This window comes from Natrinema amylolyticum, assembly GCF_020515625.1.
GTDB classification, from domain to species: domain Archaea; phylum Halobacteriota; class Halobacteria; order Halobacteriales; family Natrialbaceae; genus Natrinema; species Natrinema amylolyticum.
The window spans coordinates 1-57,671 of record NZ_JAIWPJ010000007.1; the positions used below are offsets into that span (position 1 = coordinate 1).

Here is a 57,671-nt window from a genome sequence, read left to right on the forward strand (position 1 = left end):
TCTTCCGTGAGATAAAACGACGTACTTCTTCGTTCTCAAACTGTTTCAGTCACGCACAACCGTCAACAGCTGAATCGTGGCTCCAAGCCTTCGCCGTCTGGCACAATGCTACAAACTAAACACGACCGGTGGTAACAGGAGTTGGGAGGTACTGGTCAGTCGGCATTCGCTTCTCTGGTTTCGTCCAAGAACGCTGGGAGTGGCCTGAACGCTGTTCCCTCGCAGGACGCACACCCCTTCCGGTTCCCGATCGGTCGTATCTCACCGTTCGGCCGCTTGAAAGCCGCATACATTGACCCGCAGTCTTCGCACACTGCTACGAGTCGAGTGCGTTCCCCTCCCTTCATTGCCTCTGAATCGGCGAATGCCACAGAAAAGGATGCTGTGAACACAAGAGGAGTAACCTGGCTCCTTGTTACAGGGGTAGCAACAGAGGATTGCTCAGTAGAGATGCATGCTGAGCGATTGTTTGTCTCAAGAGCTCTGGTTTGCTTATAATTTGATATTGGCTCGATTTCTATTGAAAGATAATGTAAACTGTCTGATGTGAAGAAAATGAGAAATTAGCATCAATCCGTCGCCGAGGCGGGTGACACCGCAATGCTTACTCAGTGTTTTGCCACCAGTCTTCGGTGTCGAGAATATTGTCTTCCTCGTCCTCGCCAACCGGACTGGCGTTGACGGTGATGAGCCGGTTGTTGTCGCTGAATGGGGTCCATTCTTGGTTCATCTCGAATAACTGCGGTTGGTTCTGGTCGTCATCGGCGTCGGGGATGAATCCAAGCTCTTCGTCGTACTCGCCGATATTTGCGTCGTGTGCGACATACAACGGGACAACCTCGTCGGTGTTGAGCCACCGAATCTGGTATGTGTTGTAGTCCGAGAACCAACTGTCCTGCACATCGCCGTAGTTCGGCGACCACTCGATAACCCCTGAGACGAACGTGAACCGGGCGTTCGGATGGAAGTTATCGACCTGAATGAGCGCTTTCCATGCGTCGTCAAGATCGCCGAAGACTCCGTCGTCTTCCTGCGCCGTCGCAGTTCCCGATGCACCGAGGGCAAGTGCGCCTGTCGCGAGCGCACCCTTCTTCATGAAGGATCGACGCGAATCGTCCGAATTACTGAGGACTAGATCCCTCTGTTTCTCTGGCATAACAGGATCCCTCCATCAAACGGGCATCCTCGTAAAGTGGTAAGATCTATGCTTGCTCCATGCTACACTTTCACTCTATATTGAACATGCGTTTCGCGAGCAGTTCTAGATTAAGAAATCGTGCTGCGGTCTCATGCTAATCTGATATACTAGTACGTGACATCATGCATACTCTGTCAGTCTGTGAACAGTCACAAGTCCAGTGCTAGCAGCCAGATCGGGGGATATAGTTAAGCCCGAGCGTCTGGAACGGTCTGTTGACAGGTGATCTGATAGATGTCCCTGGCCACCGATCCCCGTCCACCACTTCCCGACTGGGTGCTGGACGCATACACTATCCTCTGCGATCACATCACCGGGCAGGACCACGGTGAAAGTCAGCGCCACGTCCTGGCGATCCCTCGTGACGACGCGATCAAAGTGCTGCGATCCACTGACGAGATCAGGCTTGAACCGGGGGATGCTGACCATGCACTGACGCGCCTGATCGACCATGGCTACCTCTACGAGGTCGACAGCGAACTCCGCGTCACCGAGCCACCTGAAGACATCTGAGTCTAAACGCCGCCCAGTATTATTAAAACGAATATCGCAGGACGGCGAGTAGACAGATCAGCGAAACGCTTTTCGGCATTACTGCTGAAACAGGCACGAGTGATTCACTATGGGGGGCTGGGAGCTACTGAAACGAGCGGTTTCGACAGATAAGGAACCGAGACGCCCAGATGAACCCGAATACGCGGACGTGATCTATGAGTGCCGGCACTGTGGAACGACTGTGGATCAGCGAACACAGCACTGTCCGGCATGCGGTGGATCAGAGATCGCAACGTACGCGATCAAGTAACCAAAAACACCGGAAACAGCATAATTTCCCGAGATAAAGCTGCTCTCCTACCGGAACATCCCTCGGACAGGTTCTTCCTGTTGGCCCTGCGCCTGCTGTAATTGCTGTGCGACCTGCTGTTTCTGGCGCTGAATCTCCTCCGCTTTCTCCTGGAGTTCACTGGTGTCGATATCGAACTCGACAAGCGGTTCAAGCGCGTTCTCGATCACGGACCGGGCCGCGGCCGGATCCGGGAGCCGTGGGTCCGCCCGGACGAGCAGCAGCGCTGCCGGAACATCCGCCTGATAGCACGCATTGATGAGCGCGCCGGTCACACCACTCACAGCGCCGTCCTCCTCTGCGAGTGCGATATCCGCCTCTTCGAGTTCCGTCTTCAGGTCATTGGTTGTTGCCACGCCGACGACGTTACCCTGCTGGTCCTCTGACTGGGCCGGTGCACCAGCAAGGAAGATCGCCTGGCTGAAGTCCTCGTCCAGTTCCTCTAGTACGCACTGGCTGAGATCGGAGAACGCGTCTTCCGGTATCGGGACATCACTCTGCAGCGTCATGATATCAGGATCCGAACCACCGTAGACGCGTACCGAGTCCTGGACCAGACCGTCCGTGAACGAAGCAACGGGTGGCAAGGTATCGGACCGGATTGCACCATACTGATCAAGGCCCAGCTGGTCGGTGATCTGATCGACGGCGATCGAAGCCACCAGTCCGTGGCCCGGTAATCCCTCGATCAGTGTCGGTGCCACCGCATCAAAGTCGGCCGACCGGTAAAATGTCCCATCAGGAGTCTCTGGGGTCATGCCCGATGACCTACACCGACCAGTCAGATATGCATACGGGGGAACCGGTAGGTGCGTGTCGGTCACTCAGTCTCCTGTATAGCACTATGCTCCCTGATTCTCCGGTGTAAAGTATTCTTCCTGCGTCTTACTCTCCTCGGATTCGATCGGCTAGAATACCTCGAAGACGGCACGGACCGTACACCGTCATCAATCAGAATACCTGTAACGCCAGAAGTGTCAGAACCTCGCTTATAAGTGGCCGCAACTGGACATCGACCGCTTTCACTATCATACACCGCAATAACGCTATTTAATAGGGATTGAACATCCAATTACCCTGAATATAGTACCAAGTGATCGGTACCTGTCCTATCCGTCCTCACCCTCTTACTCGGGATCTGCCTACGGACAATCTAGCCAATTGATCATTTAAACAGGACTGGTAGCAACGATGAGGATCCTGGCTACCTACGCGTCAGTGTATCCAGCCAGTTCCAGGTAGGGCGCTACAACACTCCGCTTAACCGCTAATTCCACGATTTCGCTTTCAGCATCGTAAGAGATCAGCTCTGCTTCCTGCAGGTGTGGGAGGTGACAGTGCGCGAGATCGGTGAGCACCCGCTCATACCACTCATACGATGGCTGTTCCTCTTTGATCGCGATGTACTCAGCGAGGTCGCCGAGTGCGATTGCGGCTGGTTTCTGCGCCAGATATGCCAGTGTCTGTTGTCGGCGTTCGTGCGAAAAGGCTGTGAACAGCTGGGTCGGGGTGATCTCACGACGGTCGTCCTTCGGCTGATTCGTGTCTCGAGTTGTTGGCATCATAGGTCGGCTGGGTGTACTATACTTATGCGACGTCCAGACCGGTTAGCTCTCGTGAAGCGCCTTCAGCAAAGTACGTCTACCTCGGAGCATGTTAAGGCTACACATAAACCTTTTTATCCCGGAAAGGTGCTAGAAAACTAACATTCAGCGTTTTCGGCGGGTTGGACTGTTATCGAGACCAGTAATGCCTCCCGAGTTACTCCTGTTCCTCGAGGAACGTTGGTTCGTACGTTCGTTCCTCTAGGGGGCGTTTCTCGATGGTCACCCACCAGTTCGGGGCATCAGAAACGGGAGATGCGATATTCCATGTGTCTTCAATGTCTGCGCCACGACCGAATGCAGTAAGGATCAAGTCCTGGAGGTCGTGTTCGAATGCAGCTGTTGTATCAGCAGAGGGATTGGAGGGATCAGTGGCTTCCATGATAGGTGGAGGGATCAGACCGTTACAGACTATCCGAACTCTCATATCTTCCAGGTATGGGGTGATGATAACCATGTCGTTTATCTATCTCAGCGGTGACCACAGTATCTTCTACTTTCAAAAACGCTGATAAAACACTATTGGGTTAGCTGCGGAGCCAGCTGCACCCTGCCCATCTCACCTGCAAACACACCATCCACGACCTCCATGACATCATCCTTTTCAAACCGTGATGCTACCGGAATCGGCCAGACTACATCATCACACAGCGGACACCGTTCCTCCAGCCAATATTGATCAGTCGGGAACGTCTGCCGGCAGTCCCTGCATTCGGAAAAACCATCCTCACGCATTTTGACCGGTTCGAAACTATCGTTCAAGTACATACCCTGATCTACCCACTACACTACAAAAGACACATCTGCAGAAGTCACAGATCTGACGGACCCAGCCCTCTGTCTGAAGTATAGGAATTACGGTTAATTCTATATATAAAAGAATAGAATGAAAATATATTTGACCGGTATGAATCCGTTGTACGGCGTATTGCCAATGAGGTGTCGTCGGTCATATAATACGCCGAACCGGTAAGCGAAGGTTCTGAACGTTCAGAGTTCTCCCTGCACGAATTCTCCCGAAAGTTCCTTACTTCAGACCATCCCCGACAGGTGGCGCGAACACTACTGACACGGTAGATAGCAGTCCAGCTCCAGTGGCGATTCATCCTCTACTGCGGCTACGCAGAAAGCTATCAGCAGTCAGGTTCCAATGATATAAACGAATGTATAAAATAGCGGTCAGTGTCTCTATTCACACCTTCCTGTTGGGTATATTATGATTATTTACCCTTGCGAGTGGACCACACACGGAGGCGACTATGGCAACAACAGAGAAAACCAACGTCGAAATTGTCAAAGAACTGTACGAGGCATTCAATCAAGGCGACCTCGAGACATGCTTGGCTGGATTCGCTGACGATATCACGTGGACCGAACCAGAGGGATCACCGCTCGCCAGCGGGACATACACTGGAACAGACGACGTGATGGAGAACGTGTTTGCACCACTTGACGACCAGTTTGAACGATTTGAGGTCGTTGTCGACCGATTTATCGATGGCGAAGACACCATCGTCATGGAAGGCAAACACCGCACAACTCCGATAGACGGAGACACCTTCGAGGTCCCTGGCGTTCACGTCATGGACATGGAAGACGGGAGAGTGAAGGAATTCACCGGCTACGAAGACACCGCACTCACCCAGCAGCTGATGGATGCGTGATCTTCACTAGGCACGGCAGCAATATTTTTGATTCAAATAGCCGCCGACAACTGTCAGTAGCGTCATGATCGGATGAAGACAGTATTATCAGCTCTGAAAAGTACTAATGCCATTCTGATCACACAGCATAGACCGCAAATTCAGTTACTTCTGTTCTGACCAGGTACGCCGTAGTCGATGTGAACCTCCGGCGTGCTCGGTGACTCCGGTGCAGGAGTACCGTTCCAATCAACGACGTGCACGCCCAGCGGGCTGATCCATAATTCGTCGTCTCTGATCAGACGCTGCACCCTGGTCAGAGGGTGCACATTTGTCACGAGATGCATCTATGTTATTCGCTACCGTATCGAGTTACGGGTGAGTGACTTCATGGACGAACTACCACCAGATACAGACCAGGAAACGGAAATTCACCGGACTATTTCGGATGACGGCACCGAGATAGCCGGACGCGTGCATGGAGAAGGACCACCTCTGGTCCTCGTTCCGGGTGCTATGGGTGATGGCGAATTCGTCTGGGACCCGTTGTTACCATTGCTCACTGATCGGTTTACCTGCTACACGATGAACCTGCGAAGCAGGGGATTGAGCGGCCACAGTACCGACCTCTCGACCGATCGTCGAATACAGGACGTGGTAGCGTTCATTGAGAGCATCGGCGAACCTGCCGGGTTACTGGGATGGTCTCAGGGTGGCCAGCTTGTACTCGGTGCAGCGGAACGCACCGACTCAGTGTCCGCCCTCGTCGCCTACGAGCCAGCCGTGTTAGAGGCGACAAGCGAGGAGGAGTTCGCACACTTGACCGACGCGGTTACACGCCTGGGCGAGCTGGCCGCTGCTGACCGTCCGGTTGACGCGGCCCGGTCATTCTTTGAGTGGGTCTCCACCGAGGAGGAACTGGACGAGATGGACGAAGCGATGTTATCGGCCTTCAGTGAGGGGGGCGCGGAAAACGTCCAGGTCTTCTTGCAGGAGGTTGAAGGCCTCGACGAGGAAGCCGGGACGAGTCCGACCGAAGCAGCTGAACTTACAAAGATCGCCGCGCCAGTCTTGCTCTTGCATGGGGACCGATCGGATCCCTGGTTCATTAACGGCATCCACCACGTTGCCAGGCACGTGACTGACGCCCAAGTGCGCGAAATTGACGGCACTGGACATATGGGTCCTATCCACACCCCCGAGGCTGTTGCTGACGAGGTCAGACAGTTCTTCGCCCCGACACCAGAGTCACCTCGATCGTGAACCGCCTGCGAAGGGCAAACACTGACAGAAACGCAGTGTGTTGACTACGGAAATTTTATAAACTACTCTCGTCCTAGTCTGCTGGCTTTACGTTTTGATTCGACCGGAAGAGATTCTCCGAGTCGTACTCGTTTTCGGCTCAACAAGTCGGTCGGAGTTCTCGCCATATATGTTCCGCTCACGACCTTCACGATCGCCTTCGAAGTTGACGTACGTCCCGCCCGTCGCACCTTCAGCGAGCAGGTCGTGTCACTCTTGTACCCAGTCGATGCACTGGTCGTCTTTCGTCGGACCCTCCCAGCGCGCGACGACGGTTACAATGAACTCCGTGTCCCGGTGCAGGTATGCGGTTGCATTCGACGCGACGTCGTTGATGGCCCCGTCAACTTGGTGAATAACGAATAGAATTTCAACGGGGGCCAGTATTGTCGCGGTCTCGCCCGGAACACAGGTGGTAACATATAACATGGTACAGAGCATAGAAGAAACTAGCGCTTGCTATGAAGCCACATCAGGGGAGAGAGTGAGTTGAGTGAAGTGCATCGAGAGGGAACCTATGGCCAGAGGAACACAGCGCAATAACGGTGTCAAAGTCGCCAGATCACGCCGAATAGTTACAATTATTTGTCTTCTCATCGCTCTTGCTGTTCTTATCACACCGATCCAGTGGACGATCGGCTACTACCGCTTCAACCGACAGAAGCATCGCGTCACATCCACTATCTGATAGGTGGCTGATCCATTTACACCTTATTTGGTTGTCTGAAGCGTTTTATTCCGGCGAACTCGAGGATGCCCGTTTTATCGAGTTCGTCGATTCTGCGTTCAGCGTGTCCAGTACAGTAGTAGGACGATGTCACTGCACCAGACTCTAAATTACCGATCTCAACACGGTGGGTTGCCTCATCATCACAACTGGGCCACCATTCACAGGTCATGCTATACGCTACCACACGAGTTGAGATAAGCGTTCACCGTCATCCCAATTCACCAGTATTACTCACCGGATTTCACCTTCTTGTCGTAGCACACGAGTTTCCCGTGGTACTCATGGTCCTCGTCGCCGCCACATGCACAGTCCTCGTCGTCAGAGGTCGACATCCTCCCACTTCACCTCACCAAAGAATCGGTGTGCGATTTCGTGTTTCAGTCCACGTAACTCCGCTTGCCGATGATGAGCGCCATTGAACTGCGATGTATTAGAATCGTACTTCTCCTTGACTGCCTTCGCAGCGTCTATGTGCTCATCGATCAACGCCACAACCTGCGCTAGCGTGTTCTCATCGTAGTCGCTGCTCATCGCTCTCCGCCTCGTACTCCTCGACCGGCATCCACCGATACGTGTACCCGCCGTCCGCTGCCGGATAACAAATCTCGTCACCGGGCGAGAGTTCACCGTACCGGAGCCACACAGACAGGATGGCCTCCATCTCCCGATGCAGCTGGCGGCACCACTCATCGTCCGCGCTCTCCATCTCCGTGATCTCACGGATGCTGTCGGTGACGGAGCTGTCACCGTACGGCCGCTTGGGATTGATCTCCGGTGCACCGAACTCGCCAGGGTGCCACCTGACCCGCATCTGGCGGAGCAGTTTGATGTGTTCCGGTTTGATGGTTAACGGGTTGCTCGGCTCGTAGATGTCCGATGGATCGTACTCGTCGTCATCGTTGTCGTTGAAAATCAGCTATCACCGGTCTCAAGACCAAATGCGGCGTTTGACACGATCCGGTGATCGTCGGACGTTGCACACTTGTGGAAGCTCATCGAATCGTTGAACAACTTGATGATACTGTCACCGTCCGGATCTCCGTGGAGAATCATACAGGACCAGTCATCAGGGCTGACCCAGCCATCTGATTGCAACTTCTCTTGCCTCTCTGCTGCCCCCACCGCAGCACCGATGACGAACACGATTACCGCGAGGACCACGACAGCAGTCGCCTGTTTTTCGGTGATCTCGAACGATACCTTCACCGCGTATCACCCTGTACGTAGTCCGCGAAGTCCTTGAACATGGGAAACGCCTTCCGGACGCGCTGCCCGTCCTGATCATCGTAACAGGTAATCATATACTGATCTCCTGTGGTCGTAGTCGGGTATCCAGCCCGGTACCCGTGCTTCTCACAGAACGCATCCACCGTATCCTCGTCCAGTGAGGCCGTGATCACCTGTTCGGTGACCGTTCCATCCGGAATCTGCATGGCTGTGGTCGTACTGTCCACCGGAGTATCGTCTACAGTCGGATCGCTGGTTCCGAAGATAGCGACAAGGAAGATCATGCACGCGGCACCGAGGATGAACGCCATATACGCATAGACGAATACTTCACGGCGGCTGTACCCATACTCCTTCCACGGTTCGTTCTCGGTAATTAGCTATCACCCTCTTTTACCGGCGACCCGGCACTTGGTTCCAGCTGCCAGTCCGCAAACTGCTGTTTGATGAGTAGCATGAGCTGTCGGTATCGCACCGCTTGGTCGCCGCGGATTTCTGCCCCGCAGTCTTCGCATTCCCGGTGTTCTGACGGTACTGCCCGGTGGAACGTCATCTCGTCCAGGTTGTGGAGCTTGCCGTCCTCACATCGTGGCAGGAGTTCTTCCATCCTGTCAGCGATGATGTCCATGGCCGCACCGACACCGTGAATGAACGCATCATGGGCTGGGTTCGTGACGTCTGCGCCGTTCACCCACTCGATGAGTTCGGGGATATTTTCTGCTCCACTGTCACCTGCCGCTGTCTTCACCTTATCTAATGATTTGATTGTCCTCACCCCTGTCTGTTGAACAGATGGAGCAGCCGGGATTTGAACCCGGGAACCAAGGCAGGCTCCATAGCGTTCGGAGGGACGACCTCCCTGAGCGCTTCAGCCGTCACCCGATAGAGGTTGGCGGTCGACTCTCACGTCGGCCTATCACCTGCCATATGCTCTGCCAAGCTGAGCTACTGCTCCTTGTCAGATTCGGGCTTTCTCACCCGCGGAACGGGTTCACCCTACTACCCAATACCGGGCGGCCTCGGCACGTAGGTTGATCCGATAGGCTTTCCGCTGTCGGCAAGTTTCTCTAAACCCTGTTGTGCAGTATGCCGCGGACAGTCAAGCATATCGGCGACTTCGTCGGCAGTGATCGGTGTCGCTGGCCGCTCGAACGGCGTGAAAACACCCCGCACCTCCTCCCGAGTAACATCCGGAGCTGAACCGGGGAATCCCCTGAACTTGTATATAGACCCGGGACCGGAAACGGTTGGCGTTCGGAAAAAGATGATTGCGGAGAAGACGTGTCCGCTGGTGAGATCAGACTCATTGGTACTGGCTATACATGCCCATGTGGCGGGACAGCTTTTCAGACGCTTGAATGACCAGCAGAGGATCAGCTAGTTCTGTTAGAGCTAGTATCAATAAATTCACTCCAGATACGGCGCAATAGGATTAAGACGGTACACCAGGGAGATATGACTATGAGTGAGACGGAGGACCCACCGTCTCCGAAGGGGATCCCGCTCCTCGGTAACGGCCTGTCCTTTTCCCAAGACCCAGTCGGCGCAATGGAATCCTGGGCGGATCACGGTGACCTCGTTCAGTCCTCTGAGGGATGAATACGGCATTTAAGTGTCGGAACCATGATAGAACAACGTGTCATGAGTTCTCCGCCATCGGAGAGTCCGAACGTGGAACGATCCACGACGTCTAGTATCCCACTCCCGGAGTCGTTGACTGGCTCTTAGGAGCCCTCATTGCGCTCGGTGGATTGATCTTTGTAGCAGTCGGGGCCGCCCTTATGTTTGGTATTGATCGAGAGTTGCTCGAACAGGCTATCGAAGAAGAAACCACAACGGTCACAGTCGGCACGACTGAACTTACTGACGCCGAGACGCTTGAGGTAGCTGACGAGCTTCGTATGAAAGCCATATCGGTTTCTGCCTATTTGTCTAACCAATCCGTATGCGAACCTGTGAGACCGAATCGGAACCGACAGTGATCGGTAGCTGTCCGACTGAGACAGGTATCGATACATCAGGGACCAAACCGACAGCCAATACATCACTGTGAGGGGCAGAATATGCCAGTCCTGCAATCACTTATTGAGAACGAACGGATAAACGCGGCACTCGCCTGGCTGATCGTCTGTTCGATCATCGTCGCTGCCATCGCGACCGTTTGGCAGGGCTCGTTTCTCTGGGCGGCCCTCACAGTGGCGATTGTGTCCCTTGCGTTCGTCCCACCGATCATGCGACGGGACGCATTGGTGATGCCTCCGTGGGAAGTGTTGGCAGTGGCCGCCATCCCGATTTGGGTTCGACTGTACGGCACACTCCCGATCGCTGGCTTCCTTACCGTCGCCGCGATCGCGCTACTCGTCACTGTTGAGCTTGATGCCTTCACACCGATCGAAATGTCCGCACGGTTTGCCGTTGCATTCGTCATGCTCGCAACGATGGCTGTCGCCGGGCTCTGGGTGATCGCCCAATGGGCCTCCGACGTCGCCTTTGCAACATCATTTCTCACGACGAAGGGCGAACTGATGTGGGATCTCATCTATGCCACCGCATTCGGCGGACTCGCCGCCGTCCTCTTCGTAATCTACTTCTACCGACATGATACCGCCAGCGTCGGCAATCGGAGCCAGTCGGGTGATCCGTCATGACGGCTGACAGCGATGCCGACACCGTGCTGGGCCTCTCCGAGCGCCGGTGCTGGCACGCTGTCCGACTGATCCAGGGCCTGTTATTGATCATCGTCGGCTATGCGCTCGTCACGGTCAATCTCGGGCTGGTTGTGAACGCTGCTATCCCGCTGGCCCTTACATTCCTGCCAGCCCTCATACGGCGCGAGTTCACTCATGAGATGGGTGCCGGTCTTGCACTCTGGATCGCACTGGCTGCGTTTCTCCACGCGGCCGGCGCACTCGGTCCCTACGAGATGTTCGGCTGGTATGATTCGGTGACGCACACTGTCTCGGCTACACTTGTTGCTGGCGTCGGATACGCTGTCGTTGACGCACTTGATCAGTCCGCCGAGTCAGTCACGGTTCCCGGCGAATTCCGCTTCGTGTTCATCCTCATCTTTGTCCTCGCGTTCGGCGTCCTCTGGGAGATCGGGGAGTTCACCTCCGCCGGCGTAGCAAGCGTCGTTGGCGGCGAACCGGTGCTAGCCCAGTACGGAACAAGCGACATCGTCTTCGATCTCCTGTACAACGCGATCGGCGCACTGCTCGTTGCCCTGTGGGGGACCGGCTACTTCGACGGCGTCGCCGGACTCGTCAGCCGCCGGTTCAACCGGCCAAGTGACTCATCTGAGCAATGATCCTCCAGTCAACCACCGCTTCCTCCCCCGACTCGGACCGTGGTTCGCCGCAGCCGATCATTTCCACGGACAGGACAGAATCACTATGGTCAAGACACAAGTGCTGCACTCGCGAATACTCTTTTCGCCGTAGATATTTGCGTGGTTCCGAGGCGGAAAAGTATGTCTGCAGACGCACCTACCGGTCAGTACAGGCGAAGTACACATCATTCAGTGAGCATTATCTCTATCAATAAGCTACATACACTGAGGGATATGAGAAACGCGAGGAAGTACGTGAACACCGCCCTGCGAATACTAAACAGAGACTTGCCTGTATTTGTCCCAGAATGTTGTCACCTCTCCCGACGAAGTGTTATAGTCTTTTGCTGGTTTTGACTCTGGGTGACGGATCCTTCTTCGTTCGGTTGGATGACAACGAAGCCGTCAGAGCCGGTAACGCCACTTTCGAACCTAGACTTAGTGAAATCACCGTCCGAGAGTTCGTCCAAAGCCGGACAGCGACTTGTCTCAGTCAGTCCGTACTCTCGCTCGGTTGCGGTCGGTTTTCAGAGACGGAACGGCGGGCCACTAAGACGAGTGCCATCATTGTCAGCAGTGCCGCGACTAACAACAGTCCCGTTCCCGCTGAAATCTCGACTAGGGCCGTGACGTCGGCGTAGAACGTAAAGAGGAGAAACGCTGGGAAGAGGGTCCCGATTGCGTATCGCCACGGGACCACTAGTGGGCGCGAGAGCTGTCCCGCACCTTTGAGGTACTCGTCGATCGCGGCTGGACCGAGGACCCAGGCCGTGTACACCATGAACCCGGTCAGGCCAAGCACCAAGAGTAGATCGACGAGGTGGTCCGCGAACAGCGTAAACACCGCGGGGCTGAACGCGTTCACGCCGCCGGTGAGTGTGACCAGCGCGAATAGCCCCCGGGTCGCAGTCGCCCGCTCGAGATCGAACTCGTCAACCAGAAACGAGACCGGAATCTCGAGCATGCTGATTAGGCTCGTCAGGGCTGCGAGGAGAACGACAAGAAAGAAGACTGTGCCGAGAAGTCGCCCGCCGGGCAGACTTGCGAACGCGCCGGCGATTCCGATGAACAGGGCGCCGGGGCCGCCCTCAGTCGGGCCTGGCGCGAACGAGAACAGCAACGGGAATACCACGAGTCCGGCCAGGATGCCGATACCGAGATTGAACACAGCGATAGCCGAGGCGTCGAGGGGCAGCGAGCGGTCATCGTCGATGTAGGAGGCGTAGGTGATCATCGTCCCGCTGCCGATCGAGAGGGTGAACAGCGCTTGGCCGGCGGCCGCTCCCAGTACCGATAGGAAGTTCTCCGCGAGGTAGGCACCGTCGAATTCGAGGTAGAACTCGTATCCCTGCACGGCGCCGGGTTGTCGGGCTGCCCAGATCGCAAGTCCGACGAGCAACACGACGACACCGGGTATCATCACCTTCGTCGTCGCCTCGATGCCGCGTCTGATCCCCGCGGCGACAATCAGAGACGTGGCCGCGAGAACGGCGAGTTGGTAGCCGAACGCTTCGGCACCGTAGCTGATCGCCGCGAAGTGGGTTTCGGGATCCGCGAAATAGGCACCTGTCGCACTCTCGAGGAAATACCGAAGTATCCATCCGCCGACGACGCTGTAGAACGACATCAGTATGATCGAGGTGACGACACAGAGCACGCCCAACGCCGTCCAGAAACGCGACCCGGCGAGCGATCTGAACGCCCCCACTGGGTTCCGATTCGACCGTCGACCGATCACGAATGCGGCCAGCAATCCCGGCACCCCGACGACGAGGACGATGAGCAGATACAACAGCAGAAAGGCGCTCCCGCCGTTCTCCGCGGTCATCCAGGGAAATCGCCAGATGTTCCCCAGTCCGACCGCGCTTCCGACCGCGGCCAAGATAAATCCGGCGCGACTCCCCCAACTTTCACGTACCATTCTGTCTCAGGGAACCGACTCGGCGCGCATAAGAATTGTTTATTAGTGGCTCAGTTCATTTGCAGTGACATAGAATCAGGTGATCTGAACACGACGCTTAATTTAGTCAGTTCACACGTGCGTAACTCCACTTTCGAAACCGAATTTGGTGAAATAATAGTTCGAGAGTTATCCCAAAGTCGGACGGGATCGGCCCGATCCCACCGTCTGAACCACCGAAACAACTTCCATTTCCCCTCGAAACTGACCGAGTAGCGTGCATCCCGGATATGAACCTACACCAGCACGAGCACCGAGACGAGATGAAGGTTTGGCTCAGCCAGACCGAGGTCGATCAGTTCCTCGAGGCCGCCGCCGATACTCAGCAGCGGATCGCGTTTGCACTCGGTGCCCGCTGCGGGCTCCGCTCACACGAGGTGTTCAATGTCGCTCCAGACGATGTCGTCGACACCGACGTCGGGACGATGCTCTGAGTCTGGCACGGGAAGACGACAAGTTCCGAGAAATTGCGGGACGACTATCGACACGATCGGAGGTTGCTCTGCTGTCCATGGCGCTGACCCATGGCAATTCACCCGCGCTACGAGGGGGATGCCCCGATCCTTGAGGTTGGGGAGGAAGCCGACACTCCATTACACCAACCACGATCGATAGCGACTACTTGGTGAAAATATGAATCAGCAGACAGTGAAGGAAATCAGTGGACGAGAATGATGGGACACTCTCCCCACTAGTAAAGCACCGTCTCCTTGTCACTCCCACCCAAACAATGACTAGTTCTCTGAATCGACTGGACCTTTGTACTTTGACTTGATTTTCTCGCCCTCTCTCCACTGCCAGTAGTAGTAGCGGTTGTCGTTGATCTCTTTGATTGTGATCGTTGCCTTCGATGGGACGTCGTCCGGGAGGTCGTCTGGTTGCTCCTCCACCTCGTCTTGATCTGCTGGCTTCTCGAGACGAGCCTCACGTTCCCTGTGTTCGGCTAGCTCTTCGGCGTACGTAGCAACGTCTCGGAGACGTTCCGGAGTCGACTCGTTGAGCGTGTTGACGATTTCCGTTGGAAGGCTTGCCGGTGGGGTCGGGGGTTCGTAGGACATCGGCTACTCTCGTGTTAACCAACACAGGTCGCTAATCCATAGTTTTGTTGGTTAAGACGGTGGCGCCGGTTCCCGTACCTGCTGACTGTAACACTACTCGAAACTTCTTTATATACAAGTTTCGTACTATGTTACACCGTGCTCCGGCGCATCGAACTTGAGGTCCTCGCCATCGTTGAACGCGGCGACACGATCTCCGAGCTCGCGACGAAGCTTGACCACAGCGAGAGCTACCTCTCTCGTGCCGTCGGAGACCTCGCCGAGAAGGGGCTCGTCTACACGGAACGCGACGGCCGCCGAAAGCGGGTCGTCTCTTCAGATGCTCGAGCCGTCGAAGTCTACCAGGACCTTGTCCGTCAGCACTCCCACATCGACTTTCCTGAGCTGTTGACCGGCAAGGCACTCGAGGTGCTGTACTACTTCGACCAGCCGCGGACCGTCTCCGAGATCGCCACGCAAAGCGACAACTACCGCAACACGGTCAACCGAGTTCTCAAGCGACTCCGCGACCGCGGTCTCGTCGGCACGGACGACGGCTGCTATGATTTCAACGGCGACTTCGATCGGCTCCACGAGTTCGCACGCGAGCTGGCCCACCACCTCCACCGGCAACGCCTCGAAGTAATCGCGCCGAACGGGACGATTCTTTGGGAGGACCACGATGAATTCCTCGCCCAGACCGAGACGGAGGTCGAAGCGGAGCACTTCCACGAAACCGGTCTCGCTCGGTTCGCGGCATTCGACCTGCAGTTTCTGCTGACCCGCCACCGCCACTACCTCTACTCCAAGGACGGAGGGGAAGTCTCACCGACGGAACTCTGCTGTCACACGTTGCTGATTGACGACAGCCGCCACCGCTCGTACTGTCTCCTGTTGCTCACTCACGTCGACATCGACGAGGACGACCTCCGAAAGCAAGCGGCGAAGTATGGCCTCGAAGACGAAATCGACACCTTGCTTCGCTACCTCGAGACGCACGGCGAGGTTGACGGCGACCGCCTCCCGGAGTGGGACGAGTTCCAGGAATTGGCGGCTGACTACGAGGTGCCACTACCAGAATGAGACCGACATTCGGACGCAAGTACATCGAGAACGAGTTCCAGCGAATCGCGGAGGGGCTGTCTGACCCGCTTACGGTCTATCTGATCGGTGGTGGCGCGATGTCGCTGCGCGACCTCAAGGGAGCGACGAAGAATATTGACCTGGTCGTCGCCGACGGCGACGCGTACGGCCAGCTATGGGCTGTCCTGATGGATCTTAGGTATGCGGAGGTACAATCGCTGGACGCCGATTACCGGGCGCTGGGTGCGACCAGCTGCGTCGAGAACGACGATGGGTGCCGTCTCGACATCTTCAACCAGCAGGTCGCGAACAAGCTCGTGCTGACCGAGGGGATACGCGACCGGAGTGAGCCGTTCCTCGCGACCGACCGATTGACGGTTCGGTTGGTCAGTAACGAGGATATCTTCCTGTTCAAACTGATCGCGGGCCGTGACGACGACATCGAGGACATGAATATGCTCGTGCAGGCTGGCCTCGAATTCGACATCGTTTGAGATGAACTCGAAGCCCAGATCGATCGGCTCAGCGACGACCAGTTCGCCACCTTCGCGAACGAAGCCCTGGTCGAGCTTGAGGAGCGATACGGGGTGACAACGCCGATTGAGGACCCCATCCAAGAGCTGACGAACCGATACTACCGCGGGCTCGAAGTCCTCCAGGCAGTCGACGAACCGATGACCGTCGACGAACTGTCCGCTGATCTTGGACTGGACATCGATGAGGTCCGAGAGAGGATCGCGTATCTTGCGAAATTCGACCGGGTACGCCAAGAAGGCGACACAGTCCGTCCGGTGGAGTAGTCCGGTATCCACCCTACTTAGAGGGAAGGCGACCATCTCAGGTTTGCACCAGCTGGCCCAGCGACTGCTCTCGCACGCTCGAGTTCGCGAGCCTCTCGCTGGGCCTGCTGCTCGAGTGTACCTGCCCGTCGAGAGTGCTCGTCACCTATTTCGTCGACGATGGCGTCATCGATCGTGAAGCGCTTGCCACGGTGATCAATCTGTTCGAGCATCAGTACGCGTCCTCTTGAGCAGCGTCTCGAGCGTCCGTCTGGAGGTGCTCGTATCGGACCTCACACTTGTCGGAACAGAACTGTCCGGTGTATCCTGCTTGATTACGGGGGAGTCTTGTACAGGTCGGCAGTCGACACTCGTTACGGTCGGTCATCTGGCGATACCTCGATTCAGAAACCGAGTCGGTTCACTGTCTGGTGCTGCTGTTACTCCATCAGCTATATTCATGGATTGCTGCGGTGGCTCCGTTCGAGTCCCCTCACCCCTTCTGGGGCGACAAACTGTCTCGAGCAACGACTCGGTCGTCCACTGTCAGTGACTGAATGTTCCATCCGGAGCGGGAACCAGCCCGGTACGGATTTCGAGATCGACACGCCGAAGATGCTTGCAGCCATCGTCTGGCTGGCGGTACTCGAAGTCCGGACAAGTGCACGTCTCCCCCTCGATATCGACCTCGTAGGTATTTCCACTCACACTCACAACCTCATAGCGAGCGCCCAGAGTGGCGAAGCGGACGTCCATGCCCTCACTCAATGCACGGCGAGTCCGTGGGTCGTCGACCGAGTAGCCACCGTCCTCGAGTGGTGTTGATGGTACTGGTGTTTCGCACTGGTTTCTGAACTCGTCGCGACGATTGCGTTCTTGGCCACAGTTTCGGCAGCGCCAGTAGCGTGTGCGGTACTCGTAGCCGTCGATGAGATCGATCTCGTATGGAGTCGGTTCCCTCCCTGGTAGCCACTCATCGATAGCGATGAGTTCGTGCCCGTTCAGTCGAGCGACATCACCAGAATACCGCTGCTCTCGGTCGGTGGTGTCGCCACGATCGTGGTGGTACTCCTGCTGCTCGCGATGAATCGATCGATCTGTACTCATGGTACTCTCGAGGCACATGTCGTCGCGCCTCACCCGTCAGGCGCGAAAAAACAACGTTCTGGCCCGTGAATTGGTTGTGAGGAGATAACTTTGAGTAAGATCGCAGTCTCCGTTTGTTCGAAGGAGTCCCTCGAGACTGGGTGGTTCCTCACGGCGTCAGCCCTGTCCCTCGCTGAGGCATACTCTTAAGCAAGTCAATAGCAAAGAGTAGAGTACGACGTTGCGATGAACAATCTCTCTGATCCACGGCCACCGCTTCCAGAGTGGATCTTAGACGCCTACGATGTCCTTTGTACGCACAGTCTCAATTCGGCTACGCATGATGACGTGCAGTCAATCTCTCGAGAGCAAGCGCTCGAGGTTCTCTGCAGTCCTGATGAATTGGCTCTCGAACCCGAAGACGCGACCCATGCACTCTCCCGGTTGATCGAGCGCGGCTACTTCTACGAAGTTAGTGGCGAACTGCGGGTGACGATGCCGGAAGACTAACTCCTGAATGGGGTTCAAGATCGCGTTGATCATGCCGATCCGAAATATGTTGTATCGGTAATCCCAACCACACCGATGACTGGGTGTTCCTCAGAGGTCAGGTGACGCGACCCGACAGCCACACGGCGCTGCGATGTGTTCCATCGGACCGCGTGTGTATACCAGAAGCACCGCCTTTCCACAGTACGGACACGACGGTAGCGACCGGTCTTCTTCCTCTCCCGACTGTGTCTTCTCGCTCATAGCCACCTCGAACGGTGACTGTCGAGATTGACGACTACTCGAGTGCGATACGACTCTCGTGCGGGACGTTTATATCCCGTTAGAAGCAAGCGAAACATGGCTTTCGAGCCTCGCGGCTGGAAGCCACGTCTCGGGTGCTAGTGACACCCGGGGCATTTCAACGCATACCCCCGCGGCTACGTGGAGCGCGGCTTCCATATTGATTGTATGCATCTATTCACTTATAGCATTGGGATTAGTACTTGAGAGAAATAGTTCGGAGCCCACCTTGCTCGGTGACTCTTTGGCAGTATTCTGCCCGTCGTGCTATATGTGATTATGCGGCCAATGCTGGCGATGCCTAAATCCGAATACAGAGATGATTTCCTCATCGCTGTCGCACTGACTGAGTTCAGCGTCCAGTATGTGCAGGCTGATCCTGAACTAGCTGAACATGCGTGGCAACTGGCTGCTGCTCGTCTCATCGATCGCGATAGCCGGCCTGCTATGGCTGTCGACGAACTTGAGATTGGAGCATCAAGGGAGTAACTGATCTGATTAGAGAACCTTATCTTAGCTATCAGAATTAATGAGAGCTGATGCTAAGTACAGGAGAAGGCGTTACCGAAGCCGTGATTCACCTCTCCGGAAGCTGCCAGAAACTGCGTGCTGATTACAGAGGATAGGTTCAGTACGCCAACCCGGGGAAAAGCGAAGAGAAATCACTAGGTCAATCCGGCGGAATAGAGCGCGGTTGTCAGGCGTACGTCTCAGAAGACGATCGGATTCCGAATTTTGAATCCTCGTTCGGCTCTGAGCGTCGCAGTTCCGGGGTGTCCTGAGAGTCTCACCCTTCTCGGTCAGCCCTTGGGTCAAGATTTTGGTTCACCCGAAACAGGTTGTCTGGATCGTACTTTCTCTTGAGTTTGATCAGTCGTTCGTAATGGTCGCCGTAGGCGGACTTGGCACGTTCTTGTTCGTCCCAGCTGAGGTAATTGACGTATACGTCGTCGGTCGCGAACCGTGCCGTCGCATTGAAGAACTCGCGAGCCCATTCGATCATCTCCTCATCGGCAGCGGGGTCGGTCCACTTTGGGGCGACCGTGAACGACACTGTTGCGTTCCTGTGCGGGAAGGCGGTCGCGTCGGAGTCGCGACGAGCGATAGCCCCGCCCATCCACTCGAAGAATACGGTGGTGAACGGCGTTGGGAGCGGATCAACGTGCTTGACGATGGTATCGATCGCCTCGTCGGTGAGTTCGTCAAAGAAGTGCGATTTCCAGTAGTTCCGGTGGCCCTCCTGGTACAGTTCGTCGGAACTCTGCTGATGCTGGACGTAGGGCGTCGGTCCGACCATGTCAGCGACGGGCTCGCCGAAGTCGCGCAACGGCTGGATAACTTCACGTCCCTCGTCAATGTCCCCGGAGTACAACACGACTGCCCCGACCAAGGTCTCCCCGTGGAGTTGTTCGGGCATGCCCATCGCCGGGTTCCCCTGGATGAACGCCGCATATGCCTGCATATCGTCGGGCGCGTTGTGCATGAAATCACGGTACCGGCGAAGGAAAGCCGGAGCTGCCTCATACGGGTGGATAATTCGTCCGGCGAGCACCTCGGGGCCGACCTCGTGGAGGTCGAACTCGAACGACGTGGTGATGCCGAAGTTCCCCAGCCCACCACGCATCCCCCAGAACAGGTCCGCGTTTGCCTCCGGACTCGCCTGTACCAGTTCGCCGTCAGCCGTCACGACGTCCATCGAACTGAGGTTATCGTGCGCGAGGCCGTACGTCCGGGAGAGATACCCCAGTCCCCCGCCGAGCGTCACCCCGGCGACACCGGTCGAGGAGACGATACCGCCGGTCGTCGCTAGACCAAACGCCTGCGCCTCGTGGTCGAAGTCAGCCCACGTCGCCCCTCCACCGACTCGGGCGGTCCGTGCATCTGGATCGACACGAACGCTGTCCATCGGCGAGAGGTCGATCATCAGCCCACCATCACAGACCGCCTTTCCTGCGACGTTGTGGCCGCCGCCGTGGACGGCCAACTCCAGGTCGAGGTCGCGAGCGAAATTGACGGCGGCGATCACGTCGCTGGCGCCTGTACAACAGGCGATGAGTGCCGGTTCCTTGTCGATCATCGCGTTCCACACGGAGCGGGCTTCGTCATATCCCTCATCGTCGGGCTGGAGTACTTCCCCGTGTAACTGCTCGCGAAACGTCTGGACTGTCGTGCTCTCGAGTGGCTCTGTTGTTGTCATGGATATCTTTCGTCGGTCGTCAGTTCGGTCAGTTCTCTCGGGGCCCGTATCGAGCCGGTTTGTCGAGAGCCCCACTAACACCTCGGGAGCGAGTGACATCCCCTTACCCTGTGAGAGTGTGCTCACAGCGTAGGACACGGCCCATAGCATGAACATTGATACCTATGCACACGAACTCCCAAACATGCTTGAACGGGGTGAGAAACCTTCGGAAGACAGCCTCGCCGACATCGCATATCTCGCGCGATCAGCGAATCGAGTGATAATCCTCAATACGCTCGTGTCAGGGTCGTACACGTCGCGAGACCTAGAACAAGCAACGGGAGTCTCCCGATCGACGCTCGAACGAATCGTCTCAGAGTTGGAAAGGCGTGACTGGATTGAGCGAACTACACAGGGAGAGTACACGGCCACGACCGCTGGTGAGTTTGCTATGTCCGAATTCGCGCCGCTTGCCGACTCGATGACGGCCCTGCGAGCCCTCGGAGACGCTGTAGAGTGGCTCCCGAGGGAGGAGTTATCGATCGGACTCCACCATTTCAGCGATGCGATCATCCGGGTACCCAACTCGAACAGTGCAACTGCACCAGCCGCGTACATGGCCAAACTGCTCCGCGAGGCCACGGAGTTCGCCTGTCTCGTACGAATCGCTCCGCCACTCGGATTCGAGATTGCTATGCGCGACCGCGCCGCTACCGGGAAGTTGACCACTGAACATGTCGTCACGGAGGACGAACTGGCCTACATCGCCGAGCAACCGGACCGCGTTCGCCGGTGGCGGGAGTACCTCAACACGGGTGTCGACGTGTTCTGTTACGCCGGGGATGTCCCATGCAACCTGTTCGTCATCGACGAAACAGTGCTGGTCGTGGATCGGGAACCCAATGTCTGCGCGTTCATCGAGAGCGAGAACGAGACGGTTCGCGTGTGGGCCAGCGACATGATCGGAACGTACCGCGCAGAAGCCGACCGGCTACGGCCCGATACATTCAGAGAGATATGTGCAGCCGGGCTGGAGCGGAATTCATAGTGTCGACGCGTCTCTCGATAGTTACCTCCCTGTACTTACCGCAAGTCGTGGCACAAACTCACTGGGAGTCACGGGCTTGGCTGGAAGCTCGAGTTCTGCGTTCATCGTTTTGTAGACGTTCCTCACTCACCGATCAAACCCGCCGGGTTTGCGGGGGATCTCCGGCGCACCTGAATCAAGGTCACTGAGTAGTCGTCCTGGAGGGATATATGGGTTGTTTGAGACAGACTCATTCACATCGCTCACTGGAGCAGACGCATTCATGCCGTAGTGTTGCGGCATTCAGAATATACCGGTGAACTGCTTCGGCAAGTGCCAGCATTGCATCGGCTTGTTCGGCACTGGCAACCGTCTCGCGATAGTACACCTCGGCTCGGTTTTGCTTCCAGAGTTGGGTAAGGCGGTCAGCGAACTCTTGGCTGAACAAATTCACCTTCGCACCTTGCTGGTACACCTCTGTGTGTTCGTAGCGTAAGTCCTCCCCAGATGCGTGTCCACGATGCAGCAGATAGAACTGAATACTGCGCTCGGCGGCCACAAACGATGCCTCGATCACTACCGTATAGTATCCGTTCTGCTCGCGGAGTGTTCGTGCTGCTTCAAGGAGCCGACAGGCCTTCCGTAGCTGAACGAGAGCGGTGTTAGAGACATCCAGATCGGATTCACCAGTTTGTGCACGGGTCCGCTGAAAGGCTACCTCAGCGTCGGTGAGTGCTTCGTCGACGTAGCTATCGTCCATTCGTCAGTACCTCCTCTTTGAGTTGGGTGAGAGAGTCGGATCCTTCAAGCGTCAGTCCGGTGGCGAAGATTTCGCGCAGTCGATTCCCGTATCGGCGCGCACTTTCAACGGATTCGACGAGGACGTGGAATTTGTAGCGGTCACCATCGAAGGCTTCCTCGTTCAACTCCGACGTCAGTTCGTCGGCGGTTTGCTGGGCTGTCGCCTGCGTACCGTCGACGAGGACGAAACAATCGATATCGCTTCGGCGATCAGCATCCCCTTGAGCAACACTGCCGAAGAGGACGATCCCATGGATATCGTCAACGTTGTTAGTCAGTCTCGAGACAAGTTCTCGAACTGGGGCGTGAAACTCCGTTTGCGGGATCTGGATAATCGGATCGTCAGGCTTGCTAAGTCGGGCACGATTAATCTGAACGAGCTTCTTCCGTCCACTATGCTCGATCTCGACGAAGCCAACCGCCTCGAGGTCGTCAACGGCTGCTGAAATGCTTCGATGCGGATTATCCGTTGCTCGGCTCAAATCCCGAATCCCGAACGCTGTATGGGGATTGTCGACAAGCAATGTAAGAATCTCCCCAGTACAGGCGTGACTGAAGAGGTCCGTAGAAGGGACAGGAACTTCCAGCTCGAGTGAGGCGCCTCTTTGGATACTTTTTCTGCCCATGGATAGATATCCTCTCCGATTCATAAATAGGTGCTGGAAAGGGGGTATTCCCCAATGATGCTGATACGTCCGGTTCGGCTGGTACTTGATCGATACGCCAGTGTTGCTGGTACAGTTGCAGAGAAGGCATACGTTGTTCCGGGGTAATTCGAAAACCCCCTCGCCCCTCCGGGAGTGAAAAACACTACGCGGCGAGTTTGACATCACTCGTTAGGGGAAACAGTATCTCGCTGGCGAACTCGATGTTTGGGATCTTACAGCTGACTGAACCCAGCTGGCTACGACCCTAGATCGAAAACCAGCTAGTCGCCAATCCTGAACAACTTCACAGACGGCTGCCTGGAAGAAGGCCCCTCACTCATCTTCGAGCGCTGCGTAAATCTCCGCGTGGCGGCGTCCGTCAAGCTTCCCCATCTCGAGGGCAATTTCGTGACGTTCGGCGTCGCTCTCGGCCGTCTGGTACTGATCGTACAGCTTGCGAACCTCGTCGTCGCCTTCCCATGCAGCCAGATAGAACGCTGACCCGCTCGTATCGAGCCCGAAGTACCGCCCAACAATGTAGCCGACCGCTTCGATCTCGAGTTCGCGTTTCGAGCGTTCAGTCTCGTCGTCGACGATCACCATGCAAGCGTGCGTGGGCGTATTCGTGGACGAGCGTCACAGCGAGAGCAGCGTCGTTCTCTCGGTTTCGAACCTCGATTAGTGGTCGCTCTACAGGTGATCGATACTGACAGACACCCTCAGCATCGCCATGAGGCCACTCTGGTTGAGAGACGACGTCTACATCCACGTCAAGTGCTGAGGCTGCCTCGAGGAGCGCTGGCAGTAGTTCGCTGGCATCTCCACTCGCTTCAGTCTCGAGTTCGGGGAGTGGCTCTCCCTCAGTTTGAGAAATATCGAATACTGGCGCTGGTCAGAAGCCCACGAGTCCTTTCGACCACTCGTCGGGTGCTGTCTCGTCGTATTCACAGTCACTTTGGTCGTGGTACGACGGTGAGTTCTCACACTCGGGGCACTGCTTTGCGATGATCGGTGCCCATCCATAATGATCACTCTCTCGGTGTTTTCGGAGTGCTCAAACGTGCTCTCGTGGCTAGTTCAGGCTGCCCGCTTATTCGTGTCAGAATCAAACGCCCTCATATGACTGAGTTCACCGATCGTCTGCTGATACTTCTGATCGCAGCTGTCGGGTTCGGAAGCTTACTTGTAGGCTGGTTCGGCGGATTCGTAATTCCATCGACCAGCGGCCAGTTAGAAACCGTCCTGATGGGCGTCTTGGTCGCACTCTTCGTCGCCATCCTGATCGGCATCTGGGTCGAATTCAACAGGGTCAGCACGAGATCAGAGTGATCAGTCCCGCCTCTACATAGAGCATTGCTGTCTGGTTATTTCCGCCTCATCTTAGAGTGACTAGGGTGTTCACTCCGCATACGCACGTAACGCCACCTTCGAAACTAAGTTTGGTGGAATCATCGTCCGAGAATTGGGGGAGCGTCGGACAGGAGATCGTGAACCAGCGGTAAGTACAGGTCGAGTAGTTAACAGAACAGCAATTAGAATCTCCGATATCTGTCAAGAATAGTCTGCTGAATACAGAGGATCTATACAGCACGTCACTGTGTCTGTGTTCGAGATACCACTACCGTTGTCCGGAAACGGAATAGCATGCCGGCCGCGCTACAGGGATCCACCGTGATTCGTCTCATTCATTCATCCAGTTCCGGCGTGCGGTGCCGTCGTCCCGTTCGGCGCGATCAGTTACCGGAGTCGCTGCGGGCACCGGGTCGCAATCTGTGACTAGAATCGCCTCGATGCTCCAGCCCCGGTATGACAGTCCTCCCCAGGACACGCTGCAGTCGATGTGGCCCTGGATCTGTCGGAGTCCATGCCGTTGGAACTGCGACCGGTGTCACCAGCTACGGTGTCCTCTGTCGCTGGAGATTACCGACATGGAACTGGACTTTTCGAGGAGCTTTTTCGGCGTCTACGCTGACATCGGCACCGTCAACTACGGTGACTCGCTGGCTGGCTCCGGGCTGGTCGCCAACTCCTCCGGTTACGTCGTCAACTAGGAGACTACTGGCCCTGAGTATGGCCACATTGAGGACATTCTCGGCGTGATCGACTGACTTCTCTTACGGATTGGTATCAATCCACAAATGCGACGCTGAGTAGTGACGCCGTCTCAGTGTTATCCGCTTCGTCGCCGCGTTCACTCCTCCAGATACCACGTCGCCGACTGGCAGGCGGTGACGCCGTCGCCGAGAGCAGTGGCAACCGTCCGCGGTGAGGACTGTCGGACGTCGCCGGCGGCGAACAGCCCGGGAACCGCCGTCTCCAGCGACTGATCGACGGCGACGGCGCCGCAGCTGGTCCGCGGAATCCACTCTGGGAGGAACGACGCCTCCGGCTCGACACCGTGCTGGACGTACAATCCGCCGACAGCCTCGTCGTACTCGGTGCCTTCGATGCGGTCAAACAGCTTGAGCCGCTCGAGGACGTCTTCACCACTGACACCCCGGATCTCGGTGGCGGTCCGTACCTCGACGTCCGGGTGGTCTGCGCCCTTTTCGCGAAGCGTCTCGCCGGCGGACAGTCGCGGCCCCTCCTCGATGACCACGACGCGTTCGGCGTGCTCGGTCAAATAGAGTGCGTCGGTCAGCGCCCATTCGTCGCCGCCGGAGACGGCGATAATTTCATCGGCGTACAGCGGTCCGTCGCACATCGCACAGTTGAAGATACCGCGACCGCGGTACGCTTCTGCGCCGGGGACGTCTAGCCGGATCGGCCGACTGCCGGTAGCGACGACGACGGTCCGGGTGCTGTAGGAACCTTCAGTCGTGTCGACCTCGAAGCCGACGGCGTCGCCGTCCTCGGCTCGCTCGGGAGCGCCGTCGCCACTGGCCGCCTCGTCGTCCACCTGACGGATATCGTCGACGGCCGCCAGTTGGATCTGTCCGCCGGCCTCACGGAGGTGGTCGACCAGTGTCGAGCGGAGTTCGGGACCCGTGGATTCGGGGTGGCCAGGGAGGTTCTCGATAGTGTGGCGGTTGACGAGTTCACCGCCGACGGACTCCCGCTCGAAGATAACCGTCTCTAGCCCGCGGCGGCCGGCGGCGATGCCGGCGGCCAGCCCTGCGGGCCCCGAGCCGATCACGAGGAGGTCATAATCGTACTCCATGTGGGCTACTCGCTGCTCGCCTGTCCCCACTCGCGATCGAGTTCGTCGCCGTACCGCTCGAGAAGCGCCTCCCAGTCGTCGGGCAGTTCGACGCGCTTCGTCGTCGGGCCACCGAGTGTCGGTCCCATTACGGCGTTGAACCGGCCGCTACCGCCGGTCACGAACAGGTTGATCCGATCCGGATCCTGGAACTGCCGCCCCCAGAGCGGCTGCAGTCCGTCGTCGGCGTCGGCGCTCCCGAGGTCGACGGAGAACAGCTCGTCGGCCCTCCGTCTGGCGTTTTCGGCGATGTACGCCTTGATTTCAGCCTTCGTGTACCCCTCGAGTTCCTGGGCGTTGTACGGACAGAGCGCATAGAACACCTCGAGTTGCGCGCCCTCGTACCGCTCGTTTGCGGTCTCGGTCTTGAGACCGAGCATGTTCGGCGGCGTGTGTTGAATCAGGCTCTCGACCATTTCCTGATCGCTTCGGGCCCCCGCCTTGAACTGGTACTGGAGGAAGCTGTTGGGCGCGGCGAAGGTGATCGTGCTCTCGTCGCGGTCGTAGCCCCGCTCAGCGTGCATCGGCTCCCAGGGGCTTCGCTCCTCGTTCTCGCCTGCAAACAGGCTGAACTTGAACGGATTGCCCAACGTCGCCATCTCCTTTTCGCCGGGGTTGATCTGGGCGGTGTTCTTGTAGGCCAGCCCGAGCGCCCGACCGACGGTCCGGTTGGTTCGGAACCCGGGACCGAACGCGCCGGTGTCGGAGTTGACGTCCAGCGCCTCCCGGATCGGGCCGTTGACGATACAGAGGTAGGCCCACGAGCCGGTGCTAACCGACGCCTGAATGGCGTTGGACTGGGGGTCCGCCAGCGCCCGCGCGCCGGCGACCAGCAGAGGCATGTGGATCGGCAGACAGCCGGCCATCACGCCGTTGACCGCCAGCTTCTCGACCGTGAGAGCGCCCTCGCGGGTCCCGAGCCGGCCGATCACGTCGTCCCGTGGCAGGTCAGTTCCCTCGAGCATCTGCTCGACGCGCTCCTCGCTCGGCGGCACCACCGGCAGCCCGTCGGTCTTTCCCTCACGATAGAATGAGTTCGTTACGCCCTCGATGTCGGCTTCCTGACGGCTCATCGGGCTATCGATCCCCGCCGGTAACGACCGTCCGGTCGGACTCAGCGTCGTCAGCGGCCTGCTCTTCTGCCCTCGGCGGCCGCGTCAACTCCTCGAGCAGTTCATCGAGGACGTCGGCAGTGAGCTGCTCGCGGAAGCGGTCGCGGTCGAGCACCTCGGCGGCCGCCGACAAGGTGTAGTAGCGTATATCGCGGCCGAAATCGCGAGCGTTCGTGTCCCAATCGAGCGTAAAGCCCTCGTCAACGATGCCGACGCCGGGTGTCCCGCTACGTTCGACCGACTCGATACCGTAGACGAGGTACTTGGTACAGGAACCGCAGTCGCCGATGGCGCCGATGCAGGCGTCGAGTTCCTCGTCGGCCCACGCCTGGATGTTCGCCATCTCCTCCTCGTTCTTGATGCGATTGAGGTGGTCGACGGCGTAGCGGTCGATCGTCACGGTCGGGTACGCTTCCTCGAGGCGCTCCTCGACGACGTCTAACAACGGCTCCGCCGCCGGCTTCCCGTTGTCGAACAGCCCGATACGTACGCCCTCGATCTGCTCCAGCCGCGGGGCGATGGGTTTCCGCTCCGTCAATTCGGAATCAGCCACTGGATCGTACATGCCTGTCGTGCTATAAGTTAGCATTCACCTTAAAATTGAAGGTCGTTGACGAGGTTCTCAGATGGACTAGTATCGGAGCAAGATCAGGCGATTATGTTGCCGCCACTCGCGTTGCACAACTTGGCCGCATCTAGGGAGTCAGTCGATGCAGGCACACGCTGGAGGGGGGTGTTACTCGCTATCGGACCGACAACGCTGAGAACCCACCGTACTCATAGAGGGCACAGTCACTAGCCCAGTCTCACACTCTCTCAACAGCCACACCTATCCAGGAAACAAGGTGATGACGTGCTCGGATCGCTTACGATCACCCTGCTCCAGAAAGGCAGCGAATTCCTGCCCCTGCGCTGCATTCGCGCCCTCTATGCAGCAGAGAGGCTGTTAGTTGTCGTTGATCTGGGGAATACTCATTCCCGGTCACCCCACTCCTGCAAAGGATGGTTCACCAAGGAACGTCAAGAACGAATGGGCCGACCGACACCGACAGGCACTGACCACCCGCCATTCCCATGAAGATGTACTCAACGACAGAGAGTTCGAACTGCTGTTAGAGGCGTGTAGGGATCTGCCAGCACCGCGTGTCTTCGAGGCGCGGTTCATTTGTCTGCTCGGCGGTCGGCTTGGGCTCCGCGCTGGGGAGATAGCCCATTTCCATACGTCCTGGCTGGACTGGAACCGCAAACTCATCCGCATCCCACAGCACGAGCCGTGTGACTGTGGCTACTGCCGGCGACAGGCCCGTCAGGAAGTCGCTCACAATGACCAACTGACTAAAGCCGACGCTATCGCTTCACGCTGGCACCCAAAGACCGTCGCGTCAGCTCGGTCAATTCCCTTCGATCTCTCACTACGAATCGAACTCTGTATCGAGCGATTCGCAAACCGCTACAGTGGCTTCCCACGGTCGCGGTCAACGGTCAACCGACGGGTCGAAGAAGCCGCGAACCAAGCGAATCTCACTGGACGAATTTATCCACACTGTCTGCGAGCAACCGCAGCCAGCCATCATGCGTACAAGGGAGTAGCTCCGGTACCGCTATAAGTACTGATGGGATGGAGTGACCTTGCGACTGCCCAGAAGTACATCCGGATCTCCGGAACCGCGATCGCTGACGCACTCCGTCGAGTCCACCACAAATAACCGAATAACCACCCTTCTGGCAGATTGCCCATTGCTGCATAGAGAGGATATATTCATCAGCGCGGTTGCTCACGAACGAGTCGTTAGGAAGGTCTGCGCCCCGATCATATTTATCGGTTAGCTCAAAGGTATAGTTAGACAGAAAGTATTTGCTAACTGCTGTAAGATCGGCAGATATGAATCGACGTGCCCTTCTTATCACAATTAGCACGATCACTGCTGGCGTTGCTGGCTGCCTCGGAACGAGCTCAACCGGTAATAACGACGGTAACAGTGACGGCGAGTGGCAGCATAACCTCGTTGCGAATCACCTCACCGTTTCTCACGGACAAGTCTATGGAAATGAGGCAGTAAGTGAGGATAGCGATAATGCGAATGTCAATGGTGGTATTTTTGCGCTTGACGGGGAGACTGGCGACCGTCAGTGGTCATATGGCTCTTCGGATGGCTCTCCCGCGCTCTCGTACACATTGACGGAGAACGGCATCTACGTCTCGCAAGATGACGACCAGCCGAAAACACCAGGCAGTATCACTGCGCTTGACTTTGATGGAACCATTCGATGGGAGAATATTAGCGGTTGGTTCGCAGACGCGGTTGCTGATACAGCATACATCAACGTCCCAGGCTCATCTCATCAAGAAGGATCTTCAGATCCCCATCTTAGAGCGCTCAACGCAGATACTGGAGAACAACTGTGGACGAGTACGTATGGAGGAGCAGTGGAATTCGACTCAGAATCAAATTCTCCGCTTGAGACCGCCTACGTGAATCGAGATACGCTGGCTGCAGTCGACGCGAACGACGGAAGTGTGAAATGGAGTTATGGAAATGCGGAGGACTCGTTTATGAACCCGACTGTCGCTAACGGTGTAGTATATAGTGAAGTGAACTGGGATGAAGCGCTTGTTGCAGTCTCTGAAGGAGAAAAACTATGGACTGTAGACTCAATCCATCCACACCTTGTAGGCATCTCTTCTGATCACGTACTCGCCGCTAATCTAGGAGCGGAGTCTCAATTCCCTATTTATGCATTCGATCGCAAGACCGGGAAGAAACGATGGGTACAGAAAGACATCAAACCAGGAGAGTATGGAACATCAATTATATTCAATAAAAATAGACTTTATATTGGAGAGCGAGGGCAAATTTCTGCTATCTCGGCAGAAGATGGTTCCAAACTATGGAGCACTCCACTTGAGAGTGAGGCTCGGGTGAAAACGCTGGACGTAGTTCCTGAAAGCGGAAGCGATCAGATGGTATTTGTCCTTGTTGAACAGGCTCGTACTGAATACTCTCTTCACCAAATTAGCGCAAATGGAGAAGAGATTTGGATGCAGAGCTTTGATGAACAGATCCGAGATTTTGCAGTGGGCGAATCGATTATTGTTGCGACAGATTCTGGCATCTCTGTTCTCGATCCACCGTGAATGCTTCCCCACTATTGAACGCTCACCGTCCCCAGCTGAACAGTTGGTTTGCTGACTATGCGCTATGCATTCAGCATAGCTCTGTCAATACCACCGGTAATTGACAGGAGTGCCGCCGTTCAATTCGCATACTCACCTACTAACTTGTTTGTCTCAATATGGTCTGAAATTTAGATGGGACAAACGAGCGGAAGATTCTCTATCTGGATCGCCTACTACGGACTCGGAAGGACCTCCACATCGGACTGCGTCACGCAGAGACGAAACTCACCAACCGAAAATCTGACCTCGAGGTCAGCACCTGCTGAGTCGACGAGTTGCTCAAGCGCTTCGATATCGACCGCCCGTTGCAATTGATACTCGTCACGAGCGAGTCCCTGTTCTTCGAGCGCAGCGACGATCTCGAGGAGGAGATTCCGTTCACTCATCTATCATCACCTCGTCGACGATATCGATGATCTCTGCAGCTGTCGAACTGATCCGTTCGAGTCGATCGAAGATTGCCTCCGGTTCGTCGCCCTCCCATGCAGCCAGATAGAACGCTGACCCGCTCGTATCGAGCCCGAAGTACCGCCCAACAATGTAGCCGACCGCTTCAGCCTCGAGTTCGCGTTTCGAGCGTTCAGTCTCGTCGTCGACGTCACCATGCAAGCGTACGTGGGCGTATTCGTGGACGAGCGTCACAGCGAGAGCAGCGTCGTTCTCACGATTTCGGACCTCGATTAGTGGTCGTTCTGTAGGAGACAGATACTGACAGACACCCTCAGCATCGCCGTGAGGCCACTCTGGTTGAGAGACGACGTCTACATCCACGTCAAGTGCTGAGGCTGCCTCGAGGAGCGCTGGCAGTAGTTCGCTGGCATCTCCACTCGCTTCAGTCTCGAGTTCGGGGAGTGGTTCTCCTTCCGTCTGCGAAATATCGAAGATGGGCGCTGGCCGGAAGCCCACGAGCCCTTTTGACCACTCGTCGGGTGATGCCTCGTCGTAGTCGCAGTCGCTTTGATCGTGGTACGACGGCGAGTTCTCACACTCGGGGCACTGCTTTGCGATGATTGGCGCCCAGATCCAGATTGCACTCCCGCCTTCGTTCACATGACGGTCGAATTCGTCTTGCCACGTTCGATAGCCGGCGACGCGAGTTGCGTTCGGACACTGACGAGTGATTAGCAGCGTATTTCGGTAGGAGTAATCGTGGAAGTGACTCTGGACGTCGAGCCACTCCTGGAACTGCTCACTCGAGACTGCGTCGTCAACCTCGTCGACGAGGTCGTCGACCCACGCTTCCATCGTACTGTGCATCTCGTCACGTCTGGTGTCCGAGTCATCGAAGGACACCGGCGAACAGTCGTTCGTAGTCATTGCTCTCGATGACGGGCGCTCAACGTTGGAACGCCCCTCACCCCTCAGGGGGAGAAAAACACGCTCGAGTCGACGCTTACGTGGGATCTTCGTAATCACCTCTTCTGGTTTTCCCTCTAGACTATGGTGTCGAGCTCGAGTAACTCGTCTCGACGGTTTCGAAGCGTATTCGGTGATGTCCCTGCGATGTCGGCGATCTGACGCTGAGATAGACAGAACTCGGCGCGTTCAGCAGCAAGATAGAGACAGCCCGCTGCGACGCCACTTGGCCGGCAGCTGATCGTAATTCCAGTTTCCCTCGCTTTCTGTGCAAGCGCAAGTGCTCGTCGACGAACCTGATCTGGGACCTCGAGGTCCGTTGCGAGGCGTGGAATGCGATCTGCTGCCGAAGTCGGTTGTGCCGGTAACTCGAGTTCGACGTTCATCGCGTCGTAGGCAGTGGTGAGTCTCTCCTGGTCACAGCGGGCACTGGATGCAACTTCCGTCCGGGATCGTCCGAGTCCGTTACAGCGAGCGATTGCGTAGACGCTGGCTGCGGCCACCGCCTCGAGCGAGCGCCCCCGACAGAGGTGTTCGGACTGTGCACGGCGGAAGAGTGCACATGCTTGGTCACGGATACTGTCTGCCAGACCGAGACTCGCGACGACCCGCCGTACTTCACTGAGTCCATAGGCGAGGTTCCGATCTGCTTTCGATTGCCATTGTGCGCGAGACTGTTCGCGACGCAGTCGGTTCAGTCGTCGTCGCTTCGTGCTCGAGAGGGTGTTTCCGTTTCCGTCTTGCTTGTAGCCAATCTCGGTGGAGAGGCCTCGATCGTGGCGTGTCGGTGTCAGTGGTGCGCCGGTCCGTTTCTGGGTTTCTCCGTCGTCGCTTCGGCCCCAGTCAGGTCCTCGATCCAAGTGATTGTTCTCGAGGATGCGTCCGCAGTCCTCGCAGATCGTTTCGCGGCCGGTCTGTCGAATGCTACCGCCGCAGTCCGGACAGTCAGTTGCAGTCGTCTGGACGTCTTCGTCGAACGCCGTCGTATAGATGTCTCTCGGTGCCATCGATAACTCCGAAGGGAACAACTGATCAGCCCCTTCACCGCTTTTGGGGCGATAAACATCGCTAAGGAGCTGTTGTCGGTCTCCCTGTTGGAACGGCCGCAGATCCCCCACTCACTTTTTCGGCTACTTGGTGAACGAGGATCTCTCCGTCAGACTAACTGGAACGGAGTCTTCTCAGCACCACTGTTTACCGAGAAGAAGGCCGACCTACGGAGGATAACAATTAGAGTGCTCGCGGATCGCTATCGACGATACTCGCAAACGCAACGTTCTCCTGAACCTGCTCGATTTCGACGGTCGGCTCGTCACCAGGTTGGGCACCGGGGACAATCACGACGTAGCCACGTTCGACTTTTGCAATACCGTCGCCCTGATCGCCGACAGTCTCAATTGTTACATCACGCACCTCGCCTTCATCGACAGGGGGTTCCAACGGGGCGCGGCTCACGGTCTCCCGAGAGTGGGATTGCTGTGACTCTTCTTGCATCGATGACTCTGTCGAGACAGGAGACTCAAGAATCGCTACGCGATACGTTTCGTTAGCTGACAACGCTTCATGATTAACTTCACTCGAAGGAACTTCAATAATGTACGTCCCATCTTGTTCTTCGATTGGAGCGCTGAACAGAGAGCGAAGGGAATGGGGGATCTCAACCATTGAGTTTGTAGTACTCAGTACCCACAGGACAAGTATGTTAACCCAGAAGGTTGGCGAGCTCGTGGAGGAGTTGAGACGTTGATCTTCTCCCACCTCTGAAGAGTGGGATTCCCGAAGGTAAGTTGAAGCGTTGAGGCGGTGGTCCGAGGTCGACTACCAACAGCTCGCGAGTCGCTCATTGCTCGTCTCCACCTCAGCAACGGATGTCGGCACGAACCAAGAGTAAGTGGTTCGCAAAGAGACGTGTCCGGAGAACTAAGATGGTGATTGGTGAACTACCACATATGTCACACAATCATCGTTCCTCTCCGATTCCCTCGCCTCTCGAATCAGTCCACCATCCGGTCGAGGGCATCAGTGAGAGACGAACACAGACTGCCACAGGAGTACCGAATCTGCTGTCTACCAAATCAACATCGATACACGTGCACTCACGACTGCAGTCTCGCCGCGTCCTCCTGAGCAAACTCAGTGTCCTTACCGTTCCCTTTGCAGGCTGTATGCGGACAGAAACCGAGTGGGAGAGCGGGTGTACCGAAACACTACCGGGTCTCATTGAGACTATTCACGAAGTCCAACAGGACTGGATCGAGGCCATCAACGAGGGGTTCGTCGAGGACGGTCTCTACCCCAGTCCAATCTACGATCCGAAGAGTATTCAGACAGAGTTCCGACTGCCGGAGACAATTAGAGAATCAACGTCCATGAATCTGTCTCCGAATGTAACTCCAAACACAACAGTGAATAATTCAAAAATCAATAATACTTCGACTACTAATATTACAAATCAGTCCTCGACTCGACGACCACTCTCCCGACATCCTGAGAAACAGTATCCAATCCACTGTGACATGGAGTTAGCAGAAGACGGCGTCTATGACCGCATCCGGTATTTCATTTGTCATCCAGACGTGATCGCAGCCCAGTACGAGAACTGGCCATTGGGAACGCTCACCGAGTACGAACTTGAGCTCGTCCTCGCGTTTGCCATGGAAACACTCGTCTCAGCAATTATCGCTGTGCCAGCAGCCCGCAAACAACGCGATGACGATGGTTGTGCATCCTTCTACGAACGCTTCCATCACCACATCGGACGTATTGATGTCGAACTTCATGATCACGGTGAAACGACCGTGACAGCGACTGTTCCTGCGGAGAAGGTGACTGAATTCTTTACTGCTCTCGAAACGAGTACTGACGATGAGCGTATAGACATCTATCGTGATATCCGCGAGTATCTCCAATCACAGATCCAGCTACCGGAGGATCCGGACTGTCCAGATGTCCAGATTACTGAGTCTGGAAGGATAGTTACGATCGAACAGGTTCCCGGTGACGATATTTCGTTCCCCGACCCAGAAGACGGCGGACCGCCTGATATCGGTCCACCAGAGACACACGAGTCCGACGCGAGTGAGACGGACTCGAACGAGTCAGCTACTCAGTCCGCACTGGCTCATCTCACTGCGGCCATCTCGGGAGTCCACAGTCACGAAAGGCGGCGTGATATCCACTAAGTACAGGACAGGAATTCGAGGGTGAGAGTGCGGCTATGCACATCTTCGGCGAAGACAAAGGAGACAGGATTCTCACGCGTTACCGTTTCATGAACTTCTCTAATAGCTCGGTACTGGTACGGAACATTATCGGTGGTCGTCATCCGATTTGTGAACTACCCCACCCTACTCGCTCACGGCTGACGCCGTTCGCTCCTTGAGGGTGGGGCTTCCTGTTTCCACGACGTGCTTTGCAGATACAGGCGTATCCACAGGGAGCGCAGTCTCCACAGGCGCTGATTCGGAGTGAACCACTCCTACTTCTTCAAGACCGCGAGAAAGGATGTTCCACGCCGCGTTCGCGTCCCTGTCCGCCTCAAAACCGCAGGCAGGACAGGAGTGTTCGCGCACCCATAGCGGCTTCTCCGTCGAAACGCCGCAGGACGCGCACTCTTTGGTCGTCCCTCTCGGGTCAACCGCGACGAGATACGTCCCTTCCCGCTCGCACTTGTATTCGAGCATCCGCAGGAACGTTCCCCACGCCGCTCCCGCCCGGTTACGAGAGTTGCCCGGCAGTTCGACCAAGCCCTTCGCGTCCAAGTCCTCCACGGCCACGAGGTCGTACTCGCGGACGTAGTGGTTCGACAACTTGTGAAAGAAATCCCGACGCTTCCGCTTCAACTCGACGTGACGTTCGGCCACGACTCGGCGCTGTTTCTCCCAATTCCCAGAGCCGTGTTCCTTCCGTGAGAGGTCACGTTGTGCGCGTTCGAGTCGCTCACGTTCCTCGCTGAAGTCAGGACTCTCGATGGCGTACCCGTCGGTGTCGTGGGCGTACTTGAGAATCCCCACGTCGATGCCGACGACCTTCTCGGGGTTCCCCGGTTTCTCGGGCGTTTCTTTGTCCATGTCGATGCCGAACGTAGCGTACCACTCACCCGAAGGTTCTTGCTTGACCGCGACCTGTTTGATGGTCGCGCTTTCAGGAATATCTCGATGGAGGTGAATTGGAATCTCTCCGATTTTGCTCAACCACAGGACAGGCCGACCACTCGTATTCTTGAGTTTGAAGCCGGACTGGTTGTAGGTGAGCGACCGATACTCCCGAGGCGGTTTCCACTTGAGCATTCCCACGGCATGCCCGTTCTCCTTCTGCGCTTTTAGCGTAGAGAGGTTGTCATAGACGCGCTTGATGACCATCTGGAGGACTTTCGAGTGAACGTCTCCGAGGTCGTCCCACCACGTTTTGAGGTCGGGGAGTTGCCCCTGCACCTCGTAGCGAGCGGGAATGTCGTCGGACTCGTTGAGCAGGGAGAGAACGTGGTTGTAGAGTTGTCTACAAGTATCGACGTGGTACAGAAGCGTCTCGGTGAGGGCTTCCGGTGGGTCGAGTCGATACTTGTAGTTGTAGTACATATTCTACTCGTCTGAACTAAGTTCGGAGACGCGGACGACTTTCACGTCGGCTCCGCGCCAGCGTTTGGGAACGATGACGTGGGCACTATTTCCCGACGGTTTTGCAGTCCCGTCGAGGACTTCTTCACCTTCGATTTCAAATCTATCCATCACTGATATATATATACTATAGATAGATATAAAGGTAGCGGTGGACCTGTGGGCCAAGCGCCAAACGTGTTTGAGAACCGTTCGACGCTGTATCCCCTCCCTACTGCGCTACTCGGTCGCTTCGCTCCCTGCGTTGCTCCTTGAGGAAGGGGACTTAGCGCCTAATCCCAGTTAAAATTGGCCGGTTCCATCATCGCGACGGAGGACGTTCTCTCCCAGTAGTCATATTCTCGGAGCTATGGGTGAGAGCGCCCGGGGCGGTATACGTACCTGGATTCTCAAATTTGTAGCGGAAGTAATCCCGGCTGTTTGGAAACATCGACGTGGATCGAACGCTAGTACAATCTAGTTGGTACTGGAAATAGAAATGAAGACGAGAGAGAAGTAGTCACAGGCTGGCACGTGGTACCATTTTAGTCAGTGATCAATGTGTGCCTCATATGGGTCAACGGCACACAATTGACATCACCCAGCCAGACACTCCAGTGAGATATGTGCGTTCCAACCATTTCTCTCGGCGAACATTCCTCAGTACAACGAGCGCCGCCTTCTCACTTGGAGTAATCAGACAGATCGCGTCAGCAGTCACCCAAGAATCGTCGTCGACACTCGTCATCGAATTGAGAGAGGATGAATTTGGACAAGCAGCTTATACGGCATCGGTGACCGGGTCAATTCGTCCGCCACTCGGCTCCCAAACGCTTACGACTGACTCGACAGTTCTTGGGGTACTCAGTCCGGGTGACTCAGTGAGTCTCACATATACAGGCACCTTGGAGCGTGTACTGGTGGACGGTGACGCATCCATCTCGGTCGATGCACAGTCAACAACCCCAGACACGATTCTCGCAGTCGATGGCCAGTCTTCAATCGACGACCGACCAGAGTCGTTTGACAACACGCTCACCGTCACGAAGAAAGAAAAGACATTCGAGTGGGCTCCCTACACCGTCACAACAACGGGCACAATCGTCCCAACCACTGATACCGAGGCTGTCAGTGATGGCACGACTGCCCTCGACGCGGTCGGGATAACCCCCGACACGGATACATACCGGTACACAGGCGAACTCGAGACCATCTTGACACTCGGACCCGCAATTTTCAAACGGAACGGTAAGCCGATCCCCAGAACCGAGATTACTGGCCCTCCGTTCAGGCGCGTCTTCCCAGAGATGTACAACCCGACCGTTACGCCCGGAACGACGGTTCACTTTGAACTCGATGATTCAATGTATGATCAGACACGCTCACTCAGGTCTGAATGGTGGGTTGACGGCACACTCATCACGGACAGTTTCTTTGATCCAGACCCGGTCGAACGATCAATGTTCCCAGCCAACCGTGATTATTTCCATCACACGTTCGAGGAACCGGGCACGTATACTGTGGAAGGAGCCTTGCTTCCGGCACAAAAGAATACCCGTGACACGCCTGATATCCCCGTGGAGAACCGAGTGACATGGAACGTAACCGTTCGCGATGACGGGAATCGAGCACCGCAAGTTGGGCCCCACTCCCCCGTCGCACCCATGACGATTGGCGACGACCTGTTCTCGCTCGAAGCGAACGTACTTGACTGGGATGGAGAACTCGCACGGGTGTACTGGCGGTATCGGTTCGGTGATGTCTACCTCGGCGACTCAAAAATCACAGGCGTTCACGATGTAGCACTGCTCCACGATATCGACCTCGAACTGTATTACGGGGCGTTCGAAGTGCTTGCTGTGAACACGACTGGGGCAGTCACGTCAGCCATCCTCTGGGAAGTCGAGAGCTCGTCGGGTGATCCTACGTACCATACGATCCGACCTGTATGTGATCACACTGTCCGAGGCATTCATGCATCCGATACCTGTTGATGCACGGTTCTTGTGACGAATCGGTGGGCTATCCTTTCCCGAACACGACTCCACTCTCGAGTTGAATTGGTGATGTCCTCAGTCATCACGTGCGGCCACAGTCACTTCTCCCCCGCTTCCTCATCGTCTGTTTCAACGAAGACAAGAAAGTCGCCAGTCGGACTGCCTGACGGGAGTTCCGACGTGAACATGACAGTCGTCATCTCTCCGCCGTTGAGTGTTACCGAGCGAGAGTCCGTGTTGACCGTGGTTCCCTCATGTTGTACCTCGAAACTCACCTCTTGCGTCGCTTCCGTGGCCCAAACATTCTGCACGTCAGCTGTGACTTCGAAAACATCCCCCGAACTGATGCGTGCTTTTTCGGGCACGAATTACTTTGAAAACACCACGCCTCACTCCTTCAACCTTATCTGAACACCATCGCTACTACTATACTGTTCAGTCCTCCTTCGTTAGTTCGACAAATAAGTTGCTTCCGCATCGGCAAGATGGCCTGTTGCTGGCCCGTGTCAGTGTCCCATCTGGAAGTCGAAACGCGGGATAGACAGCACCGCATTCGGTACAGCGGATGGACACCTCCTCTGTACTCTCCCAATCATCCATCGTGGGTAGAGTGAACGAGACGAAGTACATATAGAAATGGTGGCCATTCAGCCTGTCAGTTGAAGCGGTAGTAGCTGACCGTCTAATAGAGGGGCATAACAGAGTGAACGGTGCACGCTGCGAGCAATCGTCAATAAGTACAAGCATGGGCGGCACTCGCCGTCACGTCATCTCTCTGTGCCACGGACACGTGCCGACTGTTCAGCGGTCTGTTCACCAACAGTCACATGAACCGGAAACTCTTGCGTATTCTTAACTTTTGGCGTCATGTAGCCTAACGACACTGTTTTTGATTCACTCGGCGGAATCGTCACCGACTTCGATTGAACTTGCTCTGGATTATGCACCACAATGAGGGTGGCATCTTGGTAATCGGTATCTCGCCTGTGTTCTCAATACGGGCAGTCACCTCGAGGAATTTCCCAGCATCCAATGGCGTATTCGTCCCAGCAATCATGACAGCAGCTGAGTCCGCTTGTGCGTCCGTCCCCTACTGGTTGTTGCTGGTTGTTCCATAGACGCGAACGGATTTGGCCGCTGACCCAGCATTGGTCTGAATTTTCACTGGGAACTCCTGCGTGTTCTTCACTCTCGGGGTTTGATACCCCAGTGTGACGGTCTTCGTTTCGTTCGGTTGAAACGTCACCGTTTGCGAACCTACCTGCTCGGGGGTATGCCCAACGATTAGACGCACGTTCTGCGTCGTCTCATCGTTCCTAGTGTTTGTGAGTTCACCAGTGACTGTGAGACGCTTGCCAGCGTTGATAGGGGTGTTCGTCTCCGCGATCGAGACATTAATCCCTGTTCCGCCCTGCGCCTGTTTGTCAGTGCTATATTTCTGACTTGTGGTGCCATACACGCGAACTGACTTGGTGGCAGTACTATTCTCGGCCCTGATTCGGACGGGGAACTCTTGGGTATTCTTGACCGGTGGCGTCTCGTAGCCGACCGTCACTCTCTTCGTTACACCGGGTTCTACAGTGACTGTCTTCATATCGACTTGCTGCGGGTCATGACCGACGATTAATCGGATGTCTTTCGTGACAGGATTTGGACCCGGGTTTGTCACTGCCGCAGTTACTTCTACTGAATTTCCGGCAGACACCGGGGTGTTCGTCTCTTGAATCGTGATTCCTCTTTCCGTCTCAGTCTCTGTTTCACCCTCAGTCCCAGTCTGGGTCCCTGATGACGGGGAAAACGGTAATGAGGATGAGTTAGCTGGTCCCTCAGCCTCTCGTGGTGGCTGATCTTCCAACTGACCCTTACTTTTGTTTACATCAGTATCGTCTACCTGATGGTTATTCTCGCCTTCGGTTATCCCAGTGGAACCTGTCTCCAATCCGTCTGGGGTGAGAAGTGGTTCTTGCAAGGAATCGCTGCTCCAGAAGACATCTGGCGTCCATTCCCCCCATGCTTCAGAGTCATTCTTTGTATCGACGAAGTTACTTCCCTGTTCTGGGAGATCATCGCCAAATATTGGTGTAGGAACCTCAACAAAATTGGAACCCTTAACAGTGTAGTTTGTCTGTAAGAATCGTTCTGATGTCGTATTATACACTGTTGCATTGCGAAGCCTGACAGATGCATCCTCAGGGCTACCCGCGTAGCTAATCCCCCCGCTGTTGTAGAAGCAGGTTGTTTGAATAACGGCATATACTGGCCCAGTTGGGAGTTCAACTGGTTTCGGTGTGTTCGAAAAGCAGGAGTCGTGAATTGTGATCTCTGGCGCCATTAGGCGATTGTTCTGGATTCGAAGGTTTGGAATCGGACCTGTGACTGTTGGGTCATAGGTTCCAGAGAATTTCGTTTCACTAATTTTGACGGTTCGAGTATCGTCCGTTTCGACTATACTATCATTGAACATAGAATCAAGAACTGTGAGATTCCCGGACCCTACAAGTTCGGATTGAGTAACCCGCGTATTATTGAGGACCGAGTTAGCTATGTTTATATTTCCATTATGGAAAATTGTGTTTGAAATACGTGTATCAGGCTGTGACCCACTAGGTTTATGATTCGGTTGATAATGTTGAACAAATAACTGTGTATCATAAAGCTGACTACTTGTGGCTGTAAATGACTGTTTCGACGTAATCGTAGATCCGTTGACTATAGATCCCCTCACAGACACGTCTGCTGCATTTCGGACGAGATGTCCCGTAGTAGTGAGTCTAGAGTTCTTAATCTGTACATTCGGAGCCCGAATCGTGAGTCCATTTCCGGTGGAATTCACAACATCAACGTCAGGGGCTTCCACAATCCATGCCCGAACCTCGGAGACAGATATTTTTGAGTCAATGATTGAGACTGGACCGGCAGAGTGGATTAACTGCTCTGTATGAACAGTGTGGTGTATCTCCAAATTCTGAAGTGTGATGGAAGTATTACTCTGCGACCGTAGTAAGAGATTCGTTATAGATGCACCATCTTCCCCAATAAAAACAATGGGTTTAGACCTTTCATAGGAGAATGTTTGGCGAGGACTCTCGCTAAAATCCATTTGCGCCGTTATTTGAACGACAATTGTTCCGTCAGAGTTCGTGTCTTCGAACCCGTTTTGAACGCGGTATTCAAACTCTGATTGTGACTTGATAACATGATCGGCGGCCGGTTGCTCTAGTTCAAGGACCGGTGTTTTATCGTCGGTTTCCAGAGTTGCCGCGGCTACAGCTACCGTCATTGGCGCAATAGAGACTATTACACACAGGCTGATAGCAAGGATTTGTCTCCCCTTCATTTTGCTCGCCCGCTACACCTACCAGCCATAAATTGTTTTCATACGTTAGAATACTAGATTATGCCACTTCCACATATATGTGGAACTCTGGGTACATCCCTGTGGGAGGGGCTATACATCATTGAACCTCCTCTCTTGTACTTAAACGTTCTTTGGAGCCGTCAATCGGCTTGCTATTGCTGAATTTAGAGAATCACCTTTTCTCGGATTGATTCGCTATCATGATTCTGTTTGCGGAATCCAACTGATAGCACACTCGACTTTTTGTTCATCAATCCTTTCACGCATAGTGCCCGTCTCCTCTCGAACGATGTCAGGGTTCGCGATTGGAGACCAATGAATTGGCCAAGTGGCCCAATTCTATTGATCAAGACTCTGTTCATATAAACATCGAGCTTGATGCATCCTCCATAGTCCAATCATGATCTCCTAGTATCTCGTCGGTGTTCCACTCCTCTATCGAATCCGGAACTCGAGCTCCCTTCGGTGCCAGTAATAGACGTGACGGACTTTCGCTGGCGAACCCTTGCGATCGACGCTGGAGTTCATTTCGAGTACGGTGTGCTCGTATCGACAACGCCTAGTCATTTCGAAACAGGTACTTGAGCATCGACTATGCGTTACGATGACGTGGACTCCGAAAGTTGTTGTAAACAAACAAGTGGAGCACATGCGTGAGGAGATAGATATCCAGTTCGAGCGTCGACCATGCTTCACTACTATTCCGAATATCTCGCCTTTCTTCGTTAGAGAGATTGGTATCGGTGAGACGTTCACGTAACTATTAGGCTGACTCGGCACCATGTTCTGCCTCCAACTCCTCTAATTGCTCTAGACGGTCCTCGAGTTCTGACCCAAGTTCAGGACGAGAACGGGTCTCGATCAGATCGGTGATTTGATCGAGAAATTGATGGACAGAATTTGGTTTGTATTTCTCGCCGTCTGTTTCAATAACCGTATTTACAGCTGCGGATCGCTCAAGTTCCCTTTGTGCAGTCTCTGGCGTGATATCTGCCTGGTAAGCAATAGCTGCGACTAATTCCGCCTCACAAAGCGTCTCGACAACCATCCGAACACGCTCTCGCCCACTCGTCTTCTCTTGCCACGTATCGGTTGGCGCGGTCATCACCAACTAGTACACGATTGAGGAAGCCACCGTCGTCACAGTCAGTTCTGCAGAAGATGCGTTATCATCATCCGAAACCTGCTCAACTATCATCGATGAGGGAGGAGAATTGTTGCTCAACGCTCTGTTCTCGACCGCTCATCCGATCTCGGGCACTGCTGAAAATGCAGGGGTCAGGTTCGGAGCCTCACTTCTAGAGAGGAAATCACACTCACGGATTCTCACGCGGTATGAAGGAGCTCCGACTCCGGGATTCCCGAAACTAAATCGGTACCGTCCCCCGTTTGAGGCGAGAAATAGACCTTCGTTCATCCCCCGTTCTTCTAGCGGCGAGTCAAGAATTCGCCGGTTCCAAATATCGTACTCATCCGGATCAGTAACTGTCAATACCATCGCTCCATCACTGTCGACAACCTTGACAGCGACGATAGCGCCTTCAGCTAACTCGACTGTATAATCTTCCTCCGTATTTTGGACCCGGCCAAGCGAGATTTCTTGGTCAAGTACTGGTTCACAGTCCCCGATTGGATCTGCACATTCCGCAACAGTGAGGTTCGCTGACGGTGAGCCAATGAGATTGGTAAAGCTGAAGCGATAGAGTCCACCGCCGTATGTGCGGAATATATCATTCCACTCTGACTCGATGAGCCGGTGGTCCCAGATTTCGTAGTCTAGCGGATCGGTGACTGTAACTCGCATCCCTGACGCAACTTCAGTGAAAGCGACTGAGACGAGTGTGTCCTCCGACAATCGCACCGTGTAATCTTCATCGTCGACGAGAAACCCCAACGATACCGTCTCTTCAAACACGGTTTCACAGCGTCTCGGGCGGGATGTGCGGACAGTACCTTGTGGGCCAACCCTCCAACCCCCGAGTGCGACACCACTTGCTTCGAGGAGTTTTCGGCGGGTGAGTGATGGGTGGGTCATGGGAATCGGTCATTCACGTTGCTGCGCCAACGGTAGCTCCGAGCGTGATCCACTTAGGTACCGGTCTGACGTCACTGGCGTTCTCAGTCCTCCCAGCAGGGCGACCGTGAGTGATCTCCAGTTCCCCAGTTGGATCTCTCGCTCGCGATCCATGTTGGATGAGTGAGTACGATGGAAAGGATTCATAATCACGGCGATTGTTTCAGTTCATTAGAAAACATTTCTGCTGACTGTAGAATTCCTTGCTCCCTCCTGCAGAGTCCTTCTGCTCATGTGACCGCTTTCATCAGAGAATAATACAATCTGTCTAAAATTCATTAATATATTACTAATACCGTCTAATTAGGTCAGTCTGGTGAGGGATCGTAGCCAAATAGTCTCAACAACTGAGTTCACGCGACCGTTCGGACGGTCGAGATAGACAGTAAACTGTCCGAGAAGAGGACAAGGAGCAAGGAACTCTAAAAGGCGCCCTATACTATACCACAATGCCAAAACGTGCGGTGGATATTATCCTGAAGGTGTACACCATCAGCTATCCTTCCTCAGTATTCTTCCGTTCTACGTGGATCACTCCATCATCTTGATGTGTATCTGATTGAACGCGGAACGAAACCCATTCCCCTTTTAGCCCGGATGGCACCGTGGACGTGAGTGTGATCTCATCTGTCGCGCCAGCCGCCATCGTCACTGTCTGATTCTCCACGACCGTTGGCTTCTCACCGAGCGTAAGTTCAATCTCTCGTGTCACTTGCGTCGATTCGATGTTTTCGAGCATTGCCCTTACCTTCACTGCCTCGCCCTCAACAATCGGACTGTTCGTCTCAAGAACTAGTACGTTGATGCCCCTTCTCTTATCGAGATTTTTCGCTGAGTCTTCACCGTCTTTGAACTGCCATGGAATGATCGACGTGTACGTGTTATTCTCAGTAATTGCCCATGCTTCAATCTGGCACGATAGACAGCCACCATCGATCTCGAGCGACGCCGTGTCATTCCGACTACTGACCTCGGTGATACCGATGATCGTATCCGCCTGTGTCATCCACCACACAACCCGGTCAAGATCGGTTGTCGGACTCGAGATATCGAGTTCGAGTGTATACTGTCCGTCTGCTGCGAGTTCGCTGGTGACTGGGCGAGCGGCATCAATTCTGGGTGGTATAGCCCCTGAGTCGGTCACAGTAATGGTCCACCGCATTGCACGGTTCCTATCGTCTCTGACAACAGCTGCGGTAATTTCGTGGGTGCCGGGAGACTCAAACAGATACGAGAAGAATTCACGTCCAACTTTATCGGCATACATGAACGGCCACACTGCACCCTGAGTCGGATGGTGGCTACCATCAACATACCATTGGATGGTTCCCTCTGGTTTCATCACCGTGGTGTCAATCTCGAACATAACCTGTGTAGCAGGCTGGATCGTGAGTTCGGAGGACGGAGATGTATACGTGGACTCCAACTCGTCGACAGCACGAACGGTGACTGTTTTGGTGGCTGTGTCCGTTTCAATCTCAGCACGGATCGGGATATCCACCTCGTCTTTCACGGGGTAGGTTCGATAGCCGAATGAGTGGGTCTCTGTTTTCCCCGGTTCGACGGTCGTTTTGATCCCGCCTCTCTTTTCTTCGTTAAAGATGGCTGTAATCTCTGGTCGATGTGCTATTTCACCAGTATTCGTGACTTCGACTGTGATCGTCAATCTGTCACCGCCTTCAACCGGGCTGTTTGTGTCAACAATCGCTATCGAGAGGTCGCTCTCGCGAGGCGTGACGGAGAGAGCCCGTTGGACAGTATCTTTGGCTCTCGTTTCGTCAACCACAGTAAGCGAAATAGGGTGTAATCCTCTGTCAGAAAACGTATGTTCAACACTTTGTCCGGTGCGATCAGCGGTCCCATCACCGGTGAAATCCCACTTGTACGCTACGATCTTACCGTCTTCTACCGTTGACGCTGACGCATCAAAGGCGACCGGCTCATTGACGGTTGGTTCGTCCGTGTCGATCACGAAATCCGCCAGTAGCGAGTGATCATATGTGGGAGGGGTGACGGGACCACCACGGCGGAGACTATCGTGATGGCCGAGTGTACCGAGTAACACTCGTGATCCTTCACTTGATCCATCAACGTCTGTCGGGAACGCGTACACCGACGAGTCGTAACTCCCAATATAGACGGTTCCATCAACCGCTGTTGGGGACGAGGAGACAGGGCCGTCAGTTTTGTACTGCCAGATGAGATGGCCGCGTACCGCGTCGATCGCATACAGATTTGGGGCACCATGCGGTGACGAATCCCCGACGTAGACGATGCCATCAACGACAGTTGGCGATGAATCCACAGTCGTACTGGTTGTGAACGTCCACTGCTGCTCGCCAGTACTGGCATCAAGTGCGTACACATCGGCATTATACCCGCCGATATACACGGTGTGGTCCGCGACCGTCGGTGATGAGGTCCCGATGTGTCCGCCAGTGTCAACGCTCCAGATTTCCTCCCCCGTTGCGACATCGACTGCGTAAATTGAGTCATCGAAACTCCCGACGTAGACATTACCCTTCACGACTGTTGGTGACGAACGTACCTCGCCACCAGTTTCGAACGCCCACTGTTCATTACCATTTGTGGCATCGAGCGCGTAGAGGTAGTTATCGGCACTCCCGATATAGACGGTATCAGCAACTACTGTTGGCGACGATCGTTGAATACTTCCACCGGTCTCGTACGTCCAGATTTCGCGACCGGTTACCATATCTAGTGCATGGACATCCCCACTGAAATCCCCGACATACACGGAATCATCACCAGCAGTCGGTGATGACATCAGAATACTTGATCCGATGTTGGAGACCCAGCGTTTCTCTCCAGTCTCAGCATCGAGCGCGTAGACGTTCTCATCGCGACTGCCCACGTAGACGGTTCCATCAACCACTGTTGCCGATGATCCCACCTCACCCTCGGTCGAGACAGTCCACACTGCTTGACCAGTGCTTACGTCAATTGCATAGATCTGACTGTCATGGCTTCCGATATACAGAATGCCATCAACGATCGTCGGCGATGCGGAAATGAACCCACCAGTTTCAAATCGCCACCGTTCGGGAGTACTATCATCACGGCTCGTAGTTTGCTGTGCGTGATCGGTGGGCCAGACGGATGTAGTCCCATATCCGGCGGTCAGTTGCAGGAGGTGACGGCGCGTGAAGTGTGTGTTGGACATTCTTTGTCACCTCATTTGTGCTTCGCATTCAATCGGGGACGGTAGTCACGGTCAAAGCAGTCGCGCGAGTCATTTTCAGCCTATAAGCCGTATCGCTGTGGTATCCGGATTTGGGATACCGTATGGGTGTGGTACTTCGACGCATATGCCCATTACCGCCATCACTAAACTATTTAGTACTTTGTCATAAGAGGTTATACGTTTGTAACGGATCACAGTTAGTGATAACTGAACGTTCAAACCCTACACCGAGTGCCCGTGACCTACCAATACCTCATCAGTGATCTGGCGTCGTGAGCATCGTCGATTAATCAGCATCGACCGCTACCTGCCACCGCAAGATCAGATAGTCGTCTGGGTCTGTGACGACCGTCCATGTATCCTCGAAATTGAGTGCGGGCATGTTCTCTTCAGCTACTCCGCCTTGCATTTCATCGGTGGACAGTCCAGCGAAGTCAGTTCTGTAACCTACATTGTCACTGATTCCGTCCGTATGTCCTGTGGCCTCAATGTCCCAGTACGACTCGCTCACAACTCCCTCGGGGCCCTCGTTATAACCGGTAAGACCGCCAGTATTCTGGTCACCTTCGACGGTGGTGGTCGCATACCTTTAACTCAGATTAGGTACTGTCGTCGATAGTGACTTCCGCCCACAACTCACTTCTCCCTTCTGCTCACTCTCTCATCCGTGACTATGACTTCTACCTCAACCCACTAGTTAACGTCACTTCTTCCCTTACTCTAACAACTTGACGATTGGGTGAAGGATAGATCCCCGTCGATCTCCATTATACCAGAATTCCTGAGGCCACAACGGATGTAGACCTACATATCGGAGCACTTCTCACCTGGTTTCGTATTTCCTCCCGCTTCACACTCCGCTTCAAATATAGATTGTTCTACCCTCATCTATATGCGTATATTTTCTGGTTCGAAGATGCATAAATTAGATCTCGAGTGACAGCTCTTACTCCGGCATAGTATTCTGTTTCAATTTTCCATAACTCATCTCCTGACTTTGAATCGATGGCAAAGAGAATACCACGATCTGCATTAGCAGTTCCACCGCCACAAAAGAGAGTATCCCCAATCATCAACGGATCGGAAAGGGATTCGGCATTTGTCTCGTATCGCCAGTCTTCGGTTCCATCATCAGGATCAAGTGCAACAACGTAACTCTGACTATTAGACCCCCAAAGCCCGCTTGAGAAGTATAATCTCTCATCAGTAATGACCGGAGATGAGAGTGAGTCGGTGTCAGAATTCATTAAGGTCTGTGCGCTCTGTTCAGGAATATTGAGACGATAAACAGTACCTGAACCTGGATTTATGTTAAAAGCACGTACGTAGGCATGATCTCCTACCACGGCGGCATCAGTGACCTGGTTCTCCGTTCTGAAGGTCCAAGTTTCAGTCTGACTTTGGCGATCAATGATATGAAACGCCCCTTCTCCAAATGCCCCTTCATCTGTGCTATCTGTGTTCAAGCCACCGATGCAGATGGTATCGTCAGATACTGCAGGGGTCAATAGAAATTCTGATGCTGGGGTCTTAAGTTCCCATTTGCGCTCACCGCTCTCAGCATCTAGTGCAATATACTTACCATGAGAGATATCATTGACAGCGGTCGTGCTTCCCACATGCACAATTCCATCTGTAACTTCTGGGACATGGAATCCTGGTCCGGTTCCAAGTGGTGTGCTCCAGCGTTCGTTGCCATTGTCGGTATTTAATGCTACAATCTTACCCTCCGTAGTGGCACCTCCTCGTTTCCCGAAATATAGAGTTCCATCGACGATAGTAGCCCGGTCGTTATGCGATGGAGATTCCCCTACTCGATACCGCCATTTTTCATCGGCGAACGGATTGACGGCGACTATCGAATTCTGTTGAGATTCCAAATTATAGTGTAAGAGATATACTGTATCCGTGAGGGCGGCAAGGACCTCCCACTCAGGAGATTCAACTTCTTGGGGAAATTCCCAAAACTCAGTAGTCTTGGATGTCAGTTCAGTTTCTGACGGATTGTATCTCGTATGTTCAGCATCGAACTCTGTTCTCGGCCATCCTGTCGGCGCAGCGTCTGTCTCATCTTCGGTTGGTGGAGTGACAGAGAACTCACGTTTGAACTGAGCAAACCGTCCAGAGTGACTCACAGTCCAGTTGGCCTCAATTCTGACAGTTGGATCGGCGTCTGTATCGAACATAATGGGGACTTGGAAGATGTAGCTAGAAGCCCCCAGATTTGTTGCCGCCGTGATTGGCTCCTTTTCATTCCGATCGATTTCAGGCAAGGATTGACTCCCTGTGATTTGATAGGGGTCCTGTTCTTGGTTCGGGTCAAGGATGCCTCCCAATGTCAGTAAGCCTCCAGCGAGCATGCCGAGCGGTCCGGAGGCAACAGCTGCGGCTTTCGTCACTACTGAGCCTGTGAGTGAGACGATGCCTTCGTTCACCATCGCTTGCAGATTCTCGAGTTCGTCAGTGACCTGCTCGTAATCGCGGCCGGTCACCGTGAACGCGGGCATGTTCGTTCGACTTGGATGCCATCGTTGAATCCCGCGGGCCGCTGGCCGAGAGAGTTCAGCCTCGTTTGGGGCATACCACGTATCGATCCCGGCACCGACCAGAAAATCATCCTCATCGTCATAGCTGATGCGTGTCTCACACTTGGGAACAGTAACGACAAACCCACCTCCAGCTAACGGATTATCTTCACGGTAGCTTTCCGGGCGACTCGGGGGCGTTTGGCCTGTCCTCCGCGGTGCAGTATCGATTTCGTGTGCGGTGTTTCCATATCCAAACGCTGTTTCTGTGACTTCGATCGAGATGAGCATTTCCAGTGGATTATCCGGATTCACCGTCCGCCAGGTCGATAAGACCCCGTGCCGAAGGTCTGTCTCTCCGACGAGAACAGAGACAGGTCCAAATAACAGCTCGTGTGATAATTGCAACGTGAGATCTCTCCCAACGTTTTCGGCAGATATCATCTGAAACTGGTCAAAGAAGCCGCGTTCTACCACTTCCTTTTCTTCCGTGACGAGAATTCTGATTTCGTCCGGTAACGTGCCTGTTTCCTCAGCCGATAAACTGAATGTCCCATCAGGATCTGTTGTGATTGATGTCTGGAAGGCTTCTGACTCAGCATGACTAGTAATCGGAGGTGGGCGCGTATTCAGGTCATAGAACTGTAACCGACTCTCGACACCTTTTCCAAAGGGATCTACCACCTTCCCTGTAAATCGCGATTTATTGTCTATGTCTTGGACATCTCTCCCAACGATTTTGTCCGCCTCTAGTAATGAGTATCCAACGGTTGTTCCAGCACTAGTCTCCCGCAGGAAGTCCCGTCGCGATGTTCGACCATTCCGTGACATACGATACCGTGGGAACGTACCACAACATCCGCTATTAAGCTTACCGGAAATGCTGAAGGGCCGTATCAACGATCAACTTCTGCGATTGATAGATGATTTTCTCTTTCATTAGGCAATTCTATTGTTTCAGTTGCCTACAGACATTTGTGGGTGAGCGTACACGAGATGCACCCCAAGCAACGGCAGTGCTTCTTCTATTGGGTTTCTATCAGTATCGATACATAATATGGTACTGTAAAAACGGATCCAAACCTCTTCCTCTCCATCTGATTCTGACAGAACTAGAACAGGAGCGGCCCTGAACGCTGGCTCATTCTTCAGATCCTCGAGAAGATCATACCCATCCATTTCTGGCAAATGCGGATTCAAGAGGATTATCTGTGGAGATGGCGCATCCGAATACTCCCCGCGTTGATAGAGGAAATCTAATACATCCTCTTGGAGGAGGTGGAGGATACCGCGGTCGACATCATCGAGATTGAATGAACTCATCTCAACAGTACATATTTAACGCATAGCCATGAGTATTTCAAAAACAACAGGTTTGATTTATCTAATTATATGTAACGTAATATTCTCCAATATATTTGCGAGATATATCGTTGATTAGTAGGATCTGCTACTCTTCCTGTCCTCATTTCCTTTATGATATATGAGACAGATCAGCAGCCTCGGGCTGAGACTTAATACAAACCTCCGGTTTAGGCGCCATGCAGTCCACGGGGACGAATCAAAGCCAGTCAGTCACGGTCTGATCAGGACATCACATCACCAGACATTGTGATTGTGTGAGTCCGTCGTCAGTCGTTGCCCGACGTCGCTGACTCGTTACTAGTCGTCTTCTCGAATCGCTGCGTTTCGTGATTATCCGACACCAGGCGACCGTGGCGACTGCCAGCCTGCTGCTGATACGCATGGCATCCCTCGTTTCGACTGTCGCGTGAGTCCACACACGCGGCGGAATCCCACCCCGGAAAAGACACACCGCGATCGGGCGTTTTCTCTCCCCCGCGCCGCTCGCGGCGTTTTCAACACCCCTCATGTCGAGTGAAAACAGTCGCTAGTCGTCGGTCTGAAACAGGCGATCGTCGAACGTCCCGTTTGGTAGATGTTCTCCATGACCGGCTGGGTGACGTTGATAATCGCCGCATTGAGCGTGGTCAGACAGTAGGGGTGACGAAGCACCGACTATCCCTCGCGGTCGAATACGACCTCGATATCGTCCGAGTAGGCTTGCCACTCCGGACAGTAGAGGTTCGTAAAACGGCCGTCGGAGATTTGACCACTCCTGGTTCCAGATAGTCCGCGAGCGTTACGTCCGACTGTGGGGCGGCGTTCACGTTCTCGTCGGCCGTCTTTCGTTAGTGGCAGTGTTCACTTCTCAGTCATGACGATGCACTGTACATAGGCACAGCGGCCCTGTTGGCTCACCACCGGTTGGCTCGCGGCGGTGATTACGGCGAGTGGTCGGAGTCAGACGCTTCTTAGTGGCGTAGGGGTGATCGATTGGACGGAATAGCACTTGGTTCACTTCCTTCACGGAGAAACTCGAGAAACGAACTTGTCCGCCTTCACCTGGTTGACGAGAGTTAACCAACACAATAGAGACTGACGAAGGTTTGTTGGTTAAACCAATCTTCACAACTTCTGTGCCGTCGTAGACTTTACCGAGAAGCTTGTCTATATGCCGCACAATGGCCGTCAAAAGCGGACTGTTCCCGCTGACGATCGAGTTCTAATAGTTGTTGACTAGCAAGGATTTCGAGGTGCTCTATCACTTCGACCACCAACGAACAGTCAGTAAGGTAGCTGAGCAGAGCGACCTCAGGTATCTCCGGAATCGTGGAATCATCGGGGCAGATGACGTGCATTATCGATTTCGAGTGGCTGAATATGGATGGCCCCGAGACGTTCCGGACGATGCAGGACCTCAAGCTTGATCGCCTGGACAACAAGGAGTCCTCGGACAACTGGATCCGCCAATCCGGGCACAAGAAGCACCTCGAGAAAGCGCGAAAGGAAGCAGATCGACAGCGCCGGGACAGTTTGCTTGCATCGATCTACGAAGAGAGTGAACTGTCCGCGAACGACATTGCGAGATGCTCTGCCGTGGAAATCTCCGATGGACGCATCAGACAAATTGCCAATGATCAGGGCTAACGATCCGATACGGGAAACCGCAAGACGGCAATGGGGGTCTTCGCTGTTAGTAGCTCCGACGGCACTATACATACTGTTGTACGCCCAAAGCAAGTTGACGGGCAGGATTAGTGAAGTCGGAGGCAGGGGGCCCGGGGGCGATCGTGATCTGGAGTTGTGGAGATCGCGATCGAGATCGGCGTCGAGTTCGTCTTGGACGTCGCAACCAGTGGAGTACGATGGAGGTCGACGATGAGTCGGCAGCTCGTCCAGGAGTGGATCGTCCAAGACAGGTGCGCGTGTGACGACTGTTCGGTCGACAACTTCGTGCGGATCCGAGCGCTGGCTGTTTGCGTTGCTCCGGCGATTGCACTGCTGGTTGCACTCCACGTGATCGGCGTGCCGGCTCCACTGTTCGTGGCAGCTCCCTTCATCGTGGTACTCGGTACTGTCGAGTGGATCGGGCCGGCAATCGAGGAGGCCGTGCCGTCAGAATGTCAGGCCGAAGAGAGGGATCAAGAAGCACCGATGAGTGGTGAGGAGTTCATTGCGTTTCTCACTGCGATCGTGTTCCTCATCGCTGTACAGCAAGGATCGTCTCAAATCTTCCTTGCCTCGGCGATCGCGTTTGTCACGTTCATGATCGAGGCCTCGGGGCTCCTCGAGGAAGAGACGAGCGGGGTGGACGCATGAGTATTCTCGAGAAGTATGTCCGAGAAGTTCGACAGAGTTGGATAGGATTGTGAAGCGGCGGTAAGTCAGGGGACAACACATCGACCATTGATTCCTCCGATAGTCGTCAGAATTGGGTTGCTGAATACAGAGGGTGTGTTCAGAACTGGGTTCGTTTGTTTTACGGCAAAGACGGTGGACTAACTGCTCAGTGGACCTGCGTACTGTTCGATGTTCTCCAGTACATGACACTCAGATTATTCTGTCACCAGAACTGCTTATGGAGCGAGGAGATGTCTCTCCTCTATGCACGATACAATCTCGCCCCCTCTACTTCGTCGATAACAGCGGTGTTTGTCACGGTTTCATCCTCCTCGAACGCACCTTCAAATCCGTCCTGATCACCGCCACTCACCCAGAATAGGGCATAATTCGATCTTCCATCGTCGCCACAACCTGCTCGATCTCGACGATCATCTGCGGAGTCGTTGTGAGTGCGTGGTTCAGCGCGAGATCATCTGATTTGACGGAAAACTCGGCGATAATGCTCATACCGCCGGTTGGTGGTCAAGCACAATAAGTCACAAGCGGAATATCGTGTTCCTGTGCGATCCACATGGAGTGTTCACTCCCTCACTGTACTGAACGCACTGTTAGTGATGAAAGAACGGCGGTCATCGAACCGTCACGTGGTTGGGAAAGTGAAGCGGTTGATGACCGCCACTCTATGGGAGGGGCTCCACGGGGATGAGGCTAAGTTTTGCCCGAGCAACTTGTTTAAATAGGGTCTCTACGGTTACTCTTGAGTCGGTACCAGAGTGCTTGCTATGAGTCGTCGAAGACCGCGCTGCAAACGCGATGAAACCGCCTGTCGGCTGATATCGAGTTCGTCGGCGATATCGTCTTGAGTGGCTTTCCGCGGCGAGTCGAAGTACCCACGAGAGTAGGCGAGAACCAACGCTGACCGCTGTCCATCAGTTAAATCGAATTCCCGATCTGATTTGAGTGGCGAGAGCGCGTGGAGTTGGGTAAGTTCAATAGGGATATCATTTTCCCGGCAGTACGATTGGAATTCGGAGATACTCTCTTGATCGCTACTCCTGACTTCAAATGTCCAGTTCTCCTGTTCTCCCAATCCAGAAAGGAGTGTGATATCAGTGTTGACGATAGCAATTAGAATACTTTCATGGTTCAGGTTCCATTTAATGCGAACAAGCATCTCTTCCTCTAATTTGTCAATCACTTTGAACTCATCAACCCCCTTATCACCACTCAAATCGGCTGTGAAGTCCCCAACATTCTCCGCGTGAATCCAGAAGTACGGTACGATGGCATCCTCCGTTGGGACAACACGATCCAGTTCGATAGTTGCGTCTGGCAACTGTTCAAAAACTGTATTCAGAGGGAACTCGGGTTGCGGGACAGTAAATGAAGCTTCAATCGCCATAGATACGATTTGTAGGAATTTCCTTTTGGTCTTCTCGCTGCTACTGCTTGTACTGAAGACACTCTGGTAACTACTCAGCCTCTACTGAACAGTAACTATACGTGCGTACTGAACACGGCATTTGTACCAAAGCAAAAAATCGGATCGCTACTGCAATAACGAGGGAGCGTTGCCCCAATTACTCCCTTGGCCCCCAACCACATTATGGGGCGGCCACCGTATAATACTATTTCACGGCATAAAAACCGCGTGTCCGGTAAAAGATGTAGACGAGTTTGGATCGGATATACTGCGGTAGCTGTGGTAACTCTACTGCCTGTACTGAACGATCACCACTTTCGCAGATCGAGTCGAATCTCGTGCCACAGTCGCGCTGTGTATTCAACAAGACCTGAGCGAACACTAGTATTACTGTCAAGAACAGCGTACTGAATATAGAGGGTGGATTCAGCAGATCGGTAACGATAGGGTACAGCGTTAACGGTAAGATTCGGGCTAATAATAATAATAACCTGTGACTTGTAACTTCATTCTATGGTCAAATGTGCTCGATGCGGCCGTGATGTGGATGACGTTCAAGACATCACGCCAGATGCTATCACGAAAGAACTAATTGACTCAATCGATCACGGCGAAGAAGACCTTGCCGGGGAGGATGATTTGAAAGTTTGCGACAAGTGCATGGATGAATTGAAGGGAGGGGGCTGAAAACGAAGCGGTTTGCGTTACTGAGGATTTCAGCAGGATCTGGATTACAAGATTCGCGCCTTGTATTCAGCACGGTTCTGCCGACATCACCGACAGCTGAGAGAAGTGCCAGATTAGATACGCACATGTACGTAACGCCACTTTCGAAACTAGGCTTGGTGAAATCATTGTCCGAGAATTCGTCCAAAGTCGGACAGCGGCCCGTTCAATACAGAGAACGGATTTATCTGTCTGTCTCTTTCCAGTCGTCCGGGTCCCCTTCACGGAATTCACCTTTGGCATGGCGCTCGCGGGGCCAGAAGGTGACGCCCAGTAGTACGACGTAGAACACACCCACAACGGCAACCACAGCGATTCCGGGGATACGGGCGATTCCAGCGGTTGTCAGCCAGTCTTGGCGCGGCGCGAACGCTGTAATCCTGAAGACCCATGCGACCAAGAGGACACTGAGCAGAGCAAGGTACACACGCTGGAGCCGGTTCGCGAGTGCTTCGTAGAACGAGACTTTCAGCGTCGGCCTGCGATAGTCCCTGCTCAGTTCCGCCCGCCAGTCGTGACTTTCAGTGCCTTGGGACGGATCGAGGGCGTTTGCGAACAGGTTCTCTTGGATGACTCGAGCACGAGAGCGAAAGACATCGTAGTCCCGGTACCGCCGTGCTTCGATGGCCAGAAAGATGGTGACGACAACGATCCCGATCAGCAAGATATAGTGTGGGTTATCGGTACTCGAAAACCCCCACGTCAAGATAGCTGCCATCAGCGTCACCGCCCACGTCGTCGACTCGTCGAGGCGCTGCCGCCACGTCCCCACTCGGTCTATCTCTCCGCGATAGGCGTGGGCCATCACCGAACCGAGTCCCGTACTGTCGTCAACCATTTCGCGGCCGATCTCCCGTTGGTCTGGTGCTGTTGGGTCGAACTCGTCGTTACTCGAATCGGTCATAGAGGAGAGACATCCCCTCGCTCCATAAGCAGTTATGGTGACGGCGTAATCTGAGTGTCAATCGGTCATTCCAGTGGATTAGGGGCGACGAATCGTTTCGGGCTATATTTTCGATGTTAGAGGCTGCAATGGGGTTGGGGAATTTCCCAAAGGCATTCAACAGCACCTGTATCGATCTCCTCGCGGAGGACGTATTGGAACTGTGGCGGGACGCGAGCAATCGACGCCCGTTCAGAGAGTGACTAACCTCAGTACCTCACGAAGCATCCACATCTAACCGTGTCTGAGGTTTGAGTTCTGCGTCGGATCTTAGCGTTGTGATTCGCGGAGGATCAGCGGCTCGATGGCAAGTGTCCGTTTTGCTATGGTGACAATGCGAAGGACGTACGAGACGAACAGCATGAATGGAACGAGCGTCACCGCAAACGCACCGCCCACGACGAGGATGATGTGATCGAGACCGAGTATGCTTCCTGGGAACGTCCCCGCATCGACGATTCCGACCATGATACCCGCAACGGCCAATGCCGGGACTGCAGCATAGAGAATCATCTGAGACAGGTCGATGAGTGCCCACTGGAAGTACAGCGTCTTGATGTGTTCGCGCGCCGGACCAAACAGAGACAGCGCTGTTTTGAGGTCGTCAAGCAAGCCGCGTTCTTCCTCATTGAGGCTCTCTTTGTATTCGTTCGCGAAGCGTTCAACTTGGAATATTTTCCAGCCATAATTGAAATTTAGTGCAGCGAATAATACATCGAACGAGCCGAACTGCGCATCCTCAAGTTGGTCACGCACCGTGTCAGCGTTCCCAGTGACGCTTTCAGCGAATTCATCGACCTCTTCTCGGAGGTTCTCGTTATCATTCTTGTCAATAGACTCTCGAAGAGCCGTCGTCCGTTGTGCTGTAATTCCGATGATTTGCCGGAGGAATTCGGATGGATCGGCAGGACTCGGAGATCCGATTAATTCTTCAGTAAAGTCCCGGACATCCATCGAACTGGCCATCCGCTCGCGTTGATCGCCGAGCGGGCCGTTCTCTTGGGAGAGGACGAGCTGACCGATCGT

55 protein-coding genes, 1 tRNA gene and 3 pseudogenes (1 of these 59 running past the window's edge) are annotated in these 57,671 nt (G+C 54.6%); 21 read left to right on the top strand and 38 right to left on the bottom strand.

From position 1 onward, the window contains the following. Positions 1–119: pseudogene (locus tag LDH66_RS21655) on the top strand (IS6 family transposase); the annotation flags it as partial. 485 nt (positions 120–604) lie between these two features. Here LDH66_RS21655 and LDH66_RS21660 read toward each other — a convergent pair. Beyond that, positions 605–1,156 (bottom strand): twin-arginine translocation signal domain-containing protein, encoded by a 552-nt coding sequence (locus LDH66_RS21660; protein ID WP_226483164.1) that lies wholly within the window; start codon positions 1,154–1,156, stop codon positions 605–607. Between the two features lie 276 nt (positions 1,157–1,432). Between LDH66_RS21660 and LDH66_RS21665 the strand changes: the two genes are divergently transcribed. After that, positions 1,433–1,711 (top strand): hypothetical protein, encoded by a 279-nt coding sequence (locus LDH66_RS21665; RefSeq protein ID WP_226483165.1) that lies wholly within the window; start codon positions 1,433–1,435, stop codon positions 1,709–1,711. 339 nt (positions 1,712–2,050) lie between these two features. Here the strand turns inward: LDH66_RS21665 and LDH66_RS21670 are convergent, their stop codons facing one another. The 3 genes from LDH66_RS21670 to LDH66_RS21680 all read right to left on the bottom strand — a co-directional run bounded on the left by LDH66_RS21670 (position 2,051) and on the right by LDH66_RS21680 (position 4,028). After that, positions 2,051–2,800, bottom strand: coding sequence for a proteasome assembly chaperone family protein (locus LDH66_RS21670; protein ID WP_226483166.1), 750 nt, complete (start codon positions 2,798–2,800; stop codon positions 2,051–2,053). Between the two features lie 450 nt (positions 2,801–3,250). After that, positions 3,251–3,604 carry a DUF7344 domain-containing protein gene (locus tag LDH66_RS21675; protein WP_319004377.1) on the bottom strand — a complete coding sequence of 118 codons (354 nt, stop codon included), beginning with the start codon at positions 3,602–3,604 and terminating at the stop codon, positions 3,251–3,253. A gap of 199 nt (positions 3,605–3,803) precedes the next feature. Next, positions 3,804–4,028: a hypothetical protein gene (locus LDH66_RS21680; RefSeq protein ID WP_226483168.1), complete on the bottom strand. Its 225-nt coding sequence runs from the start codon at positions 4,026–4,028 to the stop codon at positions 3,804–3,806. A gap of 877 nt (positions 4,029–4,905) precedes the next feature. Here LDH66_RS21680 and LDH66_RS21685 point away from each other — a divergent pair. Together LDH66_RS21685 and LDH66_RS21690 are read left to right on the top strand one after the other, a co-directional pair. Further along, complete coding sequence (locus LDH66_RS21685) at positions 4,906–5,310, top strand: nuclear transport factor 2 family protein (RefSeq protein WP_226483169.1); 405 nt, start codon at positions 4,906–4,908, stop codon at positions 5,308–5,310. Positions 5,311–5,679: 369 nt separating this feature from the next. Next, on the top strand, positions 5,680–6,552 hold the full coding sequence (locus LDH66_RS21690; protein WP_226483170.1) for an alpha/beta fold hydrolase: 873 nt from the start codon (positions 5,680–5,682) through the stop codon (positions 6,550–6,552). Positions 6,553–7,639: 1,087 nt separating this feature from the next. Here the strand turns inward: LDH66_RS21690 and LDH66_RS21695 are convergent. The 6 genes from LDH66_RS21695 to LDH66_RS21720 form a co-directional block, all read right to left on the bottom strand. Continuing rightward, a complete protein-coding gene (locus LDH66_RS21695) occupies positions 7,640–7,852 on the bottom strand; it encodes a hypothetical protein (protein WP_226483171.1) in 213 nt (70 codons plus the stop codon). Beyond that, on the bottom strand, positions 7,833–8,132 hold the full coding sequence (locus LDH66_RS21700) for a hypothetical protein (RefSeq protein ID WP_226483172.1): 300 nt from the start codon (positions 8,130–8,132) through the stop codon (positions 7,833–7,835). Before LDH66_RS21700 ends, LDH66_RS21695 begins: the two co-directional genes overlap by 20 nt. A gap of 101 nt (positions 8,133–8,233) precedes the next feature. Further along, entirely contained in the window at positions 8,234–8,527 is a 294-nt protein-coding gene (locus tag LDH66_RS21705) for a hypothetical protein (protein WP_226483173.1), read from the bottom strand. Then, positions 8,524–8,832 (bottom strand): hypothetical protein, encoded by a 309-nt coding sequence (locus LDH66_RS21710; RefSeq protein ID WP_226483174.1) that lies wholly within the window; start codon positions 8,830–8,832, stop codon positions 8,524–8,526. The genes LDH66_RS21705 and LDH66_RS21710 overlap by 4 nt, the downstream gene beginning before the upstream one ends. Positions 8,833–8,924: 92 nt before the next feature. Continuing rightward, on the bottom strand, positions 8,925–9,296 hold the full coding sequence (locus LDH66_RS21715) for a hypothetical protein (protein ID WP_226483175.1): 372 nt from the start codon (positions 9,294–9,296) through the stop codon (positions 8,925–8,927). Between the two features lie 45 nt (positions 9,297–9,341). Continuing rightward, positions 9,342–9,503, bottom strand: a tRNA-Leu gene (locus LDH66_RS21720). A gap of 506 nt (positions 9,504–10,009) precedes the next feature. Here LDH66_RS21720 and LDH66_RS21725 point away from each other — a divergent pair. The 3 genes from LDH66_RS21725 (at position 10,010) to LDH66_RS21735 (ending at position 11,855) form a co-directional block, all read left to right on the top strand. Next, positions 10,010–10,147 (top strand): hypothetical protein, encoded by a 138-nt coding sequence (locus tag LDH66_RS21725; RefSeq protein ID WP_226483176.1) that lies wholly within the window; start codon positions 10,010–10,012, stop codon positions 10,145–10,147. Positions 10,148–10,611: 464 nt separating this feature from the next. Then, positions 10,612–11,196 (top strand): hypothetical protein, encoded by a 585-nt coding sequence (locus LDH66_RS21730; RefSeq protein ID WP_226483177.1) that lies wholly within the window; start codon positions 10,612–10,614, stop codon positions 11,194–11,196. Then, the gene (locus LDH66_RS21735) at positions 11,193–11,855 is read left to right on the top strand and encodes a DUF2238 domain-containing protein (protein WP_226483178.1); all 663 of its coding nucleotides are present in this window, start codon (positions 11,193–11,195) and stop codon (positions 11,853–11,855) included. Before LDH66_RS21730 ends, LDH66_RS21735 begins: the two co-directional genes overlap by 4 nt. A gap of 514 nt (positions 11,856–12,369) precedes the next feature. Here the strand turns inward: LDH66_RS21735 and LDH66_RS21740 are convergent. Beyond that, positions 12,370–13,797 carry a sodium-dependent transporter gene (locus LDH66_RS21740; RefSeq protein WP_226483179.1) on the bottom strand — a complete coding sequence of 476 codons (1,428 nt, stop codon included), beginning with the start codon at positions 13,795–13,797 and terminating at the stop codon, positions 12,370–12,372. Between the two features lie 269 nt (positions 13,798–14,066). Between LDH66_RS21740 and LDH66_RS21745 the strand changes: the two genes are divergently transcribed. Beyond that, a complete protein-coding gene (locus LDH66_RS21745; RefSeq protein ID WP_226483180.1) occupies positions 14,067–14,270 on the top strand; it encodes a hypothetical protein in 204 nt (67 codons plus the stop codon). A 300-nt stretch (positions 14,271–14,570) separates the two neighbouring features. Here LDH66_RS21745 and LDH66_RS21750 read toward each other — a convergent pair whose 3' ends face one another. Further along, positions 14,571–14,894, bottom strand: coding sequence for a DUF6788 family protein (locus LDH66_RS21750; protein WP_226483181.1), 324 nt, complete (start codon positions 14,892–14,894; stop codon positions 14,571–14,573). Between the two features lie 138 nt (positions 14,895–15,032). Here LDH66_RS21750 and LDH66_RS21755 point away from each other — a divergent pair, with 138 nt between their 5' ends. After that, the gene (locus tag LDH66_RS21755) at positions 15,033–15,956 is read left to right on the top strand and encodes a MarR family transcriptional regulator (protein WP_226483182.1); all 924 of its coding nucleotides are present in this window, start codon (positions 15,033–15,035) and stop codon (positions 15,954–15,956) included. Further along, positions 15,953–16,756, top strand: a pseudogene (locus LDH66_RS23160) (DUF6036 family nucleotidyltransferase). Before LDH66_RS21755 ends, LDH66_RS23160 begins: the two are co-directional and overlap by 4 nt. A gap of 17 nt (positions 16,757–16,773) precedes the next feature. Here LDH66_RS23160 and LDH66_RS21765 read toward each other — a convergent pair. Both LDH66_RS21765 and LDH66_RS21770 read right to left on the bottom strand, forming a co-directional pair. Next, on the bottom strand, positions 16,774–16,968 hold the full coding sequence (locus tag LDH66_RS21765; protein ID WP_226483183.1) for a hypothetical protein: 195 nt from the start codon (positions 16,966–16,968) through the stop codon (positions 16,774–16,776). 313 nt (positions 16,969–17,281) lie between these two features. Next, positions 17,282–17,842, bottom strand: a complete 561-nt coding sequence (locus LDH66_RS21770; protein WP_226483184.1) for an SWIM zinc finger family protein — start codon at positions 17,840–17,842, stop codon at positions 17,282–17,284. 225 nt (positions 17,843–18,067) lie between these two features. Here LDH66_RS21770 and LDH66_RS21775 point away from each other — a divergent pair, with 225 nt between their 5' ends. Continuing rightward, positions 18,068–18,331, top strand: coding sequence for a hypothetical protein (locus tag LDH66_RS21775; protein WP_226483185.1), 264 nt, complete (start codon positions 18,068–18,070; stop codon positions 18,329–18,331). Positions 18,332–19,400: 1,069 nt separating this feature from the next. Here the strand turns inward: LDH66_RS21775 and LDH66_RS21785 are convergent. Further along, entirely contained in the window at positions 19,401–20,810 is a 1,410-nt protein-coding gene (locus tag LDH66_RS21785; RefSeq protein WP_226483275.1) for an FAD-binding oxidoreductase, read from the bottom strand. A gap of 184 nt (positions 20,811–20,994) precedes the next feature. On the opposite strand from LDH66_RS21785, the gene LDH66_RS21790 reads away from it, so the two are divergent. After that, positions 20,995–21,840, top strand: coding sequence for a helix-turn-helix transcriptional regulator (locus tag LDH66_RS21790; RefSeq protein ID WP_226483187.1), 846 nt, complete (start codon positions 20,995–20,997; stop codon positions 21,838–21,840). A 229-nt stretch (positions 21,841–22,069) separates the two neighbouring features. Here LDH66_RS21790 and LDH66_RS21795 read toward each other — a convergent pair whose 3' ends face one another. From LDH66_RS21795 to LDH66_RS23405, 3 genes are all read right to left on the bottom strand, one after another. Next, on the bottom strand, positions 22,070–22,579 hold the full coding sequence (locus tag LDH66_RS21795; RefSeq protein WP_226483188.1) for a DUF8154 family protein: 510 nt from the start codon (positions 22,577–22,579) through the stop codon (positions 22,070–22,072). Continuing rightward, positions 22,569–23,450: a nucleotidyltransferase domain-containing protein gene (locus tag LDH66_RS21800; protein ID WP_319004378.1), complete on the bottom strand. Its 882-nt coding sequence runs from the start codon at positions 23,448–23,450 to the stop codon at positions 22,569–22,571. The genes LDH66_RS21795 and LDH66_RS21800 overlap by 11 nt, the downstream gene beginning before the upstream one ends. A 150-nt stretch (positions 23,451–23,600) precedes the next feature. Beyond that, entirely contained in the window at positions 23,601–23,756 is a 156-nt protein-coding gene (locus tag LDH66_RS23405) for a hypothetical protein (protein ID WP_484549492.1), read from the bottom strand. Between the two features lie 630 nt (positions 23,757–24,386). Between LDH66_RS23405 and LDH66_RS21810 the strand changes: the two genes are divergently transcribed. Together LDH66_RS21810 and LDH66_RS21815 are read left to right on the top strand one after the other, a co-directional pair. Next, positions 24,387–24,596: a hypothetical protein gene (locus LDH66_RS21810; protein WP_226483190.1), complete on the top strand. Its 210-nt coding sequence runs from the start codon at positions 24,387–24,389 to the stop codon at positions 24,594–24,596. Positions 24,597–25,195: 599 nt separating this feature from the next. Beyond that, positions 25,196–25,318: a hypothetical protein gene (locus tag LDH66_RS21815; protein ID WP_226483191.1), complete on the top strand. Its 123-nt coding sequence runs from the start codon at positions 25,196–25,198 to the stop codon at positions 25,316–25,318. A gap of 140 nt (positions 25,319–25,458) precedes the next feature. Here the strand turns inward: LDH66_RS21815 and LDH66_RS21820 are convergent, their stop codons facing one another. From LDH66_RS21820 to LDH66_RS21830, 3 genes are read right to left on the bottom strand one after another with little or no spacing between them, the layout of a single operon-like run. Then, a complete protein-coding gene (locus LDH66_RS21820) occupies positions 25,459–26,427 on the bottom strand; it encodes an NAD(P)/FAD-dependent oxidoreductase (protein WP_226483192.1) in 969 nt (322 codons plus the stop codon). 5 nt (positions 26,428–26,432) lie between these two features. Continuing rightward, on the bottom strand, positions 26,433–27,539 hold the full coding sequence (locus tag LDH66_RS21825; RefSeq protein WP_226483193.1) for a hypothetical protein: 1,107 nt from the start codon (positions 27,537–27,539) through the stop codon (positions 26,433–26,435). A gap of 4 nt (positions 27,540–27,543) precedes the next feature. Further along, positions 27,544–28,131, bottom strand: a complete 588-nt coding sequence (locus LDH66_RS21830) for a UGSC family (seleno)protein (RefSeq protein WP_226483194.1) — start codon at positions 28,129–28,131, stop codon at positions 27,544–27,546. A gap of 403 nt (positions 28,132–28,534) precedes the next feature. Here LDH66_RS21830 and LDH66_RS23340 point away from each other — a divergent pair, with 403 nt between their 5' ends. Both LDH66_RS23340 and LDH66_RS21840 read left to right on the top strand, forming a co-directional pair. After that, on the top strand, positions 28,535–29,185 hold the full coding sequence (locus LDH66_RS23340) for a tyrosine-type recombinase/integrase (protein ID WP_226483195.1): 651 nt from the start codon (positions 28,535–28,537) through the stop codon (positions 29,183–29,185). A gap of 275 nt (positions 29,186–29,460) precedes the next feature. Then, positions 29,461–30,714 carry an outer membrane protein assembly factor BamB family protein gene (locus LDH66_RS21840; RefSeq protein WP_226483196.1) on the top strand — a complete coding sequence of 418 codons (1,254 nt, stop codon included), beginning with the start codon at positions 29,461–29,463 and terminating at the stop codon, positions 30,712–30,714. A gap of 215 nt (positions 30,715–30,929) precedes the next feature. Here LDH66_RS21840 and LDH66_RS21845 read toward each other — a convergent pair whose 3' ends face one another. The 4 genes from LDH66_RS21845 to LDH66_RS21860 form a co-directional block, all read right to left on the bottom strand. Further along, positions 30,930–31,142, bottom strand: coding sequence for a HalOD1 output domain-containing protein (locus LDH66_RS21845; protein WP_226483197.1), 213 nt, complete (start codon positions 31,140–31,142; stop codon positions 30,930–30,932). Continuing rightward, positions 31,135–32,073: a DUF955 domain-containing protein gene (locus tag LDH66_RS21850; RefSeq protein ID WP_226483276.1), complete on the bottom strand. Its 939-nt coding sequence runs from the start codon at positions 32,071–32,073 to the stop codon at positions 31,135–31,137. Before LDH66_RS21850 ends, LDH66_RS21845 begins: the two co-directional genes overlap by 8 nt. A 116-nt stretch (positions 32,074–32,189) precedes the next feature. After that, positions 32,190–33,119: a transcription initiation factor IIB gene (locus LDH66_RS21855; RefSeq protein WP_226483198.1), complete on the bottom strand. Its 930-nt coding sequence runs from the start codon at positions 33,117–33,119 to the stop codon at positions 32,190–32,192. Between the two features lie 223 nt (positions 33,120–33,342). Beyond that, complete coding sequence (locus LDH66_RS21860; RefSeq protein ID WP_226483199.1) at positions 33,343–33,777, bottom strand: TRAM domain-containing protein; 435 nt, start codon at positions 33,775–33,777, stop codon at positions 33,343–33,345. Positions 33,778–34,277: 500 nt separating this feature from the next. Between LDH66_RS21860 and LDH66_RS21865 the strand changes: the two genes are divergently transcribed. After that, positions 34,278–35,294, top strand: coding sequence for a hypothetical protein (locus tag LDH66_RS21865; RefSeq protein ID WP_226483200.1), 1,017 nt, complete (start codon positions 34,278–34,280; stop codon positions 35,292–35,294). A 165-nt stretch (positions 35,295–35,459) separates the two neighbouring features. Here the strand turns inward: LDH66_RS21865 and LDH66_RS21870 are convergent, their stop codons facing one another. Further along, on the bottom strand, positions 35,460–36,689 hold the full coding sequence (locus LDH66_RS21870; RefSeq protein WP_226483201.1) for an RNA-guided endonuclease InsQ/TnpB family protein: 1,230 nt from the start codon (positions 36,687–36,689) through the stop codon (positions 35,460–35,462). A 3-nt stretch (positions 36,690–36,692) separates the two neighbouring features. Next, a complete protein-coding gene (locus LDH66_RS21875; RefSeq protein ID WP_264182585.1) occupies positions 36,693–36,839 on the bottom strand; it encodes a DUF2080 family transposase-associated protein in 147 nt (48 codons plus the stop codon). Between the two features lie 788 nt (positions 36,840–37,627). On the opposite strand from LDH66_RS21875, the gene LDH66_RS21880 reads away from it, so the two are divergent. Further along, entirely contained in the window at positions 37,628–38,701 is a 1,074-nt protein-coding gene (locus tag LDH66_RS21880; RefSeq protein ID WP_226483203.1) for a hypothetical protein, read from the top strand. A 1,093-nt stretch (positions 38,702–39,794) separates the two neighbouring features. On the opposite strand, the gene LDH66_RS21885 is transcribed toward LDH66_RS21880, so the two are convergent. The 7 genes from LDH66_RS21885 to LDH66_RS21915 form a co-directional block, all read right to left on the bottom strand. Next, positions 39,795–42,041, bottom strand: coding sequence for a COG1470 family protein (locus tag LDH66_RS21885; RefSeq protein ID WP_226483204.1), 2,247 nt, complete (start codon positions 42,039–42,041; stop codon positions 39,795–39,797). Between the two features lie 784 nt (positions 42,042–42,825). Beyond that, on the bottom strand, positions 42,826–43,167 hold the full coding sequence (locus tag LDH66_RS21890; protein ID WP_425492993.1) for a DUF7342 family protein: 342 nt from the start codon (positions 43,165–43,167) through the stop codon (positions 42,826–42,828). A 138-nt stretch (positions 43,168–43,305) separates the two neighbouring features. Then, entirely contained in the window at positions 43,306–43,977 is a 672-nt protein-coding gene (locus tag LDH66_RS21895) for a hypothetical protein (RefSeq protein ID WP_226483206.1), read from the bottom strand. A 655-nt stretch (positions 43,978–44,632) separates the two neighbouring features. Continuing rightward, complete coding sequence (locus tag LDH66_RS21900) at positions 44,633–47,320, bottom strand: outer membrane protein assembly factor BamB family protein (RefSeq protein WP_226483207.1); 2,688 nt, start codon at positions 47,318–47,320, stop codon at positions 44,633–44,635. Between the two features lie 307 nt (positions 47,321–47,627). Next, the gene (locus LDH66_RS21905) at positions 47,628–47,852 is read right to left on the bottom strand and encodes a hypothetical protein (protein ID WP_226483208.1); all 225 of its coding nucleotides are present in this window, start codon (positions 47,850–47,852) and stop codon (positions 47,628–47,630) included. A gap of 373 nt (positions 47,853–48,225) precedes the next feature. Continuing rightward, positions 48,226–50,550 carry an outer membrane protein assembly factor BamB family protein gene (locus tag LDH66_RS23165; RefSeq protein WP_226483209.1) on the bottom strand — a complete coding sequence of 775 codons (2,325 nt, stop codon included), beginning with the start codon at positions 50,548–50,550 and terminating at the stop codon, positions 48,226–48,228. Positions 50,551–50,823: 273 nt separating this feature from the next. Further along, positions 50,824–51,189 (bottom strand): response regulator, encoded by a 366-nt coding sequence (locus LDH66_RS21915; protein WP_226483210.1) that lies wholly within the window; start codon positions 51,187–51,189, stop codon positions 50,824–50,826. 1,401 nt (positions 51,190–52,590) lie between these two features. Between LDH66_RS21915 and LDH66_RS21920 the strand changes: the two genes are divergently transcribed. Both LDH66_RS21920 and LDH66_RS21925 read left to right on the top strand, forming a co-directional pair. After that, positions 52,591–52,857, top strand: a complete 267-nt coding sequence (locus LDH66_RS21920) for a hypothetical protein (RefSeq protein WP_226483211.1) — start codon at positions 52,591–52,593, stop codon at positions 52,855–52,857. A gap of 156 nt (positions 52,858–53,013) precedes the next feature. Next, the gene (locus LDH66_RS21925; protein ID WP_226483212.1) at positions 53,014–53,529 is read left to right on the top strand and encodes a hypothetical protein; all 516 of its coding nucleotides are present in this window, start codon (positions 53,014–53,016) and stop codon (positions 53,527–53,529) included. A gap of 286 nt (positions 53,530–53,815) precedes the next feature. Here the strand turns inward: LDH66_RS21925 and LDH66_RS21930 are convergent. Both LDH66_RS21930 and LDH66_RS21935 read right to left on the bottom strand, forming a co-directional pair. Then, positions 53,816–54,060: pseudogene (locus LDH66_RS21930) on the bottom strand (bacterio-opsin activator domain-containing protein); the annotation flags it as partial. A gap of 244 nt (positions 54,061–54,304) precedes the next feature. Then, positions 54,305–54,955: a helix-turn-helix domain-containing protein gene (locus tag LDH66_RS21935; protein WP_226483213.1), complete on the bottom strand. Its 651-nt coding sequence runs from the start codon at positions 54,953–54,955 to the stop codon at positions 54,305–54,307. Positions 54,956–55,519: 564 nt separating this feature from the next. Between LDH66_RS21935 and LDH66_RS21940 the strand changes: the two genes are divergently transcribed. Then, entirely contained in the window at positions 55,520–55,663 is a 144-nt protein-coding gene (locus tag LDH66_RS21940; protein WP_226483214.1) for a hypothetical protein, read from the top strand. A gap of 223 nt (positions 55,664–55,886) precedes the next feature. On the opposite strand, the gene LDH66_RS21945 is transcribed toward LDH66_RS21940, so the two are convergent. Beyond that, the gene (locus LDH66_RS21945) at positions 55,887–56,606 is read right to left on the bottom strand and encodes a DUF2270 domain-containing protein (protein WP_226483215.1); all 720 of its coding nucleotides are present in this window, start codon (positions 56,604–56,606) and stop codon (positions 55,887–55,889) included. Between the two features lie 309 nt (positions 56,607–56,915). Further along, positions 56,916–57,671, bottom strand: partial view of a DUF7972 family membrane protein gene (locus tag LDH66_RS21950; RefSeq protein WP_226483216.1) — the 3' portion only. 261 nt of this gene lie beyond the right edge of the window; 756 of the gene's 1,017 nt are visible here — the last part of the coding sequence; its start codon lies off the right edge, out of view — the gene reads right to left on this strand; it ends in the stop codon at positions 56,916–56,918.

Excerpts from the sequence above, each read along its gene's own strand:
- LDH66_RS21660 (WP_226483164.1), bottom strand. The coding sequence starts at position 1,156 with ATGCCAGAGAAACAGAGGGATCTAGTCCTCAGTAATTCGGACGATTCG.
- LDH66_RS21665 (WP_226483165.1), top strand. The coding sequence starts at position 1,433 with ATGTCCCTGGCCACCGATCCCCGTCCACCACTTCCCGACTGGGTGCTG.
- LDH66_RS21670 (WP_226483166.1), bottom strand. The coding sequence starts at position 2,800 with ATGACCCCAGAGACTCCTGATGGGACATTTTACCGGTCGGCCGACTTT.
- LDH66_RS21675 (WP_319004377.1), bottom strand. The coding sequence starts at position 3,604 with ATGCCAACAACTCGAGACACGAATCAGCCGAAGGACGACCGTCGTGAG.
- LDH66_RS21680 (WP_226483168.1), bottom strand. The coding sequence starts at position 4,028 with ATGGAAGCCACTGATCCCTCCAATCCCTCTGCTGATACAACAGCTGCA.
- LDH66_RS21685 (WP_226483169.1), top strand. The coding sequence starts at position 4,906 with ATGGCAACAACAGAGAAAACCAACGTCGAAATTGTCAAAGAACTGTAC.
- LDH66_RS21690 (WP_226483170.1), top strand. The coding sequence starts at position 5,680 with ATGGACGAACTACCACCAGATACAGACCAGGAAACGGAAATTCACCGG.
- LDH66_RS21695 (WP_226483171.1), bottom strand. The coding sequence starts at position 7,852 with ATGAGCAGCGACTACGATGAGAACACGCTAGCGCAGGTTGTGGCGTTG.
- LDH66_RS21700 (WP_226483172.1), bottom strand. The coding sequence starts at position 8,132 with ATGCGGGTCAGGTGGCACCCTGGCGAGTTCGGTGCACCGGAGATCAAT.
- LDH66_RS21710 (WP_226483174.1), bottom strand. The coding sequence starts at position 8,832 with ATGATCTTCCTTGTCGCTATCTTCGGAACCAGCGATCCGACTGTAGAC.
- LDH66_RS21725 (WP_226483176.1), top strand. The coding sequence starts at position 10,010 with ATGAGTGAGACGGAGGACCCACCGTCTCCGAAGGGGATCCCGCTCCTC.
- LDH66_RS21730 (WP_226483177.1), top strand. The coding sequence starts at position 10,612 with ATGCCAGTCCTGCAATCACTTATTGAGAACGAACGGATAAACGCGGCA.
- LDH66_RS21735 (WP_226483178.1), top strand. The coding sequence starts at position 11,193 with ATGACGGCTGACAGCGATGCCGACACCGTGCTGGGCCTCTCCGAGCGC.
- LDH66_RS21740 (WP_226483179.1), bottom strand. The coding sequence starts at position 13,797 with ATGGTACGTGAAAGTTGGGGGAGTCGCGCCGGATTTATCTTGGCCGCG.
- LDH66_RS21745 (WP_226483180.1), top strand. The coding sequence starts at position 14,067 with ATGAACCTACACCAGCACGAGCACCGAGACGAGATGAAGGTTTGGCTC.
- LDH66_RS21750 (WP_226483181.1), bottom strand. The coding sequence starts at position 14,894 with ATGTCCTACGAACCCCCGACCCCACCGGCAAGCCTTCCAACGGAAATC.
- LDH66_RS21765 (WP_226483183.1), bottom strand. The coding sequence starts at position 16,968 with ATGCTCGAACAGATTGATCACCGTGGCAAGCGCTTCACGATCGATGAC.
- LDH66_RS21770 (WP_226483184.1), bottom strand. The coding sequence starts at position 17,842 with ATGAGTACAGATCGATCGATTCATCGCGAGCAGCAGGAGTACCACCAC.
- LDH66_RS21775 (WP_226483185.1), top strand. The coding sequence starts at position 18,068 with ATGAACAATCTCTCTGATCCACGGCCACCGCTTCCAGAGTGGATCTTA.
- LDH66_RS21785 (WP_226483275.1), bottom strand. The coding sequence starts at position 20,810 with ATGACAACAACAGAGCCACTCGAGAGCACGACAGTCCAGACGTTTCGC.
- LDH66_RS21790 (WP_226483187.1), top strand. The coding sequence starts at position 20,995 with ATGCTTGAACGGGGTGAGAAACCTTCGGAAGACAGCCTCGCCGACATC.
- LDH66_RS21795 (WP_226483188.1), bottom strand. The coding sequence starts at position 22,579 with ATGGACGATAGCTACGTCGACGAAGCACTCACCGACGCTGAGGTAGCC.
- LDH66_RS21800 (WP_319004378.1), bottom strand. The coding sequence starts at position 23,450 with ATGTCAAACTCGCCGCGTAGTGTTTTTCACTCCCGGAGGGGCGAGGGG.
- LDH66_RS21810 (WP_226483190.1), top strand. The coding sequence starts at position 24,387 with ATGACTGAGTTCACCGATCGTCTGCTGATACTTCTGATCGCAGCTGTC.
- LDH66_RS21815 (WP_226483191.1), top strand. The coding sequence starts at position 25,196 with ATGGAACTGGACTTTTCGAGGAGCTTTTTCGGCGTCTACGCTGACATC.
- LDH66_RS21820 (WP_226483192.1), bottom strand. The coding sequence starts at position 26,427 with ATGGAGTACGATTATGACCTCCTCGTGATCGGCTCGGGGCCCGCAGGG.
- LDH66_RS21825 (WP_226483193.1), bottom strand. The coding sequence starts at position 27,539 with ATGAGCCGTCAGGAAGCCGACATCGAGGGCGTAACGAACTCATTCTAT.
- LDH66_RS21840 (WP_226483196.1), top strand. The coding sequence starts at position 29,461 with ATGAATCGACGTGCCCTTCTTATCACAATTAGCACGATCACTGCTGGC.
- LDH66_RS21845 (WP_226483197.1), bottom strand. The coding sequence starts at position 31,142 with ATGAGTGAACGGAATCTCCTCCTCGAGATCGTCGCTGCGCTCGAAGAA.
- LDH66_RS21850 (WP_226483276.1), bottom strand. The coding sequence starts at position 32,073 with ATGACTACGAACGACTGTTCGCCGGTGTCCTTCGATGACTCGGACACC.
- LDH66_RS21855 (WP_226483198.1), bottom strand. The coding sequence starts at position 33,119 with ATGGCACCGAGAGACATCTATACGACGGCGTTCGACGAAGACGTCCAG.
- LDH66_RS21860 (WP_226483199.1), bottom strand. The coding sequence starts at position 33,777 with ATGGTTGAGATCCCCCATTCCCTTCGCTCTCTGTTCAGCGCTCCAATC.
- LDH66_RS21865 (WP_226483200.1), top strand. The coding sequence starts at position 34,278 with ATGCGGACAGAAACCGAGTGGGAGAGCGGGTGTACCGAAACACTACCG.
- LDH66_RS21870 (WP_226483201.1), bottom strand. The coding sequence starts at position 36,689 with ATGTACTACAACTACAAGTATCGACTCGACCCACCGGAAGCCCTCACC.
- LDH66_RS21875 (WP_264182585.1), bottom strand. The coding sequence starts at position 36,839 with ATGGATAGATTTGAAATCGAAGGTGAAGAAGTCCTCGACGGGACTGCA.
- LDH66_RS21885 (WP_226483204.1), bottom strand. The coding sequence starts at position 42,041 with ATGAAGGGGAGACAAATCCTTGCTATCAGCCTGTGTGTAATAGTCTCT.
- LDH66_RS21890 (WP_425492993.1), bottom strand. The coding sequence starts at position 43,167 with ATGACCGCGCCAACCGATACGTGGCAAGAGAAGACGAGTGGGCGAGAG.
- LDH66_RS21900 (WP_226483207.1), bottom strand. The coding sequence starts at position 47,320 with ATGTCCAACACACACTTCACGCGCCGTCACCTCCTGCAACTGACCGCC.
- LDH66_RS21915 (WP_226483210.1), bottom strand. The coding sequence starts at position 51,189 with ATGAGTTCATTCAATCTCGATGATGTCGACCGCGGTATCCTCCACCTC.
- LDH66_RS21920 (WP_226483211.1), top strand. The coding sequence starts at position 52,591 with ATGGATGGCCCCGAGACGTTCCGGACGATGCAGGACCTCAAGCTTGAT.
- LDH66_RS21935 (WP_226483213.1), bottom strand. The coding sequence starts at position 54,955 with ATGGCGATTGAAGCTTCATTTACTGTCCCGCAACCCGAGTTCCCTCTG.
- LDH66_RS21945 (WP_226483215.1), bottom strand. The coding sequence starts at position 56,606 with ATGACCGATTCGAGTAACGACGAGTTCGACCCAACAGCACCAGACCAA.